Annotated in this window: 39 protein-coding genes, 14 tRNA genes, 1 rRNA gene and 5 pseudogenes (1 of these 59 only partly in view); 15 read left to right on the top strand and 44 right to left on the bottom strand. The window is 48.7% G+C overall.

The features are described 5' to 3' along the window. Both nrdE and nrdF read left to right on the top strand, forming a co-directional pair. Window positions 1–67, top strand: the 3' portion of a protein-coding gene (gene nrdE / locus ACFVRY_RS24370; protein WP_387502881.1) for a class 1b ribonucleoside-diphosphate reductase subunit alpha. The gene continues 2,018 nt to the left of window position 1, outside the view; only the last 67 of its 2,085 coding nucleotides appear in the window; its start codon lies beyond the left edge, outside the window; its stop codon occupies window positions 65–67. Between the two features lie 39 nt (window positions 68–106). Then, complete coding sequence (nrdF, locus tag ACFVRY_RS24375) at window positions 107–1,066, top strand: class 1b ribonucleoside-diphosphate reductase subunit beta (protein ID WP_387502882.1); 960 nt, start codon at window positions 107–109, stop codon at window positions 1,064–1,066. Between the two features lie 156 nt (window positions 1,067–1,222). On the opposite strand, the gene ACFVRY_RS24380 is transcribed toward nrdF, so the two are convergent. The 4 genes from ACFVRY_RS24380 to ACFVRY_RS24395 form a co-directional block, all read right to left on the bottom strand. Next, window positions 1,223–2,143, bottom strand: coding sequence for an ADP-ribosylglycohydrolase family protein (locus ACFVRY_RS24380; RefSeq protein WP_387502883.1), 921 nt, complete (start codon window positions 2,141–2,143; stop codon window positions 1,223–1,225). Between the two features lie 110 nt (window positions 2,144–2,253). Then, window positions 2,254–3,252 carry a Gfo/Idh/MocA family protein gene (locus ACFVRY_RS24385; protein WP_387502884.1) on the bottom strand — a complete coding sequence of 333 codons (999 nt, stop codon included), beginning with the start codon at window positions 3,250–3,252 and terminating at the stop codon, window positions 2,254–2,256. A 79-nt stretch (window positions 3,253–3,331) separates the two neighbouring features. Continuing rightward, window positions 3,332–3,718 carry an 8-oxo-dGTP diphosphatase MutT gene (gene mutT, locus ACFVRY_RS24390; RefSeq protein WP_387502885.1) on the bottom strand — a complete coding sequence of 129 codons (387 nt, stop codon included), beginning with the start codon at window positions 3,716–3,718 and terminating at the stop codon, window positions 3,332–3,334. A 398-nt stretch (window positions 3,719–4,116) separates the two neighbouring features. After that, on the bottom strand, window positions 4,117–4,842 hold the full coding sequence (locus ACFVRY_RS24395; RefSeq protein ID WP_387502886.1) for a YceI family protein: 726 nt from the start codon (window positions 4,840–4,842) through the stop codon (window positions 4,117–4,119). A 139-nt stretch (window positions 4,843–4,981) separates the two neighbouring features. Here ACFVRY_RS24395 and ACFVRY_RS24400 point away from each other — a divergent pair, with 139 nt between their 5' ends. The 3 genes from ACFVRY_RS24400 to ACFVRY_RS24410 all read left to right on the top strand — a co-directional run bounded on the left by ACFVRY_RS24400 (window position 4,982) and on the right by ACFVRY_RS24410 (window position 7,605). Continuing rightward, the gene (locus tag ACFVRY_RS24400) at window positions 4,982–5,662 is read left to right on the top strand and encodes a response regulator transcription factor (RefSeq protein ID WP_387502887.1); all 681 of its coding nucleotides are present in this window, start codon (window positions 4,982–4,984) and stop codon (window positions 5,660–5,662) included. Then, a complete protein-coding gene (locus ACFVRY_RS24405) occupies window positions 5,650–7,047 on the top strand; it encodes an ATP-binding protein (protein WP_387502888.1) in 1,398 nt (465 codons plus the stop codon). The genes ACFVRY_RS24400 and ACFVRY_RS24405 overlap by 13 nt, the downstream gene beginning before the upstream one ends. A gap of 63 nt (window positions 7,048–7,110) precedes the next feature. Further along, entirely contained in the window at window positions 7,111–7,605 is a 495-nt protein-coding gene (locus ACFVRY_RS24410) for a hypothetical protein (protein WP_387502889.1), read from the top strand. Window positions 7,606–7,775: 170 nt separating this feature from the next. Here ACFVRY_RS24410 and ACFVRY_RS24415 read toward each other — a convergent pair whose 3' ends face one another. From ACFVRY_RS24415 to ACFVRY_RS24450, 8 genes are all read right to left on the bottom strand, one after another. Further along, window positions 7,776–8,672 carry a DUF6612 family protein gene (locus ACFVRY_RS24415; RefSeq protein WP_387502890.1) on the bottom strand — a complete coding sequence of 299 codons (897 nt, stop codon included), beginning with the start codon at window positions 8,670–8,672 and terminating at the stop codon, window positions 7,776–7,778. Between the two features lie 189 nt (window positions 8,673–8,861). After that, entirely contained in the window at window positions 8,862–9,419 is a 558-nt protein-coding gene (locus tag ACFVRY_RS24420; protein WP_387502891.1) for an SLOG family protein, read from the bottom strand. Between the two features lie 122 nt (window positions 9,420–9,541). Next, a complete protein-coding gene (locus ACFVRY_RS24425) occupies window positions 9,542–10,201 on the bottom strand; it encodes a response regulator transcription factor (protein WP_387502930.1) in 660 nt (219 codons plus the stop codon). After that, on the bottom strand, window positions 10,179–12,560 hold the full coding sequence (locus ACFVRY_RS24430; RefSeq protein ID WP_387502892.1) for an ATP-binding protein: 2,382 nt from the start codon (window positions 12,558–12,560) through the stop codon (window positions 10,179–10,181). Before ACFVRY_RS24430 ends, ACFVRY_RS24425 begins: the two co-directional genes overlap by 23 nt. Window positions 12,561–12,594: 34 nt before the next feature. After that, entirely contained in the window at window positions 12,595–12,768 is a 174-nt protein-coding gene (gene comX, locus ACFVRY_RS24435; protein WP_387502893.1) for a competence pheromone ComX, read from the bottom strand. Between the two features lie 126 nt (window positions 12,769–12,894). Then, on the bottom strand, window positions 12,895–13,815 hold the full coding sequence (locus ACFVRY_RS24440; protein WP_387502894.1) for a polyprenyl synthetase family protein: 921 nt from the start codon (window positions 13,813–13,815) through the stop codon (window positions 12,895–12,897). A 107-nt stretch (window positions 13,816–13,922) separates the two neighbouring features. After that, the gene (locus tag ACFVRY_RS24445) at window positions 13,923–15,047 is read right to left on the bottom strand and encodes a hypothetical protein (protein WP_387502895.1); all 1,125 of its coding nucleotides are present in this window, start codon (window positions 15,045–15,047) and stop codon (window positions 13,923–13,925) included. Between the two features lie 360 nt (window positions 15,048–15,407). Next, entirely contained in the window at window positions 15,408–17,438 is a 2,031-nt protein-coding gene (locus tag ACFVRY_RS24450) for a beta-galactosidase (protein ID WP_387502896.1), read from the bottom strand. Window positions 17,439–17,556: 118 nt separating this feature from the next. Between ACFVRY_RS24450 and ACFVRY_RS24455 the strand changes: the two genes are divergently transcribed. After that, window positions 17,557–18,390 (top strand): AraC family transcriptional regulator, encoded by an 834-nt coding sequence (locus ACFVRY_RS24455; protein WP_387502897.1) that lies wholly within the window; start codon window positions 17,557–17,559, stop codon window positions 18,388–18,390. 628 nt (window positions 18,391–19,018) lie between these two features. Here the strand turns inward: ACFVRY_RS24455 and ACFVRY_RS24460 are convergent. Both ACFVRY_RS24460 and ACFVRY_RS24465 read right to left on the bottom strand, forming a co-directional pair. Then, a complete protein-coding gene (locus ACFVRY_RS24460) occupies window positions 19,019–19,342 on the bottom strand; it encodes a DUF2178 domain-containing protein (protein ID WP_387502898.1) in 324 nt (107 codons plus the stop codon). Beyond that, window positions 19,339–19,548 (bottom strand): helix-turn-helix transcriptional regulator, encoded by a 210-nt coding sequence (locus ACFVRY_RS24465; protein ID WP_387502899.1) that lies wholly within the window; start codon window positions 19,546–19,548, stop codon window positions 19,339–19,341. Before ACFVRY_RS24465 ends, ACFVRY_RS24460 begins: the two co-directional genes overlap by 4 nt. A gap of 267 nt (window positions 19,549–19,815) precedes the next feature. Here ACFVRY_RS24465 and ACFVRY_RS24470 point away from each other — a divergent pair. Next, a pseudogene (locus tag ACFVRY_RS24470) lies at window positions 19,816–20,537 on the top strand (IS5 family transposase). 52 nt (window positions 20,538–20,589) lie between these two features. On the opposite strand, the gene ACFVRY_RS24475 reads toward ACFVRY_RS24470, so the two are convergent. Beyond that, the gene (locus ACFVRY_RS24475; RefSeq protein WP_387502900.1) at window positions 20,590–21,081 is read right to left on the bottom strand and encodes a S8 family serine peptidase; all 492 of its coding nucleotides are present in this window, start codon (window positions 21,079–21,081) and stop codon (window positions 20,590–20,592) included. A 144-nt stretch (window positions 21,082–21,225) separates the two neighbouring features. On the opposite strand from ACFVRY_RS24475, the pseudogene ACFVRY_RS29405 reads away from it, so the two are divergent. Next, window positions 21,226–22,233, top strand: a pseudogene (locus tag ACFVRY_RS29405) (IS1634 family transposase); the annotation flags it as partial. A 250-nt stretch (window positions 22,234–22,483) separates the two neighbouring features. After that, window positions 22,484–22,774, top strand: coding sequence for an ArsR/SmtB family transcription factor (locus tag ACFVRY_RS24490; protein WP_387502903.1), 291 nt, complete (start codon window positions 22,484–22,486; stop codon window positions 22,772–22,774). A 101-nt stretch (window positions 22,775–22,875) separates the two neighbouring features. On the opposite strand, the pseudogene ACFVRY_RS29410 reads toward ACFVRY_RS24490, so the two are convergent. From ACFVRY_RS29410 to ACFVRY_RS24515, 3 genes and pseudogenes are all read right to left on the bottom strand, one after another. After that, window positions 22,876–23,805, bottom strand: a pseudogene (locus ACFVRY_RS29410) (class I SAM-dependent methyltransferase); the annotation flags it as partial. Between the two features lie 326 nt (window positions 23,806–24,131). Then, the gene (locus tag ACFVRY_RS24510) at window positions 24,132–24,428 is read right to left on the bottom strand and encodes a hypothetical protein (RefSeq protein ID WP_387502907.1); all 297 of its coding nucleotides are present in this window, start codon (window positions 24,426–24,428) and stop codon (window positions 24,132–24,134) included. 273 nt (window positions 24,429–24,701) lie between these two features. Then, the gene (locus ACFVRY_RS24515) at window positions 24,702–24,860 is read right to left on the bottom strand and encodes a hypothetical protein (protein WP_387502908.1); all 159 of its coding nucleotides are present in this window, start codon (window positions 24,858–24,860) and stop codon (window positions 24,702–24,704) included. Between the two features lie 146 nt (window positions 24,861–25,006). Between ACFVRY_RS24515 and ACFVRY_RS24520 the strand changes: the two are divergent. Next, window positions 25,007–25,741: pseudogene (locus tag ACFVRY_RS24520) on the top strand (IS4 family transposase). Window positions 25,742–25,904: 163 nt separating this feature from the next. Here ACFVRY_RS24520 and ACFVRY_RS24525 read toward each other — a convergent pair. From ACFVRY_RS24525 to ACFVRY_RS24540, 4 genes are all read right to left on the bottom strand, one after another. Next, window positions 25,905–26,780 (bottom strand): radical SAM/SPASM domain-containing protein, encoded by an 876-nt coding sequence (locus ACFVRY_RS24525; protein WP_387502909.1) that lies wholly within the window; start codon window positions 26,778–26,780, stop codon window positions 25,905–25,907. Between the two features lie 19 nt (window positions 26,781–26,799). Further along, window positions 26,800–27,786 (bottom strand): Gfo/Idh/MocA family protein, encoded by a 987-nt coding sequence (locus ACFVRY_RS24530; protein ID WP_387502910.1) that lies wholly within the window; start codon window positions 27,784–27,786, stop codon window positions 26,800–26,802. 204 nt (window positions 27,787–27,990) lie between these two features. Further along, a complete protein-coding gene (thrC, locus tag ACFVRY_RS24535; protein ID WP_387502911.1) occupies window positions 27,991–29,379 on the bottom strand; it encodes a threonine synthase in 1,389 nt (462 codons plus the stop codon). A gap of 109 nt (window positions 29,380–29,488) precedes the next feature. Beyond that, window positions 29,489–29,992 carry a CYTH domain-containing protein gene (locus tag ACFVRY_RS24540; protein WP_387502912.1) on the bottom strand — a complete coding sequence of 168 codons (504 nt, stop codon included), beginning with the start codon at window positions 29,990–29,992 and terminating at the stop codon, window positions 29,489–29,491. Between the two features lie 203 nt (window positions 29,993–30,195). Between ACFVRY_RS24540 and ACFVRY_RS24545 the strand changes: the two genes are divergently transcribed. Further along, a complete protein-coding gene (locus ACFVRY_RS24545; protein WP_387502913.1) occupies window positions 30,196–30,954 on the top strand; it encodes a 3'-5' exonuclease in 759 nt (252 codons plus the stop codon). Between the two features lie 260 nt (window positions 30,955–31,214). Further along, complete coding sequence (locus ACFVRY_RS24550) at window positions 31,215–32,036, top strand: MerR family transcriptional regulator (RefSeq protein WP_387502914.1); 822 nt, start codon at window positions 31,215–31,217, stop codon at window positions 32,034–32,036. 252 nt (window positions 32,037–32,288) lie between these two features. On the opposite strand, the gene aroD is transcribed toward ACFVRY_RS24550, so the two are convergent. Then, window positions 32,289–33,053, bottom strand: coding sequence for a type I 3-dehydroquinate dehydratase (gene aroD, locus ACFVRY_RS24555; RefSeq protein WP_387502915.1), 765 nt, complete (start codon window positions 33,051–33,053; stop codon window positions 32,289–32,291). 26 nt (window positions 33,054–33,079) lie between these two features. Next, entirely contained in the window at window positions 33,080–34,006 is a 927-nt protein-coding gene (rbsK, locus tag ACFVRY_RS24560) for a ribokinase (RefSeq protein WP_387502931.1), read from the bottom strand. Window positions 34,007–34,384: 378 nt separating this feature from the next. Here rbsK and glgP point away from each other — a divergent pair, with 378 nt between their 5' ends. Continuing rightward, entirely contained in the window at window positions 34,385–35,998 is a 1,614-nt protein-coding gene (gene glgP, locus ACFVRY_RS24565) for an alpha-glucan family phosphorylase (RefSeq protein WP_387502916.1), read from the top strand. Between the two features lie 284 nt (window positions 35,999–36,282). On the opposite strand, the gene ACFVRY_RS24570 is transcribed toward glgP, so the two are convergent. Further along, window positions 36,283–37,572 (bottom strand): GGDEF domain-containing protein, encoded by a 1,290-nt coding sequence (locus ACFVRY_RS24570; RefSeq protein WP_387502917.1) that lies wholly within the window; start codon window positions 37,570–37,572, stop codon window positions 36,283–36,285. Window positions 37,573–37,818: 246 nt separating this feature from the next. On the opposite strand from ACFVRY_RS24570, the gene katA reads away from it, so the two are divergent. After that, on the top strand, window positions 37,819–39,276 hold the full coding sequence (gene katA, locus ACFVRY_RS24575; RefSeq protein WP_387502918.1) for a catalase KatA: 1,458 nt from the start codon (window positions 37,819–37,821) through the stop codon (window positions 39,274–39,276). Window positions 39,277–39,532: 256 nt separating this feature from the next. On the opposite strand, the gene ACFVRY_RS24580 is transcribed toward katA, so the two are convergent. Beyond that, the gene (locus tag ACFVRY_RS24580) at window positions 39,533–39,727 is read right to left on the bottom strand and encodes a sporulation protein Cse60 (RefSeq protein WP_066377049.1); all 195 of its coding nucleotides are present in this window, start codon (window positions 39,725–39,727) and stop codon (window positions 39,533–39,535) included. 359 nt (window positions 39,728–40,086) lie between these two features. On the opposite strand from ACFVRY_RS24580, the gene ACFVRY_RS24585 reads away from it, so the two are divergent. After that, the gene (locus ACFVRY_RS24585; protein WP_387502919.1) at window positions 40,087–40,542 is read left to right on the top strand and encodes a GreA/GreB family elongation factor; all 456 of its coding nucleotides are present in this window, start codon (window positions 40,087–40,089) and stop codon (window positions 40,540–40,542) included. A gap of 143 nt (window positions 40,543–40,685) precedes the next feature. Here the strand turns inward: ACFVRY_RS24585 and ACFVRY_RS24590 are convergent, their stop codons facing one another. The 18 genes and pseudogenes from ACFVRY_RS24590 to rrf all read right to left on the bottom strand — a co-directional run. Beyond that, window positions 40,686–41,543, bottom strand: coding sequence for a DNA polymerase III subunit gamma/tau (locus tag ACFVRY_RS24590; protein WP_387502920.1), 858 nt, complete (start codon window positions 41,541–41,543; stop codon window positions 40,686–40,688). A gap of 85 nt (window positions 41,544–41,628) precedes the next feature. Beyond that, a complete protein-coding gene (locus ACFVRY_RS24595; protein WP_387502921.1) occupies window positions 41,629–42,579 on the bottom strand; it encodes a helix-turn-helix transcriptional regulator in 951 nt (316 codons plus the stop codon). A gap of 173 nt (window positions 42,580–42,752) precedes the next feature. Continuing rightward, window positions 42,753–42,857 (bottom strand): annotated as a pseudogene (locus ACFVRY_RS24600) (YdeI/OmpD-associated family protein); the annotation flags it as partial. Between the two features lie 71 nt (window positions 42,858–42,928). Next, a tRNA-Gly gene (locus ACFVRY_RS24605) sits at window positions 42,929–42,999 on the bottom strand. Between the two features lie 12 nt (window positions 43,000–43,011). Then, window positions 43,012–43,085, bottom strand: a tRNA-Pro gene (locus ACFVRY_RS24610). 23 nt (window positions 43,086–43,108) lie between these two features. After that, window positions 43,109–43,185: transfer RNA gene (locus ACFVRY_RS24615), tRNA-Arg, on the bottom strand. A gap of 8 nt (window positions 43,186–43,193) precedes the next feature. Beyond that, window positions 43,194–43,268: transfer RNA gene (locus tag ACFVRY_RS24620), tRNA-Gly, on the bottom strand. Between the two features lie 6 nt (window positions 43,269–43,274). After that, window positions 43,275–43,358 (bottom strand) — tRNA-Leu (locus ACFVRY_RS24625). Window positions 43,359–43,372: 14 nt separating this feature from the next. Beyond that, window positions 43,373–43,448, bottom strand: a tRNA-Lys gene (locus ACFVRY_RS24630). 5 nt (window positions 43,449–43,453) lie between these two features. Next, window positions 43,454–43,528, bottom strand: a tRNA-Gln gene (locus ACFVRY_RS24635). Between the two features lie 33 nt (window positions 43,529–43,561). Beyond that, window positions 43,562–43,639: transfer RNA gene (locus ACFVRY_RS24640), tRNA-Asp, on the bottom strand. Window positions 43,640–43,643: 4 nt separating this feature from the next. Next, window positions 43,644–43,720 (bottom strand) — tRNA-Met (locus tag ACFVRY_RS24645). A gap of 41 nt (window positions 43,721–43,761) precedes the next feature. Continuing rightward, window positions 43,762–43,837, bottom strand: a tRNA-Val gene (locus ACFVRY_RS24650). Window positions 43,838–43,844: 7 nt separating this feature from the next. Then, window positions 43,845–43,916, bottom strand: a tRNA-Glu gene (locus ACFVRY_RS24655). 62 nt (window positions 43,917–43,978) lie between these two features. Next, window positions 43,979–44,068 (bottom strand) — tRNA-Ser (locus ACFVRY_RS24660). Between the two features lie 3 nt (window positions 44,069–44,071). Continuing rightward, window positions 44,072–44,147: transfer RNA gene (locus ACFVRY_RS24665), tRNA-Asn, on the bottom strand. A gap of 3 nt (window positions 44,148–44,150) precedes the next feature. After that, a tRNA-Ile gene (locus tag ACFVRY_RS24670) sits at window positions 44,151–44,227 on the bottom strand. Window positions 44,228–44,286: 59 nt separating this feature from the next. Beyond that, a 5S ribosomal RNA gene (gene rrf, locus ACFVRY_RS24675) occupies window positions 44,287–44,390 on the bottom strand; the annotation flags it as partial.

A 44,390-nucleotide genomic window follows, 5' to 3' on the forward strand; every position in this document is an offset into this window, starting at 1 on the left:
GAAGTCATTGTATTACACACGGACCAAGAAGCTGTCTGTCGAGGAATGTATCACTTGCTCGGTATAACCGTAGGCTTTTTTTGAACAGAAAAGGAGATTACAAGATATGAGCGCTATCCAAGCCGTAAACTGGAACCGACCGGACGATGATTTCACCCTGATGTTCTGGAACCAGAACATTATGCAATTCTGGACCGATGACGAAATTCCACTTTCCGATGATAAAATGTCCTGGCTAACCCTCAGTGAGCTGGAAAAGGATGCCTACATGAAGGTACTCGGCGGTCTGACTCTGCTCGATACCGTACAGGGCGGCGTGGGTATGCCGCAGATTATGGAGCATGTGGACGGCCTGCAACGTAAAGCGGTGCTGGGCTTCATGGGGATGATGGAACAGATTCACGCCAAGTCGTACAGTAGCATTTTCACAACCCTGGCGAGTACTGAAGAGATTGATTCCGTCTTCCGCTGGGTAGAAGAGAATCCCCGCCTCCAGACCAAGGCAGAGACCATCTCCCAATATTACAAGGCGATCGAATCGAAAAAAGACTTGTACCTCGCCATGGCGGCCTCTGTGCTGCTGGAGAGCTACCTGTTCTATAGCGGCTTCTTCTATCCGCTCTATCTGGCTGGTCAAGGCAAAATGACTTGCAGCGGCGAAATCATCGACCTGATCCTGCGCGACGAGAGCATTCACGGCGTATACGTCGGCGTGCTGGCCCAGGAGATTTACGAGGAGCTGGAGGAAGACGAGCAACGTGATCTACACCAAACCCTAGTGGGTTTAGTACGATTCCTGCACGCGAACGAGGAAAAATATACCGAAGAGATTTACGCCTCCATCGGGCTCGTAGAAGAGGTAAAGACCTTCCTGCGCTACAATGCCAACAAGGCGATGATGAATCTCGGACATGATCCGCTTTTCGACGAAGAAGAGATCAACCCGATTGTCCAAAATGGGATCAGTACCCATACGAAGCAGCATGATTTCTTCTCCAAAAAAGGCAACGGCTACGTTCGTGCCATGAACGTGGAGCCTTTGAAAGACGAAGACTTCCTGTTTTAAGTTATCATCCTGATTAAACATAAACAGCCAGGCCCCGGTGAGGGGTCTGGCTGTTTTGTTATGCCTAACGGATGTAAGTATTACTGTGAACGCGAGTACTGGGCGGCCAGGCAGCTGCTAGATCGCCGCCCATTCGCTCAGCCTCCACGCCTATCTCTAGGCACGCTCGCGGTACAGCCTTTCGGCATAGTCCGTAATAACCTCACGCATGGCGAGCTTGTCTCGCCACGCTGCAGGAATGCCCGAGAGCCCATAGTAGGCTCCGGCAATCTGTCCATAGACGGCGCCGGTGGTGTCGGCATCATCGCCCAAATTCACTGCTAGCAGTGCACCTTCCGCGAAGCTTGTGGAGCGATGGAAGGCCCACAAGGCTGCTTCTAGCGATTTCACCACATAACCAGAACCTTCGATAGACGGCGGTTCCTTAGTTTGGTATGAACCTTGTAAGATTTCCTCTATTGCCGGGGCCAATGAACCCTCTTCCAGCCAATCCCGGTATGCTTCAGGAGCTAGTATCTCCTGCTTGCTCCACCCACTAAGTGCCCCCACAAGGATGGCAGCCATCAGGCGGCACGCATGCAGACAGGCTTCGGCCTGGTGCGTCGTCCTTGCGCTGACCGCTGCATACGCTATCGCTTCCTCCGGCCGTTCCGCGTAGTACATTACGGACGGGGCCAGCCGCATAATAGGTCCGTTTCCGGCTGCTGAAGGCTCCACCGAGCCACTAAAGGTCTCGCCTGTGGCCTCATAATGAAGCAATGCCGCACGCGTGGCATTGCCAATATCGAAACATTCACCCGTGCTGCTGAGATGCCCTTCCCGGAACCATCTTACGTACCGATTCATCTGATCTCCAGGATCAAATCCGCCCTTCTCTAGCAGGCTCTCTGCTAAACATAGAGCCATCGATGTGTCATCGGTCCACTGGCCTGCTCTCAGCCCAAAGACCCCACCACCGACCATATCCTTCATCGGCTCGAAGCTTCCTGGTGGTTTGAACTCTACTGTTGTTCCCAACGCATCTCCCACCGCCAAACCAGTCAGGCAACCTAGATAACGGTCCATTTTAGCGATCATGCTTCCCCTCCTTGTGCAGTCTTATGATCTATGGCTATATACAACAACACCCCTCGGAGGCGACACAAGTCGCTGCCCCAAGGGACGTTTAAGATTACGCTCCTGCTTGATTATTCGCCAGGATATTTGAGGCCCCACTGGGCGCGGATATCATCCAGCAGTTTTATAATCGCCAGCGACTCTTCTAGCGGAAGGGTCGGACTTTCCGTCAGTCCCTCCGCCAGACAACGTCCGACTTCCTCGGCCTCAAAGGCATAACCGTGGGAGACACGATCGTCCTTGAATGTCTCCACCTTTTGATCATTGATATACAGCTCGACAGATCTCGGATTGACCAGTGTGTCGGGAATGACAATATAGCCCTCTGTGCCGAAGATATAGGCCTGTTCCAGCATTTTTAATCGGACGCCCCCGTTGATGGAAGCCGCCTTGCCATCCCCATAGGAGAGCAGCAGCGAGAAATGTTCGTCCACGCCTGTCTCACCGATGTGGACAGTGCTTTGAATACGCTCGGGGTGCGGCCCGAAGATCATCGAAGCCAGGGAAATCGGATAGATGCCGACATCGAGTAGTCCACCCCCGCCGAGCTTGGGATCCAGCAGGCGGCTGGATGGATTCCAGTCAGCGCGGAAACCTAAATCTCCCTTTACCAGACGCACTTCACCGATCCTCCCTTCTGCAACCCACTCCCGAATCTTGGCATGTACCGGAAGGAAACGGCTCCACATCGCTTCCATAAGAAACAGCTTCTGCTCCCGGGCATAGGAAATTAGCTCTTCTAGCTCTGCACTATTCACGGTGAACGGCTTCTCGCAGAGCACTGCCTTGCCTGCACGCAGTGCCAATAGCGCATTGTCCTTATGGAACGGATGCGGCGTGCCGATGTACACGGCATCCACCGCTGGATCGTTAACCAATTCCTCATAGGTAGCGTAGGCATGCGGAATGCCATGATTTTGAGCAAATGCATCAGCGCTTTCCTGGCTACGCGATCCTACAGCATGAGCTACACCGTTACTAGCGTGCAAAAGATCCGAGACAAATTGGCTGGCGATTGATCCGGTGCTGATAATTCCCCATTTTATCGTGTAAGCGTTATCGTTAGACATTGGCGTCTCTCCTTTGGTGTCTTTTCCTAGATACCTATGATTCTATCAAACCATTGTTCCTAAGTAAAAAAGATCTCCATCAGGCATTGCGCATAAGCCGTTCCACAAACGGGATATCTGCCGCCGCAAAAGTATATACCCCCAGTTCTCCTGGCTGAACCCAGCGGTACTCATCATGATCCGTCAAGGTAATCGTTCCGTTCACATACTTCGCCTTCCAAGCCATTAATGTAAGATCTATGCTCCCATAGCTATGCTCATTCACCCCAAAGGCAGCATAGGGCCGGATTTCAATCCCCATTTCTTCCTGCAGCTCACGGATTAGACATTCCTGCACACTTTCGCCTGCCTCCAGCTTACCGCCCGGGAATTCCCACAGGCCCCCTTGTGACTTGCCCTCACGTCTTCTAGCTATCAGTACCTTTCCCGTCTCATCGTAAATAATGGCCGCTGCAACTTCGATCACGGATTAACCCTCCTGAATTTTCAAATACGTCTCAGTTCTCTAAAGGGAGTATACCATTGCACGCAAATAAAAGACGCTTTCCAATGCCGCGCGGGCTGGAAAACGTCCTTTGTTCATATGTCTTATGTTGATTTGATTGCTATATAAGACGCACTTCAGATCCGAACGTAAGGCTCTGTCGTCACTACGGTGGAATGTTTGGACTTCCGGCCGCTGTTGTCTCCAGATTTCTTGGGATTGTACCGCTATTCGCGGATAAAATCCGGAGAGCCCTATGCTTCCGATGTAAGCTTTCCTTCGGAAAGCTTTTAGGCGGGCGCTACCGCTCCTATAGTTCCAAACTTCCCCCTCCGTTCCTTCTCGCTTTTGTTACTTCTTGTTTCATCTTATATACCCTGTTATTTGTTCAGTACAAGCTCCAAACGCACGTCCAGATTATTTTCAGTACTCAGCACAATGGTATGCGGGTTGCTTAGGCCGAAATCTCCAAAAGTAACTGTAGTTGTTCCCGACAAGAGAAGCTGTCCTTTGCTATATACGGCCTGTGTCTGGAAGGTAACATCTTTTTCAATTCCTTTTACCGTAAGGGTTCCCTTCATCTCAACCGGGACAGGCGTTCCCTCACTCCATTCAGTCGGAAGCTTCGAGAACGACTTCACCGTAAAAGTAGACTCTGGATGCTCTGCAACCGACAGGAAGTCCCCGGATTTAACATGCTCGTCTCGCTGCGCATTGCCGGAATCCAAGACATTCATATCCACAGTGCCCTGTCCTGCCATAGCTGTGTTGTCATCCAAATTTACGTTCCAACTGCCCTGTACCTTCTTATCCACAAAATTAACGGTTTCCTGTGAGGTGGTCACCGACCAGTATACCTTCGATGTATCGGCAATCTTCCATTCGCCGTTTAATTGCTCTGCTGTAACTGCCGCCCCTGGAGCTTGTCCCTGCGCTGCTTCTGCGGTTCCCGATCCGCTATTGGTGTTGTTTTGCCCTGTAGCCGGGATAACCGACTCGATTTCGATTTTATTGCCCAGGGACTTGTTCAGCAGGGTGTACCCCGTAATACTTCCGGCGACAATAACAACGCCCACAAGAATCAGTAACGATTTCTTCTTCACCATACTTCCCTCCATCCCAAATTCCTTGTATCTGTAAGACTAGCCCTCATTCTAACAAACCAATATGTCGGGAAGAAGTCAAAGCAACGCCAGCATGATTATGATAAAATTGGTGTACTTTTTAGAAGGAGGCTCTGTGATCATGCAGTCCATTTTGATTGTGGAGGACGAGGAGGCCATCTCCCGTGTTCTCAGCGCTTATTTGCGAAAAGCAGGCTTCAGCGTCACCCGGGCGTCCGATGGACGTTCGGCGCTGGAGGCCTTTACCCTAAATCCCCCATCCCTGATTCTCTTGGATGTGATGATGCCAAATATGGATGGCTTCGAACTGCTGACCCATATTCGCGCGAAAAGCAGTTGCCCTGTCATTATGCTAACCGCCAGGGGCGGCATTAAGGACCGGCTCGCCGGGTTGAACGGCGGAGCGGATGACTATATGTCCAAACCGTTTATCCCCGAGGAGGTCGTAGCCAGAGTAAAGGCTGTGCTGCGTCGTCCTTCCCAGTGGTCCGATGGAAGCCGCAAACGGCATTTTGGCAGTCTGTTTATTGACTATAGCGCTCGAAGCGTCTTTCTTAACGGAATTGAGGTGAGTCTCAGCCCCCGCGACATGTCTGTACTGCTATTCCTGGCCGAACGGCCGAACCAAATCTGCACCAGGGATCAACTGCTAGAGCATGTATGGGAAATGGATTATGACGGAAGCGACCGCGCCGTGGATCTGTCGATCAAGCGGGTCAGACAGGCCCTGTCGCACTGGCCTGCCAGCGAAGGGGAAATCCGCACCTTGCGCGGTACGGGGTACCAGCTATGGACAAACTGAATAAAGGTACCTCAATCCTGTACTATTGGACTATCCGTTATTTGTTAATTATCAGCATTGGCCTACTGATCACTACAGCTGCCACGTTCTGGTGGATTCAGCAGGAGGCCATGGAGAACCGAATGCAGACCACTGCTTTGCTCGCTCAGGAATTTGCCGACCTTAGTGTCAAGGATGGCTCCATCAACATTTCGCCTCGGCTCGGAGATTTGTTTGAGAATCGAAAGCAGTTCTTCAAGCTGAATACGGACATGTGTGTCATTATCATGGATCAGAGCGGTCAAATGTTATTTTCCAGTCCGCCGATGAGCAAGGAACGTATGCGTATGGAGCTTAATGAGAGCCTCAGCAATGCCCGCAGCCGGGAGTACAGGGCGGCCACAGCGCCGATTAGCGGGCCGGAGGGCATGCTGGGCAAAGTATTCGTCCTGCAGTCGGTGCGATCACTCAAGCATATCCCGCGAAATGAGGTTCTCTTCTTCGGGCTCCTCCAAGTGTTCCTGATCATCCTGAGCTGGCTGACCATCTATCTCCTATCCCGCAAGCTAGCCAAGCCGGTCCAGACCGTTGCAGCTGCCGCAGTCCAGATCAGCGGTGGAGAATACAATATCAAGCTTCAGAAGGGCGCCAAGGAGCGGGAAATCAACGAATTGATCGTATCGTTTCAGGACATGGCTGGTAAGCTACAACAATTTGAGGAGTCCCGGGCCTTTATGTTGGCTGGGGTCTCCCATGAGCTGAAGACTCCGGTCACATCCTTTAAGGGTCTTATTCATGCGGTAAGAGAAGGTGTCGTTGAGAACGACGAAGCCGAGGAATTTCTGGATATTGCCCTATTGGAGGCTGACAAGCTACAACGTATGGTCGAAGATCTGCTGGATTATAATGCGATGACTGCGGGCATCGTTCCGATTCGCCACAACCGGATTGCGGCCAGTCCCCTGCTCTCTGAGGTTGTGTATCAATGGAAGCTGACGCAAGCGGAAGAGGTCTGTGAGCCGATGTTGATATTGCCCACACAGTCTTTGTACTTGCTGGGAGACCCGCTACGCATTCAGCAGATCATCGTGAATCTGCTGAACAATAGCGTTCAAGCCGGGGAGACCGGTAGGAAGCTTCAGCTGACCCTGGAGCTAAAGGAGCAGCCGGAGGGCACTGCCAAGATCATCGTAACAGACAATGGTACTGGTATCGCCCCTGACATGCAATCTCAGGTGTTCGAAGCCTTTGTCAGAAGCCGGGAGAAGAACAGCATTGTCCGTGGACTAGGCCTGGGCCTCACCTTCAGCCGCCTGTTGGCCGAGTCCATGGGCGGTAGTCTAGACCTGCTGGAGAGCTCAGAGCAAGGTAGTACCTTCCTGCTAGAGCTGCCGCTACAGCGCTAGAAGTAGTCTGCTACAGGCCAGTCATGGTATAATCACTTGCACAATGAAACCGGAGGCTTATAGATGCTGACATTTGAACAGAAATTGGATATTCTTGATTCCTACCCACAGCTCCAGCGCAACAATGTATCGCTCGGGCGCGTGAATTATCATTACGAAGAAAGTCGGCATGAGAAGAAAACGGTGGCCTACCACCTGCATCCGAACGGTAATGGCTATGTCTATGGAGGACTGCTGCGCGGATATGAGACGGACAGCAAGGGCCTAGTGAACATTCGCGACTTCTCGGAGGACGAACTGCGCACCCTGCTAGATGCTTCGATCGCCTCTTTGTCCATCAGCAAGCCGGAAGCTCCAGTGGTCAACAAGCGCAAGAAGAAGGCTCCTTCGGGAGAAGAGACCCGCTGGGTGAATGATGAAGGTCATACCCTTACACTGAGACTGGAAGATGATTTGTGGTATCTCTATGCCGATCTCAACCTGGAAATGGCCTTTGAGACGGTAGATGAAGCCGAAGAGTACTTGGTTGAAGAAGGATTTGCTCCATCGAACGGATAATTTTGCTCGATAGTGGCCCCTTTCGGAAAAAGCCTGCAAGCCCACAGCTTGATGCTGTTGGTGCATGTAGGCTTTTTTTTGCTGCATTGAACGCGGTTATCTTCCAATACAATACAAAACAGCACGCCCCCAATCCTCTGGAGACTTGCTGTTTTTCTCAAGCGTAACGATTACTGGGCTGCTGGTATTTGCACCTCTTGTGCGTTTTTTGCTTCGTCCGGAACCTTGATTTCCTTGATCTCGTTATGCTTTGAAAGGTTCCCGGTCATTTTCATGTCGAGGCTTATATTCTGGCCGGATGCTTCCATATCCATTACCATATCTACATTTGTTTTAGTAGGCAGGTAAGTTTTCTTGTCGACAGCATATGAAATCTTCATACTCTTGATGTTCATTTGCTCCATCAGTGCTGTCATTTGCGGGTCTCCGTTACTGGCCTGGTCCATATAACTTTTGGCTAGTTCCTTCACGTTATCGCCAGATACTTCAGCCGTTAGCAGATAGGCATCTCCCTCTTCAGATACCGTGGTATCCTTGGCAATAGACTTGAATTGCTCCAGCTGTTTCTCCGGGCTACCGGATTCCTTAACCATTTCAGTCATTTGAGCGGTCATCTCGGACGGTAATTTCATCCATTGTCCCGCCGTTTCGGTATAGATCCCGTCTGCCGTAATATATTGTTCGATCTTCTGTTCACCTTGGCCCGCCAGGTCCATCAGGATCTCCTGATGCATCTGCATAGGCTCTTTAATGATTTCAGATGTTATAGTCATCTTCACTTTTTGATCCTGCGAAGTGTCGCCCTGCTTCATTTTGATGTTTTGCTCAATTTTTGATTCTATCGCGAAGCTCTTGAGGCTTTGGCTGGCTTCGGTAGTTTTTTGAATCAATTCTTCAACCGTTGGCGTTCCCGGCTTGGCATCCCCGTTTGTTGCCAATTCATTCGATCCTGTGGTTGCGACAGGGTCAGATACGTTGGCCACGTTCCTGGCTCCCTCATTGTTTCCGCACGCGGTAAGACTGATGATTAAAATCGCCCCTAGTAATACAGTAGTCCATTTCTTCAAGTTCATGATCCTCCTGAGTGTTTTGGTATATGACAAATGCTCATGGAAGCATATGCCAACTATTTATATGTTAGCTATTACCCAGAAAAGAACATTTTCTAACAAAAAAATATTTTTTTCGCGTTTCACTCCCATTTATACAAAATATATATTCGGCAAAAACATACGTGTAACTGATCGGATAATCTGTTATTCATACTCGCTTCGGGCCTCTTCATCCGCAATATTCTGGATTTCATCCGCATGAATCAACAACAATCCATAGTCACCCTCCGCATGAAGCTTAAGTGCCTTCTCCTTCATGAATTTCGGGCTGCCTTCGGCTGCTTCCTCATCATAGAACAGAAGAATGCCGTCACTCTTACGGAACAGAAGATCATCTCTAGCCCGGAACTGCCAACTTCCGTCATAGGGAGCGTTACTAACCGCACCGTAATAGTCCGCACCAGCCACGATGCGGCGGTATTCATTCTGCTTATCTTCCTTCCACTTCTCCTCCGGTGCCGCATGGGCGGTAATGATGCCGAGCTTCAGGTTCGGATACTGCCGTTTCAACTCCAGCACCACTTCACAGGCCCAGAGATCAACACCATATTGACCCGGCGTGATCACCCATTCCAGCCCTTCCTCCACAAGAGGGAGCAGCCTGGCAGCAAGAGCTTTTTTGATATAAGGAATTCCTGGATGCTTGTTATCAAAAATCCCGAGTTCATGCGCACGATAGCCTGTCACTAACAATGTTTTCATACCTTGCCTCTTTCTCTCCGCTGCTTTTCTTAACATTATATAATACATTATCTAATCCAAACCAACGTTCATCTCATAAAAAAAGCACCTGCATCCACCTCACGGAGGGTACGAGTGCTCTCTTATAAGAAATCCCCTGTATGTATCAGTCCCAGCCGCTTGGCTTCCATAATCGCCTCCGATCGTGATCGGACTCCCAGCTTCTCAAATATTCGCGTTAAATTATATTCCACCGTTCGCTGGCTCATCAATAGGCGTCCGGCAATCTCCTTGTTACTGCTGCCTCCGGCCACTTGCTGGAGAATTTCCTGCTCCCGCTCGTTAATCGAGACCTCCTCCAGACGTCGGTCCTCCCGGGAAGCCGACAGCCGGACTTCATTGCGCCGAAGCTGCCGCAAGAGAGGGATCGGAATCACAGCTTCACCTCTGAGGGAGCAGCGGATAGCACTTAGTAGTTGTTCACGCGTTGCAGTCTTGCTGACCATGCCCGAGACACCAGCTTCCACCAGCAAGTTAAAGTGTGGGCTAAGCTCGTACCCGGTATAGATCAGAATACAGTAGTCAGGATTAATCTGCAGCATCCGTTTAGTCAGCTCAAGACCGCTAATGACGGGAATGTTCAAGTCGAACAGCATAACATCAAACTTCTGCGTTTTTACCAGTTCTAGGGCCTCAACTGAAGTATAACAAACCGTGACTTGCATGTCAGGGTCCTGCTCAATCATATTTTTGGTTCCTTCGCAGACTGAAGGATGATCGTCAACCAGCAAGATGGTGATTATCTGAATCTCCTCCTTCCCCATTTCTCGATGTCGGCACCAGTGGGAACATTAGGCGAACCTCAAAACCCTTGTTCAATTCCGAGAAAAAGCTTACTTCTCCATCCAAGCTGCGGACTCGTTCCTTGATCCCCGATATTCCCATATGCCTGAAGGAATCCTGCAGCTTGGACAGCTCTAGTCCGCGGCCGTTGTCCTTGTAATGAAAAAACACCTGATCTCCGTTCTGCTCCAGCTCGATCTGGATATCGGTGGCTTGAGCATGCTTGCCCGCGTTGTGGAGTAGTTCCTGCACAATCCGGTAGACCGCAAGAATCTGTGAATCATTTAATTCGATCGACGTCATATTCGTCTGCAATGTGATCGAATAATTCGAACGAAGCCGTTCCTCCGCGAACAACTGCTCCAGAGCCTCAATCAACCCCATCTCGTTCAGTAGCGGTGGCCGCAGCTCATTACAGGTCTGGCGAATCTGGTGGATTACATCCAGCAGCCCTTCCTTGATCAACTCCAACTGCTTCCATAGTTCGTCCTTCATAGGATAATCAAGCATCAGTGCTTCAAGCTTGCGGTACCAGATCAACTGATCCTGAAGCGCTGCATCATGCAGATCAGCGGCGAGCCGCCTCCGCTCATTCTCCGAAAGGGTAAAGATCAGGCGAAGGACCCAGGATGGCACATCCTGCTGATTCTTCATTTGTGCTTCAAGGTCCTCAATCAGTCCTTCTATCAGATAAAGATTCTCATAGACAATCCCGCTGTAATGAGCAATCGTCCGCAGCCAGGTACGCTCATCCAAATTGAGGCTGGTATGATTGTCCTTATCATCGATCCATAACAGCTCATGAGTCATTCGGTAATGACCGATAACAAGACCTACGCCTTGCGGCAACGCAATCATCTCGCCTACAGCCGGGTGCAGGGCCCGTTCCTGGAGACTACGAACAATTTGCGGCTTAAGCCGCTCCGTCCCCGTAAGCGTATGATGTCCTGTCTCCTGGTCATAAGTAAGCTTCAGAAAGACCAGTTCGCTCACAGGAAGAATCGCCCGGATCTCGCGGACCAATACCTGTTCCAAATCGGAAATCTTCATGACCCGAGAGACTTGCTTGGAGAACCGTTCAATGCTTCCCTGAAAATTATAAGACTCCTTCAAAAAGCTGCGCCGCAAACGGAAATCTATGAACTCCTTGGCGAAGAGAAATACCGTCAGAATGAAATAGACCACCAGAAAAATCTGAACCCATTTCAGCCAGGTATACTGTGATTGCTTCAAAATCCCAGCCATTAGCCCGATAATGAGCACCGCTGGAATAAATGAAATTGCCGTATAATACAAAAAACGGTTCAGTACAAAATCAATATCAAAGAGACGCCGAGTCATAAACAGATAGAAATACACTACCGGTATAGCGAATAAAAACACTGCCGAGATCTCGGCTGGTACCACTGGGACTCCCCATAGCTCCGGTACGCTGTAAAATAGCAAGAACGGTAAAAAAGCAAGCACATGTCCGGTCAATGTAAACTTGAACAGGACCTGTAGCTCACCTGTACGGTGTTTGTAATATTTAGCGATCAGCTTGCAGACAATCCAAACATTCGTGGAGCTGAAGAAGACCAGCAGTACCTTCGATTCCATTAGGAGCATAGAATAATCGGTTAAAGCACTCAGAGTGACGGTGCTTCCCACCACACAAGCCATGAAGTATAGCATTCTTAGGCAGACAAGAGAGATGAAATCCTCCTTATAGCGTGCGAGATATTCCCTCATGAAATGGGCGAAGAAAACCGGCAGCAGGGAAAAGCTCCACCCCAGGGTAACTCTGCCGACCGGATCGACCAAACCGGAAGCCGTAGAGCTGAAATAACTCAGACCGGTACTCAGGAAGAACAATATCAGGATATTAGCGGCCCGATCATTCTTTTGCCTGTAATATACCTGGAAAGAAAAGACGAGAAACAACAGCAAAGAGACACTTGGAAACACAAGGTGAAGGATTAGGCTCCAATTGGAAATCCTGCCTTCTACGATAAAGTGAAGCCTTGCGGCTTCTCCCTCATTCCCCTTGCGGATCACATCAAGCGTCTCTGCCCGTTCAATCACTTTATACTTCTGGACAAGCTCGTAATCGGCCGCTGCCTCTCCATTGATAGCAGTGAGAATATCCCCCTGCTGTAATTGACCGTTGGCCCAACTGTCCCCGTCAATCTCGGCCACCACAACCTGTCCAAGATCGCTTATGCGCACACTGACTCCAATCTTCTGCTGGTTCAGTACCACATTACTCAAATAGAGTACCAACAGTAGCAATGGAAGCAAGAAAGTTATTAGTTTAAGTTTGGAGCACAATCTGGGCAAGGGTACAAGCCTCCATCACAGCAGTTATTCTTTCTTAGTACCAGTAGCGGTTAGTACGCATAACATTTTCAGGCTTTTCATTACGGATAATATCCATCAGTGCCTTACGCTCCCATGAAGTCATACCAGCCAGTTGAAGCTGTCCACTTTGGAACTGAACCTGCGCCTGTGGATTCTTCACAATATTCTGAAACATCTCTTTCAACATATTAAATTCCTCCTAATAGGGTAGTAGATTACACTTTCTGAACCCAATATATCAGGTCTAACCCTATCCTCAAACGACAACCTGTCCCGTATTTTCCGCAAACCTGTTTGCGGTACATTGCTTGGACTATTCCGCGGCTGCAATCAGCGCTTGTTTCCAGGGTGACTCCAGCCCCATGCTATCCAGAATCTCACGAAAATGGTAGTAGGAGGACCGCTCCCGGAAAGAAGCGTACATAGATGTTCCCGTTCGTTCCACAATGACGGCAAACTCCTCACTTCGGTGCAGAATATCGCTGAGTTCTAGACGGCCTTCGAAGTAATCAGACACCCAACGCTCCTCCTCTTGATTGATAGAGGAGAGCAGGAACAGCAGCGGAAGGGTTCTTTTACGCTGAAGAAAGTCACTTTTATGATCCCAGTTCATCAGGTCCCGGAAATCATTCTTGATCTGCGCCGAAACGCCTATTTCCATTGCGTATTCCTCTACATGAGGGGAAACATCGCCCGTTGCCAGGATCACGCCGATCATACAGGCACAAACCAAAAGTGCAGCCGATTTTTGCTTAACCATGGTGATATACTCTTCCTCTGTGGAGATCGTGTTCAGCAAATCCAGCGTCTGGCCGTTGGTTGCTGTTATCACCTGGCGGCTCAGGTACATTACGGCTTTATGAATATGTTCGGAGGGAAAACGGCAGCATAGAAGCGTCTCATGGGAGAGTGTCAAGAAAGCGATCGCAAGATTTAACGCAATATTCTTCGGCAAATCATTCCATGGCATAGCCTTGTGGTCATCGTCCTGAATGTCATCAATAATATCGAGCGCCAGGATCATGAATTCCACCGCAGCAGCCGCACGGTATATATCATCCCCACAGCCACCGAACATTCGATAATGCAACAGCGTCATTCTTCCACACATTAACGATTCTGTCGCTTTCACCTTTACAGAGGTTACTGCTGCCTCATACAGGTAGTCTTCAGCAAAACTGCGGAGTACTTGGGCTTCCATCTCTTCTGCCAGCTTCATAGCGCCATCTTCCACGATATTCCTCCCATATCGAACTAGATAGTATATAATCTCTATTTTATATGATATAGTCTTTTTATTCCATAGTTTTACTAATAAGTAAAGTCATCTCTCTTTGGACTCTAGTGAACCATTCGCTCATTGGCCTCTCCGTTCATAAGCATCGCGCTGAGCTCCAGATAGGCCTCACGCCAGTTCAAAGACAGACCTTGCTCCACGGTCTCCGCGACCAGTCCTGAAATTCGCTGCTTCCGGACAGCTGATACTTGAAGAAGTGATATTAGCGAATACAGGATGGAGTCGATCATCCGGTAGATGATAAAGCCTTTGTCGTGGCAATGCTTCTGGAAATCCGCCAGGGAATGGTAGATCAAGTGAAAGTCGTTAAGCGCATCATACCGCTGGATGAAGTCACTACTCTCCAGCAGTTTCTGGAGTGTTACCTCCCCTTCCTCGAACGCTTGATTAAGAATCGTTAGTAAGCAATCTATGAATATCTGCAAGCGACTAAAAATGAATTCCCGCTCATACTTCCCTTCGGCAAACCGCCGCAAACCCACTTGAATAAACTGCTGCTCCTCCTCAGTCCGGCTGAACAGGTTCTCCCAAATACTCCACTCCGCGCCGGTTTGTTTGCTAGACAGCTCCATCTGGCCTTTGATATACTCCAAATTGGCGCGCAGCGACAAATATCCGTATCTCAAACCTCCCGCAGAGCGATTGACATTAATCAAAAAGATTTTGGCGCATTCAATATTTTGCCGTTCAGCGGACAGGGCTGTCCATGTATCGAACAGGTCTACCAGCAGTTGGCTTTTGAGCAGCTCAATCTCATAATTCATCCGGAAGCTCCCAATCGCATTGTTGTGCTGGAACTCCTTTTCCTCCTCCACTGTTACTTCGCCATCTATGCGCAGTGGAAGGTAATCTCCGCTATAACCCTCCAATTGGGCTAATTTGTGCAGGATGTTCTCATAATCCTCGTATTCAGTCCGCGGTCTGGGCCGACTATAGCGCTCCGCCAGGCGACGAATAACAGACTCAAGCCCGTTGTCCGCTTCAGCGGCGGGAAAGCTTATTTTCATATGGAATCCGTGTGTCCAGCTTCTCTGAAAAATCACATTCATCAACCTTCTGGCCTGAACAAACCGGATTACGCCTTGCAGCAAAAAAGTAATAGCCTCGTTATCGTATAAATAGCAGTTGATCGTACGCATCCCCGTACCGCTGCCCTCTCTACTCATCAATCATACAACCCCCGTCGTTCTGTGATCTTTGTCCCAATAAACCGTACCCGCTTACCTTAACACAGCTATAGCATGACCCTCACCGAATATGTGATGTAGGAAAACCGCATACTTTTTGCGGGGCTGAGAAGAACACGCAGGCATGTTATAAATTGGGGGTACCAGCAAACGACTCTCCGTAAAGCCGCATCCATACAAAAAAAACGGTATAATCCAATTTATGGATAACACCGTTTTCATTACGATAACATCTGACATCATTCCGCTAGCACCTGACCAAGCTTATCTGCATTTTCCGCAAAAAAAGACGGCTCCCAGAATGCGATAATCCGCATCCGAGAAGCCATCCTTGTATAAGTCTTACTTCTTGTCAGACAGGATCAGCACACCATGTGCCGGAATTGCCGCCGTACCGCTGACTTTGTTGCCTGTCAGCAAGTCCGTACGCTCTGTAGAACCAATATCGGCACTCAATTCGCCATTCGTATGGTTCAACAAGAACAGATAGGATACACCATTTTTCACCCGTTGTACGGATTCGATTCCCTCTGGTGCCTTCACCAGCGGAAGAATGTTCTGTTCTGCGCACAGGTTGCCTAGGAAGCCGCGCAGGAATGCTGCATCCGGGCTGGTAGCCACATAATAAGCTTTACCTTCACCAAAGCTGTTGGCAGTCAATACTGGCATGCCTTGGTAGAAGTCGGAACCGTAGCGGGCCAGTACTTCTGCGCCTTCAGAGTGAATCAGGTCGCACAGCAGATTACACTTGTACGAACCATTCAGCTCGCCCCAGCTCTTCTCCATCACAATCTCATTACTCATTTCAGGCAGCAGAGAGTCGATCTCTTCAGCCCAAATACCAAGCAGATTGCGCAGTTCACCCGGATAGCCGCCCAAGGTAACAATATCGTTCTCGTTGACGATTCCGCTGAAGTAGGTAGTCACGAACGTACCGCCTGCTTTCACGAAAGCTTCGATCTTCTCTTTTACACCCGGTTTGAGCATGTACAACACCGGAGCAATGATCACTTTGTATTTAGAGAAATCTTCTTTGAGGCCGATCATATCGGCTTCGATGTTCTCTTGATACAGGGCGTCATAATACTTGTGAATTTCATTGACATAGTCCAAGCCGACGGAAGGCCCACTGGATAATTCAACCGCCCAGCGGTTTTCCCAGTCGTACAGAATACCGACCTTAGCTTCGCCGCGCGCATCCAAGAGTTCATCGCCCAGTAGCTGAAGCTCTCTGCCCAGCTCTGCAGTCTCGCGGAAGACACGGGTGTGCTCATGACCTACATGCTCAATTACTGCACCATGGTACTTCTCACATGCACCGACAGAACGGCGAAGCTGGAAGAACAGCACAGTGTCTGCGCCGTGAGCTACTGCTTGATAGCTCCACAAGCGCATTACGCCCGGACGCTTCAAGGAGTTGTACGGCTGCCAGTTCTGCTGGCTTGGTGTCTGCTCCATCAGCATGAACGGTTGTCCGCTCTTGAGTCCACGCATCAGATCATGCGACATTGCAGTAAAGCTAACCGGAGTATCTAATGCAGGATAGTTATCCCAAGAAATTACATCCAGATGTTCAGCCCATTCGAAGTAGTTCAGCCCTGGATAGAAGCCCATCAGGTTCGTAGTGATCTGTACATTCGGACAATGCTTTTTAATCGCATTGTATTCAAGCAAATAGCATTCCAGATGAGCATCATTCATAAATCTGCGGAAATCAAGGGAGAGGCCCTGGAAGTTCGTATTATTGCCATCCCATTCTTCACTCAGCTCGCTAGGGAGAACAATCTCATCCCAGTCGTAGAATGTATGTCCCCAGAAACGAGTATTCCACACCTTGTTTACCACATCAAGGGAGCCGTAACGCTTCTTCAACCATACACGGAAAGCAGCCGCAGATTGTTCTGAGTAATCATAGTTGCTGATCTCATTGTTGATATGCCAAGCAACTAGTGCTGGGTGATCTTTGTAGCGCTCTGCTAGCTTGCTTGCTAGACGTTCAGCAAATTCACGATAGATAGGGCTATTCATATTAGAATTATGGCGTCCGCCGAATTTACGCTTTCTACCCTTCACATCGACTTGAGTAACTTCCGGGTATTTGCGTGCCATCCAAGCCGGATGCGCAGCTGTGGATGTTGCAAGACAGACATACGTACCACTCTTATATAGACGATCCATTTGGGCATCGAGGAAAGAGAAATCATACGTATCTTCATCGGGTTGAAGCATAGCCCAAGAGAATACATTTATCGTCGCAACATCAATGCCAGCCAGTTTAAACATACGCTCATCTTCGGCCCATGTCGGGGCGTCCCACTGCTCAGGGTTATAGTCACCACCGTACCAAATCTTCGGCAATTTATCGTTGATCATGTGTAGCACATCCTTTATAGTATAATTATATATTTATTGTAAACGGTTAATCACTCCCTTTAAATATAAAATTTTTGACCATCAGTATAATAATATAGAACTAAAGGAGGTGGGTGCTATGACAGCAGCCGCGCACCGCAGAATTGTATTCGCCCCCGAGGGGGGACAGCATTTGCCGGTCTCGCTAGACAGCATGGGCCACTACCCGGATCAGGAGAAAATCGTGCGCCCCGATGGCTACCATACGTATCACTGGATTCAGACTTCGCAGGGCGAAGGGGTTATTCATTTTGACAATAAGACGATCGCCCTGACAGAAGGCAGCGGCGTCCTGTTACTCCCTCATATTCCCCATAGCTACGAAGGGGTTACCGATAGCTGGCACACCTATTATTTGACATTCAGCGGTAATTCTATCCGGCAAATTCTGGAGACACTCGGAATGGAGGATAACGCCTTTTACCGCTGGGAGAGTGAAGCGCCACTCTCGTACATGCTGGAAGAGATGTTGGACCGTCATGACGCGGGTGGTGACATGTTTGGCCTCGAGGCTTCCAGTGACGCCTACCGTTTTCTCCTGACTCTGAGCAAATACGGACAGCTTCATAACAACACCACCATTTCGCGCAATCTCGACAAGTTACAGCCTCTGCTAAAGTGGATGGACATCCACTATGGCAACCCGGATATCGGACTACTCGAGCTGTCCACCCAGCTTGGAGTGTCCGGTCGTTACCTTAACAGCCTGTTCCTCCAGACCTTTGGACTGTCGCCTTATGCCTATTTTGTCCGGCTGCGCATGCGCAAGAGCAAGGAGATGCTCCTTAGTGAGCGCCAGCTGACTGTCAAAACCATCTCGCAGCGGGTCGGCTTCCGCGATGTCAGCCATTTTGTAGCTACCTTCCGTAAGCAGTCTGGCACGACGCCGGACCAATTCCGCAAGCTGCACTAGAAGTGCGCGAGCGCTATATTTCATACTATTTTAAAGACTCCGCGCCATCACCCGCCTTTGCCGTAATCACTGTTTATTATATAATTTCATAATCGATCACCTTACTATAATCAGCGCCAGCCAGTATGACTTCGTCAACCGCCGGAACCAACAAACACATGGAAGCCAGCGGACCGTATAGCCGCTATTTGCGCATGAGATCAATTTTGGAAGTTAAACAGACATGTTGCTTCTGCTTTATCTACTTGCAGTAATGTTTTTCGAAGGCTCTTTCTTTTGTTCGCCCGCACTAAGGTACTTCTTCTCCCCTTCCTTTATTCGATCGGTTCGAGGAACTAACAGCCTCGACCTTAAATTGTCATGGTGGCCACTACTCAAAACCCTCTTATGACCCACCCTGAAGAAGACTACATTAACGCAATTTCGTTTTAAATTCATGAAATATAAGAAGGCTGTCGAGATGTTCTCGACAGCCCGAGCTACCCTAAGGGACAACTTTTTTTTGGGGGATTTAGTTTCTTCAATAAGAAACAGAAACTACAGTTTATCTAAATAATTCCATATTGAAGTTATAGAAACTGTCTGAAATTGATGATAAACCATTAACCTGGTTTAGAGTAAGTCTCCCCTATAAAACTTTATCAAAGTGCCTCAGGGCAAACAGTTCAATTGTGTACCGCAATAGGATTGCAACCAGCGAATACTTTAGTACATTATTAAGCGACATTGTAAATTGACTATCTAAGAATGTGGTGATGACAATCCCAACACAAAGTGCAATGCCAATCGTATAGCTGTATATCAATACAATTTTATTCGCCTTATTCTGAACCAACTGCCACCGCTCATCATTTTTGTATTTGGTTGCTTTTACAGCTTTGAAGCTTAGAAGGGAAAAAGTGCATATCCCCAATATTATCAGCACTGCCAACAATAAAAATTGATTGTTCATTCTTCTTCATCCTCCCCGATTACAAATACCTCATTAATCGATACATTAAATGCCTTCGCAATTTTGAAAGCTAATTCTAATGAAGGCGTGTACTTATATTTCTCAATGGATATAACTGCTTGTCGTGAAATTCCAACATGTTCTGCCAGATCAGCTTGTGTCCAGTCACGTTCAGCTCTCAAAACTTTAATACGATTTTTCACCAATGTAACATCCTCCTTTCTTTATGTAATCAGTAGGTTACATAAATATTGTAATCAGTCGATTACAATTTGTCAATAAAAGGATTTAATCCCAAAAATAAAAAAGCAAAAAGATTCTTTCCTTGCAGAAAGAATCCGTCGCTTTTCCGATTAGGACGTGTCTGAAAACTAAAGAATTTTGTGGTATGATTTGAAAAAAACGATTGGAGCATTAATTATGATTCAAGACGGTATGAATTAAGCGATGAACAATGGGAACAAATTAAGGATATGTTTCCTCCATATACAACAGGACGTCCGTCAAAATCAAGTAACCGCACCATGTTTAATGCCATGCTTTGGATCGCTCGTAGTGGTACCGCTTGGCGTGATTTACCAGAAGAATATTATGGCTCATGGAAAACGGCTTAAAGTCGTTTCTGTAAATGGAGAGATTCGGAATTACTTGTCGCCATCTTTCAAGCGCTTCACGTAGAACCTGATTTTGAAAACTTGAGCATTGATTCTACATCGGTTAGAGCACATCAACATAGCGCCGGTGCTAAAAAAACGCAGAAGGACACGAAGTAAATCAGCACATCGGCGTCAGTCGTGGTGGAAAGACAACCAAACTTCATACCGTAGTCGATGGGTTAGGAAATCCCCTTGCCTTTCTTCTGACGGGTGGTTAAGTCTATGATTGCGTTCTAGCGATCGAATTGTTTCAGGAACTTAATGTTACAAGAAGCAGTATTCTTGGTGATAAAGCCTATGGCTCAGAAGTTATTCGGAGATGGATTACGGATAAACAGGCATCCTATGTTATTCCACCTAAAGCAATTCGTCGAAATCCATGGAAAGTGGATTGGTATTTGTACAAGGAACGCCACTTAGTGGAGTGCTTTTTCAATAAAATCAAACACTTTCGCCGCGTGGCTACTCGTTACGACAAGCTAGCCAAGTCATTTTTGTCGTTCGTATACGTGGCCGCCATTTTCAAATTGACTCAGTGATGAGTTTTCAGACACGTCCTAGAATAAGCTGATCAGAAATTTAATCTTTTATTCACTGTGAAATGGGTGATGGATGATCCGTAATCACTTCATAAGTATCAGATACGTTAGGCAAGCCATAACCATATGATCTGTCTTTCCCCGGATCACCGAGATCTAGGCAGGTGGATGCTAAATCATTCTCTATAATTTCCAGGGTTGGGCGTTCTCCGGTTATCTTTTGATAATATGCATAGTAGTCTGCTATTGCTGCACTAACTGCCGGCGCAGCAAAGCTAGTCCCCGCACTGAACATATAACCTTGGGGAATGCCGATGCTTCCAAGCATATTATCAAGATCTGTTGGATAAGAAGTATAGATCAGTTTGGTAATATCCAGATATCCTTCATCTATTACGTAATCCCCTCCGGGAGCAGCAAACTGAATATTTGAGCCAATGTTACTATAAGATGCAAGTACATTCTCTGCAGACAAGGCGCTAACTGAGAAGACACCTGAAATACTTCCCGGTAAATGCCGCAGCCCTTCTTGTTCATATTTCAAATAAGCAGACACATAACTTTGTCAGCGAAGATAAAGAAGTTCGATTTCAGGAGTTTCTGGGAGCAACGTTTAATTCCCAGGAAAGCTATTTGAAAATTTATGACGAGTATCCTGTTGCAGCACGGGTGGCCACAATCCGGACTATACGGAAAGAACAAGGAACATGGTCCGCTTCCGCAAATGAATCTGGCCCTTCTCTTTGGCGAGCAGTCCAATCTGCCCTTTTACTACCGAAAGTTGCCTGGAAACATTTCGGACGTGCAGACCCTTAAGAATCTGCTTGCCAAACTGGATTTATTCACCAAAAAAATCAAGCTGGTCATGGATCGCGGCTTCTATGGTGAAGCGAACATCAATGCCATATATCAGCAGCATTTGAAATTTCTCATTGGCGTGAAAGTGACGCTCAAATACGTGCAAGCCGAGTTGGAGACGGCCAAGCCGCAGCTACAAAAATGGGAGAACTTTCATCCCGATTACAACTTATATGCGCACTCGGCTACGATCACTTGGAAGTATTCACAGCCGCGCCTTATAAAGGCGATGTGATTGAAGGGGAGCGCCGCTCTTATTTGCACCTGTATTTCAACAAAGAGAAAGAATCCGAAGACGCCAATCAATTGAACCGACTGCTCACAAAACTGAAAACAGAACTGGAGGGCGGAAAACGCGAGCCTGCACATGAAAAAGTATATGCCAAGTACTTTGAAGTCACGTCTACACCTAAACGGGGCATCTCCATCAAGCCTAAGCAGGAGCTACCAAGAACTACGGGTACTTCGCAATGCTTAGCAATGAGATCAAAGACCCAATCCGAGCACTCGCCGTGTATCGCAACAAGGATGTGATTGAAAAAGACTTTGGCAACTTGGAAGAACGCCTGAATTTCCGTCGCATGGAGGTTTCCTCCGAACGAAGTCTGGATGGTAAACTGTTTGTAGAGTTCATCGCACTCATCTATTTATCCTATATTAAGAAAGTGATGCTGGAGAACAACTATTCCAGCGCTATACGATGCACAGACTGCTCGATGAACTCGATGTGATCGAGTGTTATGAACGCCCCGGGCACGATCTACAATTCGGTGAAATCACTAAACGCCAGATTGAACTTTACGATCCGCTGGGTGCTCCTTCGCCTACCTCGTTATAATTTGATCGGTAATTTAGGATATTTAATTAAGCCTTCTCGCAAGGGAAGCTGGTTGGCGTCTTCTTAATTTTCCTGGCCTTGATTATATATAGTAGCAAACTTAAGAAACCTCAGCAGCCCAAGTCACGCTTGAACCCCGGCAGATGAACATCTTGTAAGAAGGTGGTATGATAAAATACAAGTAGTAGCATCCTTGAAGGAGACTTCCTGAGTTGATGTACTTAATCATCCAGACCGGCAAGATATTCATTTGTCTTCTGTACTGTATGCCATGAGTGACCCGATCCGCTTGTATCTGGTGAATGTTATTCATAGAACCGGAGAACGCAGTTGCGGGGATATCGCCGTTCTCGTTCTGAAGTTCACGCTGTCCCACCATATCCGCACGCTGCGGGAATACGGTGTGGTACTGTCCTTGTACAAGGCACACAACGCTTCTGCACCCTCCGTACCAAAGATCTCAACGTCCGGGTCTCCTAGCTTCCAGGATGGAAGCCTATACGAAATCCGGCGAGGCAGAGCGGTTGCTAGCCACTACTAATTCGTCTTGTCGCAATCGTACAATCATTTATCGAAAAAGGGCATTACCAGCGCCGGATATGGCTGTGGTAATGCCCCTTGTCATTTGACTCTGGCCCGTCTTCAGCCTGCCTTACGGATCACTATAAAGCAGGTGCTGTCCGGCTCTCACCCTGTTCATAACAACTACCCGTTCTTGCAGCGCCTCCGTGTATCCCTCCTGCAAGTAATGACGGAACACCTCAATGTTGGCCGCGTCTCCCAAGGTCCATTCAATAAACGCTACATAGGCTGATGGTGTGAAATAGCCAACTTTCTCCTGAATCTCATGAACGTAGGCCTCGGCGCCCCAGGTATAGGTGTACAAAATTCCATGACATCATTCACAGACATAAGCACCGCGCGATCAGCCAGACGTTCGAACTCTATTACGCGTCCCTGAAAATTCTTAGCATACCGCTCCAGCCACAGCATTTCGTCTGCCTCCAGAAAATGTACCCGCCGCCAGGTCCGATATCCAGCACCTTCCTGCCGGTTACATACTTCAGAATCACGGCCTTGTAATCGCCCGTCCCGTTCATTTGGCTTAGATAGACATCCTCATTATGAAAACGGTCGAAGGCATCCCGACGCAGCTCGAACAAATCGAATAACATGAGAACCGCCCGCTCGTAAAGCGGGACTTCTCGGCTTCGATACAGAACTCGATCAGCTTTTCCGCTGCCGGAGAGAAGCTGAACTCAAAGAACATAGTATGCATAAAATGCGATTTTTGGTGCAGCCGGTGGCTTAAATGCGGATTTCCGAAGTCCGCAGCATTCTCCGTTAGCTCCGTCCATCTCAGGGAGGAGAGGTATTTTTCAATGATACGCTTCTTGTAGACATTGATCTTCTTAACACCTTTATGGTCGTAATCGATGCTGTTCATTACCGGCTCAAGCTGATATGCTTCAGCAGGCTGGCCTCTCCGCTGCCCTCTGCACCCTCGGCTGCGAGCAGCATAATCTTCGCGAACTGCTCCAACGAAAACGTCTGCAGCGCAGATTCCACATACTAGAAGGTATTGTGCCGCAGCTTCTCTAAGCTTTTGGGTGTGAAGCCTTCCTCTCCCAGCCTGCGCTATTCATCATCGAAGTCCTCGCCGCGAATCTGCTGGCCGATCAGCCCATGTGTCTCGATCAACCGGTGGATCAGAACACTTCTGTCGGGCTGATGATCCCATCTACCATATGCACCATTGTCCGATGTATGGCGTGAAGAGTGGCCGCCTCACTCTGCGGTCCCCAAGACACTTTAGCAACCCATGACCGACTCTCTAGCTCACGCTGATACAACTGCGCAGAACCGACGTTATGGACAAAGTAATTAATACCCTCCTCCTACCACTGCTTACGTTGCCGCATCGTCCCTCCCTTGGCCGTCTCCGACCAGACAAGAACCTCTTCGACCAGTTCCTTAATCCAGTATGAGGCAGACATCCTATCCAGCAATATCAGACTCCGCTCGACATATAGCAGCACTGGATTATGGTTCCGCAGCTCCCGCAGCGAATCCACCCTCTCGAGATTCACAAGCTGTTCTTCCGCCTCGGCAATATACCTCAACCAGACGTTATTCTCCAGTGCATCCGACAGGCCTTGACGGTACGATTCAATAGCTTCCAGCGATTTCAGCATAATTGCCTCCCCATTCCAACATGATGGAATTATTCTATCACACAATCCGTGCAGAAAAAGATGGGACGAACGTCATGAAGTCCAAGCTGATTAAGAGTAAAGAGGACTACTCACTAACTGGAATCGCTCCCGCTAATCACAGGAATCCGCTTCAAAACAAACTAAATCAAAGATTTAACAAGAGTTTTTCAGACTGTTGAAAAAGCCATTACTCAACACGACACCGCGTTAATTTGATATAATATAAAATTGGTTATCCCCGAAGAAAAGGTGTTACCGATTCTGAATGAGTTCAATTACATCGATGTCGCTCGAAAGTTCACCGTCTATTCCCTGTTTCTTTTCTTGGCGGAGGCTGCATTCCAAGGATGGGATGGCTATCGAGACGGGGAGCAGCGTATGCATGGCGTTGGACTCCAGAAAGTCGATCATTCGACCCTCTCCAAAAAGCCAAAGACGTTCCTTTTGAATGTTTCAAACAATTGTTACATCTCTTGACTCAGCAATGCAACCGGGAAACGAAACGCTGCCTTGGTATCCCAACGGAATTACTGATCGTCGATTCCACGCAGATCACCGTGGGCCTAGGACGACTCACTTGGGCGCCCTTAAAAGGCGGAAAAGCAGGAGTTAAGCTCCATGTTGCCCTCACCGGAGACGAAGGTGCCTTGCACCAAGTGACCGAGACGCTTGGGACAGAACATGATATCCATAGCGCTACCGACTTGGTAGACCCCAGATTTATTTTTGTCGCCGATCGGGCCTATAGCAAGCACGAGGTATTCGACCGTTACCAGGAGGAAAAAAAGGGGCAATCTTTTGTGATTCGAATCCGTGAGAATACTCACTTTCATGACCCGGTTCCAAGGGAGCGGAAAACTTCTTTTGACGGAACGATTACACAGGATTTAGCCTGCCAGTTAGGCAGGCTGAAGTCCCTGACCCGGAATCAGTTTTGAGTGGTGGTTCTGACCGATCCGAAAGGGAAACCCGTCCTTTTAGCTACCAACCTGAATTGGCATTCGGCTTAAAGCATCGCTGAAATCTATAAAAAACGCTGGCAAATCGAAGTGTTTTTCCGCTGGATTAAACAGCATCTTAACATCCCGAAGTTGTTCGGAACCACGCCGAACGCGGTATATGGCCAGTTGTATGTGGCCTTACTTGTTTATGTTTTGCTTAAATTCCTGTTTGATCAAGGCCAAGAAGTCGTGCATTGTCGTGCATTGGATCGCAAAATTAACATTTGCGGATTTCGCACGATTATTAAGTGCACAAACATCGCCGTCGGAGTGGATCATTTATTTATCTAGTTTATGGATTTAAACTCATAATTTAGCTAATCAACAGGCGTAGAACTATTCCCGTTATCTATACTTAACTTGGCCAAACACTCCCGAAAAACAACAAACAGCAAACGCCCATGTCACACATGGTAGCTTGCTGTTGCTGTTTCGATGCCCGCATCCCGGGCATTTAGGTGCCGAAGCGCTGGCGATACCCGCACTTTCGGCATAGTTCCTCCACGGCTTCCCTGCGGGAGAAGCCGTAGAACAGATTGTTGGCGCGCTCGCCTTCAACAATCTGAGAGAATGGAGTCTCGTGCAGATTGCCGAGATTGATCACCCCTTCACCGTCGAGACAGCAAGGAACGACGGTACCATCCACCAGCACAGCGGCCTGAGACCGCAGCGCATGGCAGAAGCCCTTGCCGTCATCCTCCGGCTCGTGGAGGGCGGGCCACCTGAACTCGTGATCCTGGTTCAGGTAGATGCGCGGCGCGATTTTGACGCCGCTGCCGGGCATAACCTTCTCTTCGATTTTGAAATCGAGATCGAAAGCTTCCTCAAGCAGCACCAGTGTCTCCCGGTTACGCTCACGGGCGAGATTAGTCATATTATCCTCGGCCAGATTCCACAACCGGAAGGAGATGAGTACTCCCTGCTCTGCTGCCTGCTTGGCAAATGCGATAATTTCCGACACATAGCCCTCGCGGTTCTCCGAGCCTTCATGCCCGTCGAAACTATGCAGCGAGAAATTCATCTGCCGCAGTGCAGGTTTGCCCAGAATCTTCGGCCCGGCTTTATGAATCAGCGTTCCGTTAGTCGTAATATTGACCTTGAATCCTTTGGTATCCGCGATGTCCAGCAGTTCTGCGACACGGGGGTGTAGCAGCGGCTCACCTTTGACATGCAAATAAATATGGTTGGTATGCGGTTTGATCTCGTCGAGAATCTTGGTGAACGTGTCCGGTTTCATGAAATTCTTCTGCCGGGCCGTTTGCGGGCAAAAGCTGCAGGCGAGGTTGCAGACACTTGTAATTTCAATATATACCTTCTTAAATGTCTTCAAGCCTGGCCCTCCGTTTCTTTCATAGATCTGAGGTATACCGGAGTCCGATCTGTGCTCTGGCTTCCTCCATAATTTCAGACACAGCCAGCGAATTGGCATGACTGTTGATACTGCTCTCCCGCTCACCATTCTTGAGCAGTTGGATGAATTCCTCAACTTCATAATACATGGATTCAAACACCTGCGGCTGGGTCAATTCTTCTACCGTTCCGTCGCGGTAATGGACCTTCACCTGATAAGGCTGATTAATTTTATCAATAACCATCGTGCCGTTCTCACCTTGAATCTCAGCAGGGAGATAGGAATCGGCAATCTTCGAATGCATGACGACAGCATCCATATCGTCATAACGCATAACAATACTTCCTTCCCCATCCACACCTGAAGACAGCAGTACTCCCACCGCCTGCACTGACTCCGGTTTACCGAACAACGCTACCATCGGATACAGACAATAAATACCCAGATCCATAAGAGATCCATTGGAATAGATAGGATTGAATGCGTTCAGCACCGTCCCTTGACGGAAAGCGTCATATCTCGACGAGTATTGACAATAGCTTGCAAAATAACGGCGAATACGCCCGAGTTTATACAAATTATCCTTAACAATTCTAAAATTCGGCATAAAGGTCGATTTCATCGCTTCCATGAATAGCACGTTGTTACTGCGCGCCGCTTCGATAATTGCCCGAAGCTCTGCACTGTTGGAAGCAGCAGGCTTCTCGCACAGGACGTGCTTGCCGTGATTGAGACAGATGACAGCCTGCTCCGCATGCATGGAGTTAGGACTGGCAATGTACACCGCATCTACTTCTTTGCTGGAGACCATCTCCTCTAGATCAGTGTAAATCGTGGCTCCCGCATATTTGGCAGCGAATGCCTGGCCTTTCTCCTGTGTACGAGAATACACCGCTGTCAGAAGAAATTCCTCATTCTCCAAGCCGGCTTGAACAAAGCGGTCTGTAATCCAGTTGGTCCCTATGACCCCAAATCGAATTGTCATGATGTGATCCCGTCCTTTTTTATTCTACTGACTCTATATGCTATTTTCTCACTCCATGATAGGTCTGTCTACTTTTCCGGGCATTTTTCCGACAAATTTTACGCTTATTTGACCTGCAATTCACACAGTACGTGCCGCCGCACGAAAGAATGGACTCCGCATCCACTGATACGAAGCCCATTCTGATTTTTACTCTAATTCATCTTATTCGTAAAAGGCCTGGAGCTCACGGATAATAACTTCCTTGTCATGCTCAACCACCGTTTGATGCTGTGACATTTCGAAAAGCGCAGCGATAGGTGCCGGGAACTCCTGCTTAATGTCGATCAATTGAATCGCTTCATCGAACTTCGCCGGATGGGCCGTCGCAAAAGTAATGGTAGTCTCCCCAGCCCCGTTAAACGCCTCATATGCTGCAATACCACAAGCCGTGTGCGGATCGAGCAGATAGTCATACTCCTGCTTGTACTTGCCAATCGTATCAAGACACTGCTGATTCTTCGCGCCAAGCGCATCAAAATCGGATTGCACCTGTGCCAAAAGCTCACCGTCTACCGTGATTTTGCCTTCACTTTGCAGCTTGGACATATAACCGGACAGTTTCTCTGCATCCTCGCCTAACAGATAATACAGATAGCGCTCGAAATTGCTCGCCACCTGAATATCCATGGAAGGGCTGTAGGTGCTCTTGAAGTTCCCCGGTTTGTACTCCCCTGTATTCACGAATCGCTCCAGAATGTTGTTCTCATTCGTTGCGATAATTAACTTGTTGATTGGCAAGCCCATTTGCTTCGCCAGGTACCCGGAGAAAATATTCCCGAAGTTACCGGATGGCACGCTGATGTTAATCTTCTTCTCAGCACTGCCTTCCACTTGCAGATAAGCATAGAAGTAATATACGGTTTGGGCCAGAATGCGCACAAAGTTAATGGAGTTGATCGCCCGCAGGTGATAGCGGCCCTTGAAGTCCAGATCAGCGAACAGATCCTTGATGACTTTCTGGCAATCGTCGAAGTTGCCATGTACGGACAAATTCAGCACATTGCTGTCATCCACTGTCGTCATTTGCAGCTCCTGGACTTTACTTACTTTGCCGTGCGGGTGCAGGATGCAAATCTTGATGCCTTCCTTGCCACGTACGCCTTGGATCGCTGCCGCACCAGTATCGCCCGAAGTGGCTCCGAGGATATGGATAATCTCACCACGCTTGCGCGAAATATAGGAGTACAGCTCCCCCATGAATTGCAGCGCCACGTCCTTGAACGCAAAGGTAGGACCGTGGAACAGCTCCAGCACATACAGGGAATCATTCACCTGATGCAGCGGAGTTACCTCCGGCGAACGGAAAGTGGAGTAGCTGGTTGCTACCAGTTCTTTTAAATCCTCATATGGGATCTCTTCGTTCGTGTAAAGGGAAAAGATCTTCAGGAACAGCTCCTGATAGCTGAGGCTTCTCCATTCTTCCAGCGTAGCCGCCGAAACAGCCGGAATCCGCTCGGGAACCATCAGTCCGCCGTCGTCCCCAAGTCCCATCAAGACTGTATCAATAAAGCCCTTAGGCTCCACATGGCCTCTTGTGCTTATATACTTCATGTTCATCCTCCTGAACCCCTATTTATTTACCCTATATAGTAACACGTTTACGCGCTAAAGTCCGTTATTTTTGTATTCTAATTGTTGAAAATAGGCTTGTGCATCACCTTTAGCGGAATGCTTTGTTCTGAAGTTCCTTCCAAACAGTCTTGTTGCTGTACTGCCGATCGGTACTGACATCCTTGCCGAACCAATCTGGCGCCTGAAAGCTTTCTGCTTCCTCCAGCGAATCGAATTCAACCTCCAGTACCGAAAGCTCCAGTTGGGTGTACACATCTATCTCTACCGTAACCCCGTTCCAGAGGGCGGTAATACGCTCCTTGACCAGTGGAATTGCCCGGACAGCTTCAACCATCTGGGTGTACAAGCCTTCCGAGATGCGGTATTCAATCTCTTCACGCTGAATGCCTTTACCATCCTTGAACGTATGGGTGTAAAACACCTCTCCCGTGTCCAAATCCGTAATCTTGCGCACTCTCAGCTCCTGACCTCCGTCAATCGCCAGATACGTCTGGTCGATGCTATGCCGGGTCACAATCTTCAGTTCTCCTTGCTCAATCCGTTGCTCCGGGTATTCCTGTAGCAGAAATTTACGTTCAATCTCCTGGCCCATGATGTCTCTCTCCTTCTGTCTTTAACTACTCTATATTATTAATCATCATAGGGGTGAGGCATACGCAAGTCAATCCGCAGAAGCGCATCAATAAAAATACCTGTATGGTTCAGCAGATTTCCCGTTACCCCTCTTTTTTTGTTAGAATAGAAGGGTCGGCGCGTTGTTTACAGCGTCAGTCAAGGAAACGGAGGCAAGTACCTGTGGATTATATTATTCTGGACATCGAATTCAACGGCCGCAAGTTTGCGAGCGAGCATCCTATGGAGGTCATTGAGATTGGAGCTGTCCGGCTAGACTCTTCATTGCAGTATAAGGATGAATTCTCATCCCTGATTAAACCTATATATTTCTCAACCCTTAACTCTTTCATTAAGAAAAAAACAGGCATTCCTCAAGAGGATATTGATGTTGCAGCTCGCTTTCCCAAAGTCATTACTGCATTCACTGAGTGGCTTGACCTAAGCACCGACGGAGTGTTGCTGCTCACTTGGGGCGGCGAGGATATGAAACGGATTATTCAGGACATCCGCATGCACAAAATGGACGATGCCTACTGGATGGCTGCCACCTACTACGACCTGCTGAAGGGCGTGCTACGCGCCCGGGGCTTAAACAACGATATTAGTGTCGAGGGCGCGATGACGCTGCTCGGTCTGGAAGCTTCCGGTTCTGCACACCGAGCGCTGGATGATGCCCGGATGACGTCAGAGATTTTCCGTGCTATATTTAGCGAATTGGACTTGGAACGGGCACAGCATTACGTGGACACCTTCTCCAACGCAAGAGAGCGCAAGACTGTCAAAATCGCCATCAAGGCGATGACCGCGCAAAAGGTCGTCCCGACTTGGGAGCTCGTGGAGGAGCATTACTTCTCGGACAAGGCTACTCTTGCCGACCCCCGCAAGCTGGCGGAGCTGAAGGCGTTTTTCGAGGCGCAGGTAGGAAGCGTTAAGAAGTAGTTCCTTCTGGTATTCTATTTTTCTGATCTTCTGATTAAGCAACCAACAATAAGAACAGCGGCAGTTTCCTTACAGTGATTCCATTCGGTGATCCTGCGGGATAGCCGCTGTTTTGCATTTCCCCTCATTATTCAGGCTATGAATGATTCATGGCATCAATCATTTCCTCATTCGTAAACTTCCCTGTGAAAAACCGTTTGACATTGCCGTTACGTCAAGGTGTACATTAATTTCAAGCTTAAGCTGACGAAATACAAAGGGTGTTCGAAGCGGCCGCTGGACAGCCAAAAGAGCAAAGTTTTGGAGGGATTACTACGGAATACACAGTGCAGAAGCTAGGGACACTCGCCGGAATCAGTACAAGAACATTGCGGTATTATGATGAGTTCGGAATTCTGAAGCCGGCTAGAATCAATTCTTCCGGATACCGCATATATGGTCAGGCCGAGGTGGACCGGCTGCAGCAGATTCTTTTTTACCGGGAGCTGGGCCTAAGCCTTGACCGGATTAAAGAGCTGGTGACAGCACCGTCCTTCGACGGGGCCAGAGCATTGCAGGAACACCGCGACAAGCTGCTGCAAAAAAGAGAACAACTTGACCTGTTAATTGCCAACGTCGAGAAGACCCTCGCTCAAACAGAAGGGAGAATAATCATGAATAATGAGGAAAAATTCGAAGGCTTCAAGCAAAAGCTAGTTGAGGACAACGAGCAAACCTACGGGCAGGAAGCTCGTGCGAAATATGGTGATGAGGCCATTGACCACTCCAACCAGAAACTGAAGGGCATGTCCGAGGAACAGTACACCGCCATTCAACAGCTGGAAAAAGACATGTTCGAGGTATTGGAAGAAGCTATGGAGCAAGGTGATCCAGCCAGTGCGTCCGCTCAGAAAGCAGCCGATCTGCACCGCCAGTGGCTATACTTCTACTGGAACACTTATTCCAAGGAGGCCCATGCCGGAGTCGCGCAAATGTATGTGGATGATGAACGTTTCACCGCTTACTATGACAAGCACCGGCCTGGTCTGGCCTCTTTCCTGCGGGATGCCGTACACATCTACACAGGTACAGAGCAAGCGTAATCACAGACTTCGTTGAACACCAAGAGCGGCACCGGGATATCCCGGTGCCGCTCTTGGTGCTGCTTAGCCTGCGTCCATATCTGTTACCGTCTGGGCACATCAGACTTTCTATAGTCCTTCCTGAATACACACGGCTCCATGCACTCTGGTACCCATCAGCCAGCAGCATATTCACCCGCCGCCTACAGACTGTGGTGCAACCTAATATGGAGCGTCATCCTGTGAACCTGGGCAGGCACATTTACCTGTCGCCTACAAACTCCGATGAAGCAGGTTCAGCGCGTTGCGCAGCTCCGCGACCGCGATCTGCCCCGGCGCCGATGACTTGCGGGCCGCACCGAAGGTCACGGCTGAACCGAACACTTCACCGGCCAGACGGCTGATCACGCCAGAACCAGCCATAGACATGGTAATGATAGGCCGGTCTGCGTACTCCGTCTTCATCTCGTGGGTAGCTTCCAGCAAGGTCAGCACATCGGCTGGCGATTGCGGCATCACCGCAATCTTAGGCAGATCGCCTCCCAGTGCCTGGGCTTTGCGAAGGCGGGAGATGATTTCCGCTTTTGGCGGTGTAGCGTGAAAATCATGATTTGAGAGGATCACGAACACTCCGCTGGCATGCGCAGCTTCTACAAGCGCCTTCACATCATCTTCCTCGTTGAATAACTCGACATCAATGATGTCAGCCAGTCCGCTTGCTGCAACTGCCGAATTAAGCTTCACATACTCTTCGCGGCTAATCTGCTTCTCGCCGCCTTCCCGTGCACTACGAAAGGTGAAGATCAATGGCATCTCGGGGATAACCGATCGGATGGCCGTCAGTGCTTCCTGAACGGCTGCGGTATCCTCTACCCCTTCATAAAAGTCCACACGCCACTCCGCCAGATCCGGGGCCAGCAGCTTCAGTGCCTCGGCCTCCTGCTTTAGCTCATCCACCGTCACCCCGACAAGCGGAACACAAATCTTGGGTACACCTTCGCCGATGGCTACATTTTTCACTGTCAGTATGTTACTCATTTGTTCAGCTCCTTGTGTATCCAAATCTATTCCTGCACCTCGGCTCCGGAGGCAGCCTGCAGAAATTTCTCTACCTCGGTCAGCCTCGGCAGAGAAGGAATCGCCCCTGGCTTGCCTACAGCCAAGGCGCCTACCGCATTGGCGAAGCTTACCGCTTCCGTGAGTGCCTTCCCACGGGTCACTTGCAACGCCAATGCCCCGTTGAAAGAATCGCCGGCGGCCACAGTGTCCACCGCCTGCACCGGGAATCCGGGAACATGCTCTGTTCCCGCTTCATTGACAATGAGTGCCCCTTTGGAACCAAGGGTCACAATTACGTTCTGCACGCCCTTCGCCAGCAACAGGCGGGCGGCTTCACCCGCGGTGTCCACACTGTCCACCGCAACCCCGGACAAGACGCCCGCCTCTGTCTCATTGGGCGTCAAGTAAGTCACGTGGCTGAGCAGCTCATCGCTCAGCGGCCGTGCCGGGGCGGGATTCAAGATCACTGGAATCCCGTGGGTATGGGCGATGGCCGCGGCGCGCTCGCTCATGGCCATATCCATCTCAAGCTGCATGACGACGATCTCCGCTTGGCGGATGACATCCTCCAGCGCTTCAATGTCTGCTGCAGTCAGTTCAATATTCGCACCGGGAACGACGATAATCCGGTTCTCCCCATCTTCCTCCAGCACGATAGAGGCGACCCCTGTCGCTTCCCCCTTACTGACGGAGATATGCTCTATATTCACTTGCTCCTGTCTCATAATCTCCCGCATTTCGTTGCCGAAGCCATCCTGTCCGACTCGACCAATCATGGTCACTTCTCCACCGAGGCGAGCTGCGGCAGCGGCCTGATTGGCCCCTTTGCCACCAGGAGACAGACTGAAGCTTTGTCCAAATAACGTCTCTCCGGGTCCCGGAGCGCGTCCTGTACGAACAACCATATCCATATTCAAACTTCCAATTACCACGATACCCAAGCTAGACACCACCATTATTGTTCTTATTCTGGCTCAAAACAAAATCAGCGGTTGACGCTTCATTAAACCGCTATGGATGCGGAGGGTTCTTCCGATCCTCCGCTTTAACGCCAGCGTAATGTCAACCTCTGATTTTAGATAGAGCCCTTATTCTTTATTCCTTTATCTTATGGCCTACATCCCAGTTAATCAAATAATTCTGTACATTCCGGTACAACTTTTCTTTGGTCCGCTTCTGTTAAAAAGACAGGATCATGATTACTCTATCGCTAAAAGGGGAACATAATAAAGAGCCCTCCGCTGATAAATTCACTGCGGAGCGACTTCACAACAAGTTGTTTATTCCATTCCTAATTGGGAGGTTTAGCAGTGAACGAGAAGAAATTGCCGGTCGTCGCCTATTTCTCTATGGAGTACGGCCTTCATTCCGATTTCAAGCTGTACGCAGGCGGACTCGGTATTCTGGCCGGTGACTATATTAAAGGCGCTAAAGATATAGATGCTCCCCTCATTCCTATCGGTCTGAAGTGGAAGCAAGGCTATACGGATCAAAAGATAGGTGGAGACGGTAAACCCTACGACGCTTATCACAATTATGTCTATGATTTTCTTGAAGATACTGGCGTTAAGGTGACGGTCAATATACGGAAGATTGATGTGGTATGCAAAGTGTGGAAAACCGATCATTTTGGCAACAATTCGTTATATCTGCTGGACACAGATGTCCCGGAAAACAAGGATGCTTGGATTACAGGACAGCTCTATGGCTGGTTTGACGAGGAACGAATCGCTCAAGAGATGGTGCTTGGGATTGGCGGGGTAAAGGCATTGCGTGCCCTTGGCATAGCGGTCGATGTCTATCATTTCAATGAAGGCCATGCAGCCTTGGCTGCTACCGAGCTAATTCGCGAAAAAATGTCCGGAGGACACACCTTTGAGGAAGCCTGGAGAGCCACCCGGGAAGAGGTGGTATTCACTACTCACACCCCGATCAAAGAAGGCAACGAAGCTCATCCGCTGGACCGGCTTGAATATATGTGCGGCTTCAATGGCTTGACCCGTAATCAGATGGAACGGATCGGCGGCGAGCCTTTTAACATGACGGTAGCCGGGTTGCGGCTTGCGCGGATTTCAAACGGAGTAGCGGAGCTCCATGCTGCGACGGCCAATAAAATGTGGAAGACCGTCGCAGGCAGATCGGAGATTATCTCCATTACCAATGCCATTCATACCCCGACCTGGGTGGATGAACGTATCATCAAAGCTTATAAAACTGATGGCGATTTGTGGGCTGTTCACCAGGAGCTCAAGGGCGAGCTAATCGATTTTATTGCTGAACGCTCCGGGATCACCCTGAATCCTGATGATCTGCTGATCGGGTTCTCACGCCGTGCTGCTCCCTACAAGCGCAGTGATCTCATCTTCTCCAAGCCCAAGCTAATTGAGCCGTACCTGGAGAGCGGACGCATTCAGATCGTTTTCTCTGGTAAAGCCCATCCGCTGGATGATGTCGGTAAGCAAATTATTAGCAACCTGGTGGGGATGATGAAGAAGTATCCGAAAAGCGTGGTTTTCCTCGAAAACTACGACATGACTATTGGCGCAAAATTAACCCGCGGCTCCGACATCTGGCTCAACAATCCGCGAAGGCCGCTGGAGGCCAGCGGAACCTCAGGAATGAAAGCTGCTATGAATGGGGTACTGAATTGCTCCATCTTAGATGGCTGGTGGCCTGAGGCCTGCATTGACGGCGAAAATGGCTGGAAGATCGGCGATACCTTCGAGACCGGTGACCTGGAATTTCAAAATCAGCATGACAGCGATGCGTTGTATGATACCCTTCTGAACAAAGTTGTTCCGACCTTCTGTGAGAATCGTAGCAAATGGGTGCAGATGATGAAGAAAAGCATAGAGACTACGATTACTGCCTTCGCGACCAAACGTATGCTGGAAGAATACTACAACAAAATGTATATCAAATAAGCTGCTATATAAGACGAACTTAAGATTTTCACTTAAGGCTAGGTCGTCACTACGGTGAATGTTTGGACTTCCGATCGCTGTTGTATCCAGATTTCTTCTTTTTAAGCCGCTGTTAGCGGTTAAAATCTGGATACAAGTCTGTGCTTCCGATGCGAGCTTTCCTGCGGAAAGCTTTAGGCGAGCGCTATCGCTCCTACAGTTCCAAACCTTCCCTTCGTTCCTTCTCGCTATTTGTTACTTTCTTTTATTCATCTTATATAGGCACCAAGCTACACCTAACACCGTTACACTTCCCAGTCTTCCGGCTTTTTCCCGTCCACAGACAGTGGGCGGGTTTTTGGCATATTCATACGGACTACGCTATTCCGCCCCCCTGCTTTGGCCGCGTACAGTGCCTCATCTGCAAGCTTCATCAGCTCCGCAAACTGACCATTATTACGGATTCTGCCCGTGGCCGTTCCCAGACTACCTGTCACAAATTCGCCCGTGCTGGAAAACTCGTGGCGGATCTTCATTCCGCTGATTTGATCACGGATTGTTTCCGCAATTTCCGCAATCTCTTCCTTTCCGGTATGAAAAGCGGCAAATACGAACTCTTCTCCGCCTAACCGTGCAGCGATATCCTCAGGCCCTCTGGACGCCGCGTGGATGACCCCGGCAATGCTTTTGATCACCTCATCGCCTTCGGCATGACCGTAATTGTCATTGAACTGCTTGAAATAATCAATATCCAGCATGATCAGAGAAACCTCTGTATCCGGAGTATCCTGACTGCTAAGCATCGTTTGTACCTGCTGATCAAAGGCACGGCGGTTGGGAATCCCTGTTAGATCATCAACGAGTGACAGCTTCAACAGCTCTTCGTTCGCCCGCTCCAGTTCCCGGTGTACCCTCAGGTTCTCTTGTATCTCCTGCTCCAGCCTCTCGTTGCTTTGCCCTAGCAAGACCTTACTATAGAAATTGCGGCAGTAGGTCACATACAGAATCCGGGAAGCAATCCATGTGAAGAATACGAAAATGCCCAGATTCACATAATGGCCGACCAGCACCTCACCTGAAGCTTGAAAGAACGGCAAGCCCGCAGCCAGCCCCAATGTCGATACCCCATATAACAGCAGAATGGTCTTATTATTAAAGTAGAAAATAACCGAGATACTCATCAGATTCACGACAAAAGCCATCAACTGGCCATAAAGCCGCTGATCCGCCAAAGTGACCATACTTCCCCACACCACGAATATAATAGAGTAAATAAGAAAGGCCCCTTGAAATCTCCGGAATTTCTCAGATGAATACGTCTTGTCAGGATCATATTTTCTAGCAGCAAGCAAAAAACAGATATTCATAACAATCATCACCATATACATAACAAAATAAAAGCTGAAGTGAAAGCTCTCATGTGCGTTGGAGAGAGAGGCCGTTACATCGGCAACCGTGAGCGCGGCTTCCAGACCGATGATGATTCTAGTGAATAACAATCCTCGCGCAATATTTTCCTCAAACATTTGATTCTGCAGCTGCTTCTTTTCCTCGGCAGTCAACTCGAAAGGTAGCCTGATCAACCTACTCAGCATGTTAATCTCCCTTTGCCGGAGAAGAACCCCCGGTAATCTACTAGTTACGGCTTTATTATCCTTTATCTTCTAATGGAAGTACATCCTAAATACATATTCTATATAAACTGTGTACCTTCCCCCTCACTCTATTTATAAATATTACTTATTTAAAATTATTATAAAAAAGGATTGCATTTTCCCTGAATCTTGTTAATATAGAACTTATACTAAATCTAAAATCAAATCCCATGAGGTGATCTATTTATGAGCTCCAACCCTAATAACCTTACGACTAGCTGGGGTGCGCCTGTAGGCGACAACCAGAATTCCATGACCGCCGGCTCCCGAGGCCCTAGCCTATTGCAGGATGTCCACCTGCTAGAGAAGCTCGCGCATTTTAACCGGGAACGGATTCCCGAGCGTGTCGTGCATGCCAAAGGAGCCGGAGCCCATGGATATTTCGAAGTCACACAAGATTTATCGCAATATACGAAAGCTAACTTCCTGTCCGGGGTAGGTAAGCGTACACCGATGTTCATCCGTTTTTCCACCGTCGCTGGTGAATCTGGCTCGTCCGATACGGTCCGCGATCCGCGCGGTTTTGCCGTGAAGTTCTATACTGAAGAAGGAAACTACGACCTTGTCGGCAACAATACACCTGTCTTTTTCATTCGCGATGCCATTAAATTCCCGGACTTTATTCATACACAGAAGCGTCACCCGCAGACTCATTTGAAGAACCCGAACGCCGTCTGGGATTTCTGGTCACTGTCACCGGAGTCACTGCACCAAGTCACCATTTTGATGTCCGACCGTGGCCTTCCCGCTACACTCAGACATATGCACGGCTTCGGAAGCCATACCTTCAAATGGGTGAATGCAGAAGGTGCCGTTGTCTGGGTGAAATATCATTTCAAAACAGAGCAAGGCGTGAAGAACCTGGATGTTAAGCTGGCTGCTCAACTCGCTGCTGAGAACCCGGATTACCATACCGAAGATCTATTCAATGCCATTGCGGCCGGTGACTTCCCTGCTTGGAGACTGTATGTGCAAATTATGCCGGAGAAGGATGCTGATACCTACCGCTTCGATCCGTTCGACGTGACCAAGGTCTGGTCACAGAAGGACTATCCCCTGATTGAAGTGGGCCGCATGGTGCTGGACCGCAATCCGGAGAACTATTTTGCAGAGGTAGAGCAGGCGACCTTCTCCCCCGGCTCGTTCGTGCCCGGCATTGAAGCTTCCCCTGATAAAATGCTGCAGGGCCGCCTGTTCGCTTATGCCGATGCTCATCGTTACCGGGTAGGCGCCAACCACAACAGTCTGCCGATCAACCAGCCCAAGGCAGAAGTGCGAAATTATCAGCGCGATGGAGCGATGAACCACGGCACCAATGCTGGAGGTTCCGTCTATTACGAGCCTAACAGCTATGGTGGCCCTACTGAATCACCAGCAGCCAAACCAGCCCCATTCGAGGTCTCCGGTCAGGCAGACAGCGTTGCTTACGACCATAATGATCATTACACCCAGCCCGGTGATTTGTACCGTCTGCTCAGCGAAGAGGAACGTATCCGTCTCGTTGAGAACATTGTCGGTGCCATGACCCCGGTGGACCGGGAAGATATCAAGCTGCGGCAGATCGGTCATTTCTATAAAGCGGACCCTGAATTCGGACAGCGAATTGCTGCAGGATTAGGCTTAACGGTGCCTGATAGCGTGTAAGATGATCCTCTTGTTATAGAAGCAGCTTTATATAGAAGAGAACAAAGAACAATGGAGTTCCCCTATCACTCTAATTGTGATTCTCCAATCCCCCCTTAGCCCTTATTTATATAAGAAAAAAGGACCTCAACCGCCACTCTGCAGTGGGGTTTGAGGTCCTTTCATGTGTTACTAGTGGATGAATCCAAAATAAATAACTACTAGCAAAATTGCAATGGTTGATATTGCAGAAAGGCAAGTAAAAAAGAGGCTCCAGCTATTGTTTCTCATTCGTCTTGTATACGATTAGGATCGTTGATCTCTGGTGTTCTGCACCGTCGCGTGAAGACTTGACTACAGATCCGTAACATACATTCACTACCTGTTCTTCTTGCAGCCCCGCTAAAAATTCATTCGCTTTGTTCTCCGCATAAGAATTGTCCGTATCCACGAACTCCTTGACTTGAATCATCCTAATCTCTCCTTTATAATGATATTCTTTTCCATTTTCTCAGCTTCTACCTGAGCCCCCAGAATGCACATGACGCATCACTCCTAAGGTAACATTTAATGTAAACTATTCACAAACATAGAGTAAGGCACTCCGCAGCTACACGCAGAATGCCTTTACTTGAGCTAAGCTTAGCATTCCCCCTGCAAAGAGTCAACGGGATGGATTGGATTTACAGTTGGCAGCTGTTATACTGTGGTGAAGGCCCCGAATGATGCGGGGTCTCTATTCGTATAGACTAATGCAGGAGGGATTCAGTATGGCGAGGATTTATATTTTATCTACAAGAAACGTGATGCTTAGAGGGGGCGAAATCTACTATGAACCATAGTCTTCTCTATCAGGGCTCACGGGCGCAACTCGTTGGGCAGCTTTTGTATTTTGACGAGGAAAAGCTTGGCTTTCTGAATCAGTATTTCCCTGAACGAAGCAAGCAAAGAATCACGGCCGAAGCGCTTTTGTCCCGCTATTGTGCCACATTGGAGCAGTTACTCGCCGATTTTAGCGAAGAACGGCTGAACTCTATGGTTCTGATTGGCAGCGAGCTGACTCTGCGGTATCTTGATGATGGTGAAACCGATATCTACACCATCGTATTCCCCAATCTGGCAGAGCCCAGTGACAGCAAGGTCTCCATACTTTCGCCTGTTGGTATGCAGCTATTGCTGGCAGAAGTGGGTAGCACACAACGGCTGGAAGTCCCTTCGGGTGAAATGGACGTCGTCATTGAGAGTATTAAATTTGTAAACAGCGGCGAAGTTGGACAGTTCATTTGAGCCCTTTTCCAGATGGATTGGCCTCAAGAACATAAATTAGACGTTAACAAGTGGCCTCTTTGCTGTCCCGGACAGGAAGAGGCCATTTTGGACTACACCATATGTAATAACTAAAGATTCACTGACCTGAATCCAACTCATAATCAAAAAAACAACTCGCTAAAGTCCTTGTCTTCAACCACTCTGTTCAGTAGTTCTGCTCCCGCCTTCGTATTGTTCACCAAAGCTTCCACCAGTTGTTTTTGTTCAGTGGTGAGAAGTATGTAATCGGCCGGAAACTTGCGGCATTTTAACAACATACCCAGCAGGGCATCGGTGGTGCGAGTGCTAAGCTCAATGATCTCCTGAATGGCTTTGCGCGTCGCTTCTACTATGCTGACATGCCTGCATATTCTAGCAGCCTCCGTAGTAGCTTGCTCAGCGACTTTTTTATTGTTTCTATACCTGAGAAGTCCAGCATTCAGAATAGCACCGCAACCTGTAGGCCTAGCTAGTCCCAATAATGGGGGACCTGTAGTGGTATTCCCTTCTCTCCCGGTATCCTGTGTCCCACTCCTAGGCCAAGGTAGCTCTGCATGGGTTGAGCCTACACTGCTAAGCGTAGTTCCAGAAGAAATTGTACCGAACGTAGTGGCAATGGCCAGCTCCGCTGTTGACCCAATAGAAGCGCCCCCCCTGCCGACCACAATATCCATGGCTGGCAGCCCGCCAGAGATCTGACTTGCTTTGCTAATCTTCATCTCCAGTTCCAGTGTTTTCAGCAGACCACAGAACTTTTTAGCCTCGATCTTGATTACTTTTAACTCTGTATTCAGTACCGCTGGTTTGTTGCTCATAGTATTGATGAAATCCCATGCTTCATTGATCATCGTCTGGAGTTTCCTTCGTTTGTCCAGCAGCCGCTTCGTATCCTTGATAAAGTCTTGCTTCTGCACTTCATAGGTGGCTTGTACCCTCTTCAGATTCCCAATGGCTTCTTCTCGTTGACCTTTGTTGAACACCGGTACGCCCCCTCATGAGCAAGAATAGATGTAATTAAGCATTCTCTCTATGGATGAAGTATACCTAAAATTTGGATATTGGTCACTACCTATACAGGCTCCTCCATTGCTCCAGTTGCAGCTTCAACTGCTCTCTTGCAGACGACGGCTCCAGAATCTCGACATTGGGTCCATATTGGAGAATCCATTTCATAAATTCCTTCTCGTTGTTGAGAGTAACCTCAAAGAGTAAACTGCCATCCTGCTCATCCCTCATCCGCGGATGTACGAATAGCTCCTCCTCTTTGATATAACGGGCCACCTCCGGAGAAAAACGAACTTTGAAGTTCGTATTTTTGTTCCCCCGGTCAATCGACCACGTATTTTTCAAATATTGCTTAATGTTGAAGCCGCCTTTGTCAAAATACTCTGCCGTAATCTCCACCTGCTGAAATCGGCTAATTCGGAAGGTACGAATGTCCTTCTTCAGATGACAATGGCCGATAAGATAAAAGCGCTGATCGCGCGGAATCAAATAATAAGGGTCAATTTCCCGCTCTGTTATGGTATTACGGCTCTGCGAATGATATACAGCACGAATGCTTCGCTGCTCCAGAATCGCCTCAATAATAGGCTGTAGAAAACTTTTGCTCTCCTTGCGGTAAGCTGGCGTCCCCATCTGAATAATATCAGCAATATTTTCAAGGATACCGTTCTGTCTGGACTTCTCCTTCAAATGCGTTCCCATCACCTTAGCGTAACCAGTATGAAAACCCTGCGGGATATTATCCTGATTCAGGATAGAAGGCAGTAGGGAAAACGCCAGCGCCTCCTCTTCGGAGAAGTCCAGCGGGTACAAGAAGAACTTGCCCATAAATTTATAGCCTGTTCCCCTTCCTTCGTTGGTTATAGGTGCGATGAGACTCAGCAACTCCAGATCACGGTAGATTGTCCGGATGTTCACATCACATTTAAGGGCCAGATCGGAGGCAGTGATTCCCGGGTTGCACTGGACGGCATTGATAATTTTGAAAATACGAATTACTTTGTCTGTCATTATGTATGCATTGCTCCTTTGTTGCTATGTTACACAGCCATCAATCTGCAAATTGAATCTATAGCAGCATCAACAGTCTTTACGCTGCCCACGTATATCCGTTCCATTGCATAATAAAAAACACGGAGAGCAAAAGCCTCCGTGTTCGGATGAAGCTATGTTTTGCCAAACCATTATTTCAACCTGAGTCCTTCGGCCAGCTTGCCCACTGATTGTTTAATCCGGGCTGCCCGTGTCTCTGGGCACTTCACTCCCTCGATCCAAGCGACATACTCTTTCTGGTAAGAATATCGCGGGGACTAAACAAAAAGAGACACCCGCCCGGAATGGGCAAGTGCCTCTTATTATAAGCGGGTGATGGGAATCGAACCCACGCTATCAGCTTGGAAGGCTGAAGTTCTACCATTGAACTACACCCGCATAGATATAAAATCGGGATGACACGATTTGAACATGCGACCCCCTGGTCCCAAACCAGGTGCTCTACCAAGCTGAGCTACATCCCGACAATCAGTTGTGTTAATAAAAATGGCGCGCCCTGAGAGATTCGAACTCCCGGCCTTTTGATTCGTAGTCAAACGCTCTATCCAGCTGAGCTAAGGGCGCAAAATATTTGGAGCGGACGACGGGAATCGAACCCGCGACCCTCGCCTTGGCAAGGCGATGCTCTACCGCTGAGCCACGTCCGCAAACCATGGTGCGCGTGAAGGGACTTGAACCCCCACGTCGTGAAACGCCAGATCCTAAGTCTGGTGCGTCTGCCATTCCGCCACACGCGCACACTTTAAATAAATGGTGAGCCATGAAGGACTCGAACCTTCGACACCCTGATTAAAAGTCAGGTGCTCTACCAACTGAGCTAATGGCTCATAAATGGCTGGGGATATAGGATTTGAACCTATGCGTGACGGAGTCAAAGTCCGTTGCCTTACCGCTTGGCTAATCCCCAACGTTCATGAATGGTAATTAAAGATGTAAAGAATGGCGGAACCGACGGGATTCGAACCCGCGATCTCCTGCGTGACAGGCAGGCATGTTAGGCCAACTACACCACGGTTCCAAATTGGTTGCGGGGGCAGGATTTGAACCTGCGGCCTTCGGGTTATGAGCCCGACGAGCTACCGGGCTGCTCCACCCCGCGTCATTAAAAGCATATCTGATTCTCTCCCGAAGGAGGTTACATGGTGGAGGCTGAGGGGATCGAACCCCCGACCCTCTGCTTGTAAGGCAGATGCTCTCCCAGCTGAGCTAAGCCTCCATAAATATGACCCGTAGGGGATTCGAACCCCTGTTACCTCCGTGAAAGGGAGGTGTCTTAACCCCTTGACCAACGGGCCATGCTACAAAACCAATCAATAAAGCATCACATCGCTCGTCCACTAAGAAAGAAAACTGCGAACGGAGAGAGAGGGATTCGAACCCTCGAGACGCTTGTGGCGCCTACACGATTTCCAATCGTGCTCCTTCGGCCAAACTCGGACACCTCTCCAAATGGCTCCCCGAACAGGACTCGAACCTGTGACAACTCGATTAACAGTCGAGTGCTCTACCAACTGAGCTATCAGGGAAAATGGTGGGCCTTAGTGGACTCGAACCACCGACCTCACCCTTATCAGGGGTGCGCTCTAACCAGCTGAGCTAAAGGCCCTTTTTACTACATATGTAAGCAATGCGGCAAAAAAATAACCACAGGCTTTGTGGTTGTCCGCTTGGCGACGTCCTACTCTCCCAGGACCCTTCGGTCCAAGTACCATCGGCGCTGGAGGGCTTAACGGTCGTGTTCGGGATGGGTACGCGTGGAACCCCTCCGC

The organism is Paenibacillus sp. NPDC057934 (genome assembly GCF_042887565.1).
Classification (GTDB): Bacteria; Bacillota; Bacilli; order Paenibacillales; family Paenibacillaceae; genus Paenibacillus_AQ.

What these genes read in the sequence shown, in the direction of transcription:
- nrdF (WP_387502882.1), top strand. Translation starts at nt 107, where the DNA reads ATGAGCGCTATCCAAGCCGTAAACTGGAACCGACCGGACGATGATTTC.
- ACFVRY_RS24380 (WP_387502883.1), bottom strand. Translation starts at nt 2,143, where the DNA reads ATGATCGCTAAAATGGACCGTTATCTAGGTTGCCTGACTGGTTTGGCG.
- ACFVRY_RS24385 (WP_387502884.1), bottom strand. Translation starts at nt 3,252, where the DNA reads ATGTCTAACGATAACGCTTACACGATAAAATGGGGAATTATCAGCACC.
- ACFVRY_RS24395 (WP_387502886.1), bottom strand. Translation starts at nt 4,842, where the DNA reads ATGGTGAAGAAGAAATCGTTACTGATTCTTGTGGGCGTTGTTATTGTC.
- ACFVRY_RS24400 (WP_387502887.1), top strand. Translation starts at nt 4,982, where the DNA reads ATGCAGTCCATTTTGATTGTGGAGGACGAGGAGGCCATCTCCCGTGTT.
- ACFVRY_RS24405 (WP_387502888.1), top strand. Translation starts at nt 5,650, where the DNA reads ATGGACAAACTGAATAAAGGTACCTCAATCCTGTACTATTGGACTATC.
- ACFVRY_RS24410 (WP_387502889.1), top strand. Translation starts at nt 7,111, where the DNA reads ATGCTGACATTTGAACAGAAATTGGATATTCTTGATTCCTACCCACAG.
- ACFVRY_RS24420 (WP_387502891.1), bottom strand. Translation starts at nt 9,419, where the DNA reads ATGAAAACATTGTTAGTGACAGGCTATCGTGCGCATGAACTCGGGATT.
- comX (WP_387502893.1), bottom strand. Translation starts at nt 12,768, where the DNA reads ATGTTGAAAGAGATGTTTCAGAATATTGTGAAGAATCCACAGGCGCAG.
- ACFVRY_RS24450 (WP_387502896.1), bottom strand. Translation starts at nt 17,438, where the DNA reads ATGATCAACGATAAATTGCCGAAGATTTGGTACGGTGGTGACTATAAC.
- ACFVRY_RS24455 (WP_387502897.1), top strand. Translation starts at nt 17,557, where the DNA reads ATGACAGCAGCCGCGCACCGCAGAATTGTATTCGCCCCCGAGGGGGGA.
- ACFVRY_RS24460 (WP_387502898.1), bottom strand. Translation starts at nt 19,342, where the DNA reads ATGAACAATCAATTTTTATTGTTGGCAGTGCTGATAATATTGGGGATA.
- ACFVRY_RS24510 (WP_387502907.1), bottom strand. Translation starts at nt 24,428, where the DNA reads ATGCTGAAATCGCTGGAAGCTATTGAATCGTACCGTCAAGGCCTGTCG.
- ACFVRY_RS24515 (WP_387502908.1), bottom strand. Translation starts at nt 24,860, where the DNA reads ATGATCGACTTTCTGGAGTCCAACGCCATGCATACGCTGCTCCCCGTC.
- ACFVRY_RS24530 (WP_387502910.1), bottom strand. Translation starts at nt 27,786, where the DNA reads ATGACAATTCGATTTGGGGTCATAGGGACCAACTGGATTACAGACCGC.
- thrC (WP_387502911.1), bottom strand. Translation starts at nt 29,379, where the DNA reads ATGAAGTATATAAGCACAAGAGGCCATGTGGAGCCTAAGGGCTTTATT.
- ACFVRY_RS24540 (WP_387502912.1), bottom strand. Translation starts at nt 29,992, where the DNA reads ATGGGCCAGGAGATTGAACGTAAATTTCTGCTACAGGAATACCCGGAG.
- aroD (WP_387502915.1), bottom strand. Translation starts at nt 33,053, where the DNA reads ATGAGTAACATACTGACAGTGAAAAATGTAGCCATCGGCGAAGGTGTA.
- ACFVRY_RS24570 (WP_387502917.1), bottom strand. Translation starts at nt 37,572, where the DNA reads ATGCTGAGTAGGTTGATCAGGCTACCTTTCGAGTTGACTGCCGAGGAA.
- katA (WP_387502918.1), top strand. Translation starts at nt 37,819, where the DNA reads ATGAGCTCCAACCCTAATAACCTTACGACTAGCTGGGGTGCGCCTGTA.
- ACFVRY_RS24580 (WP_066377049.1), bottom strand. Translation starts at nt 39,727, where the DNA reads ATGATTCAAGTCAAGGAGTTCGTGGATACGGACAATTCTTATGCGGAG.
- ACFVRY_RS24585 (WP_387502919.1), top strand. Translation starts at nt 40,087, where the DNA reads ATGAACCATAGTCTTCTCTATCAGGGCTCACGGGCGCAACTCGTTGGG.
- ACFVRY_RS24595 (WP_387502921.1), bottom strand. Translation starts at nt 42,579, where the DNA reads ATGACAGACAAAGTAATTCGTATTTTCAAAATTATCAATGCCGTCCAG.